The sequence below is a fragment of the Methylobacterium mesophilicum genome, assembly GCF_022179445.1.
Classification (GTDB): Bacteria; Pseudomonadota; Alphaproteobacteria; order Rhizobiales; family Beijerinckiaceae; genus Methylobacterium; species Methylobacterium mesophilicum.
This window is the reverse complement of record NZ_BPQU01000004.1, coordinates 110,658-152,500: the sequence shown is the minus strand read 5'-3', so window position 1 is coordinate 152,500 and position 41,843 is coordinate 110,658. Positions and strand designations below refer to the sequence as shown.

At 69.7% G+C, this 41,843-nt stretch carries 49 protein-coding genes (1 of these 49 only partly in view); 26 read left to right on the top strand and 23 right to left on the bottom strand.

Annotated features, from left to right (window positions below):
• Window positions 1-502: 502 nt before the first annotated feature.
• Entirely contained in the window at window positions 503-1,024 is a 522-nt protein-coding gene (locus MFF40_RS06755) for a DUF2244 domain-containing protein (protein ID WP_147855642.1), read from the bottom strand.
• Between the two features lie 20 nt (window positions 1,025-1,044).
• On the opposite strand from MFF40_RS06755, the gene nth reads away from it, so the two are divergent.
• Both nth and purC read left to right on the top strand, forming a co-directional pair.
• A complete protein-coding gene (gene nth / locus MFF40_RS06750; protein WP_238259994.1) occupies window positions 1,045-1,860 on the top strand; it encodes an endonuclease III in 816 nt (271 codons plus the stop codon).
• A 213-nt stretch (window positions 1,861-2,073) separates the two neighbouring features.
• Window positions 2,074-2,868, top strand: coding sequence for a phosphoribosylaminoimidazolesuccinocarboxamide synthase (gene purC / locus MFF40_RS06745; RefSeq protein WP_147855639.1), 795 nt, complete (start codon window positions 2,074-2,076; stop codon window positions 2,866-2,868).
• A 5-nt stretch (window positions 2,869-2,873) separates the two neighbouring features.
• Here purC and MFF40_RS06740 read toward each other — a convergent pair whose 3' ends face one another.
• The 4 genes from MFF40_RS06740 to MFF40_RS06725 form a co-directional block, all read right to left on the bottom strand.
• Window positions 2,874-4,496: a glycosyltransferase family 2 protein gene (locus tag MFF40_RS06740; RefSeq protein WP_378995229.1), complete on the bottom strand. Its 1,623-nt coding sequence runs from the start codon at window positions 4,494-4,496 to the stop codon at window positions 2,874-2,876.
• A 10-nt stretch (window positions 4,497-4,506) separates the two neighbouring features.
• Window positions 4,507-6,387: a glycosyltransferase family 2 protein gene (locus tag MFF40_RS06735; RefSeq protein ID WP_238259993.1), complete on the bottom strand. Its 1,881-nt coding sequence runs from the start codon at window positions 6,385-6,387 to the stop codon at window positions 4,507-4,509.
• A 157-nt stretch (window positions 6,388-6,544) separates the two neighbouring features.
• A complete protein-coding gene (locus MFF40_RS06730) occupies window positions 6,545-7,177 on the bottom strand; it encodes a hypothetical protein (RefSeq protein ID WP_238259992.1) in 633 nt (210 codons plus the stop codon).
• 23 nt (window positions 7,178-7,200) lie between these two features.
• Window positions 7,201-7,743 (bottom strand): invasion associated locus B family protein, encoded by a 543-nt coding sequence (locus MFF40_RS06725; protein ID WP_147856562.1) that lies wholly within the window; start codon window positions 7,741-7,743, stop codon window positions 7,201-7,203.
• 188 nt (window positions 7,744-7,931) lie between these two features.
• Here MFF40_RS06725 and MFF40_RS06720 point away from each other — a divergent pair, with 188 nt between their 5' ends.
• On the top strand, window positions 7,932-8,306 hold the full coding sequence (locus MFF40_RS06720; RefSeq protein WP_147856563.1) for a hypothetical protein: 375 nt from the start codon (window positions 7,932-7,934) through the stop codon (window positions 8,304-8,306).
• A gap of 35 nt (window positions 8,307-8,341) precedes the next feature.
• Here MFF40_RS06720 and MFF40_RS06715 read toward each other — a convergent pair whose 3' ends face one another.
• The 3 genes from MFF40_RS06715 to MFF40_RS06705 all read right to left on the bottom strand — a co-directional run bounded on the left by MFF40_RS06715 (window position 8,342) and on the right by MFF40_RS06705 (window position 9,995).
• Window positions 8,342-9,076 (bottom strand): M48 family metallopeptidase, encoded by a 735-nt coding sequence (locus tag MFF40_RS06715; protein WP_147897851.1) that lies wholly within the window; start codon window positions 9,074-9,076, stop codon window positions 8,342-8,344.
• Between the two features lie 71 nt (window positions 9,077-9,147).
• Window positions 9,148-9,690, bottom strand: a complete 543-nt coding sequence (locus tag MFF40_RS06710) for an A24 family peptidase (protein ID WP_147897850.1) — start codon at window positions 9,688-9,690, stop codon at window positions 9,148-9,150.
• A gap of 140 nt (window positions 9,691-9,830) precedes the next feature.
• Window positions 9,831-9,995, bottom strand: a complete 165-nt coding sequence (locus tag MFF40_RS06705; RefSeq protein WP_147856566.1) for a Flp family type IVb pilin — start codon at window positions 9,993-9,995, stop codon at window positions 9,831-9,833.
• Window positions 9,996-10,295: 300 nt separating this feature from the next.
• On the opposite strand from MFF40_RS06705, the gene MFF40_RS06700 reads away from it, so the two are divergent.
• The 3 genes from MFF40_RS06700 to MFF40_RS06690 all read left to right on the top strand — a co-directional run bounded on the left by MFF40_RS06700 (window position 10,296) and on the right by MFF40_RS06690 (window position 12,304).
• On the top strand, window positions 10,296-10,790 hold the full coding sequence (locus tag MFF40_RS06700) for a pilus assembly protein N-terminal domain-containing protein (RefSeq protein ID WP_147897849.1): 495 nt from the start codon (window positions 10,296-10,298) through the stop codon (window positions 10,788-10,790).
• Between the two features lie 114 nt (window positions 10,791-10,904).
• Window positions 10,905-11,552 carry an RraA family protein gene (locus MFF40_RS06695; protein WP_238259991.1) on the top strand — a complete coding sequence of 216 codons (648 nt, stop codon included), beginning with the start codon at window positions 10,905-10,907 and terminating at the stop codon, window positions 11,550-11,552.
• A gap of 74 nt (window positions 11,553-11,626) precedes the next feature.
• Complete coding sequence (locus tag MFF40_RS06690) at window positions 11,627-12,304, top strand: metallophosphoesterase family protein (RefSeq protein ID WP_147897847.1); 678 nt, start codon at window positions 11,627-11,629, stop codon at window positions 12,302-12,304.
• On the opposite strand, the gene MFF40_RS06685 is transcribed toward MFF40_RS06690, so the two are convergent.
• From MFF40_RS06685 to hemA, 8 genes are all read right to left on the bottom strand, one after another.
• Window positions 12,301-12,675: a DUF423 domain-containing protein gene (locus tag MFF40_RS06685; RefSeq protein WP_147897855.1), complete on the bottom strand. Its 375-nt coding sequence runs from the start codon at window positions 12,673-12,675 to the stop codon at window positions 12,301-12,303. The genes MFF40_RS06690 and MFF40_RS06685 overlap by 4 nt on opposite strands.
• Window positions 12,676-12,677: 2 nt before the next feature.
• The gene (gene yihA, locus MFF40_RS06680; RefSeq protein ID WP_147897846.1) at window positions 12,678-13,331 is read right to left on the bottom strand and encodes a ribosome biogenesis GTP-binding protein YihA/YsxC; all 654 of its coding nucleotides are present in this window, start codon (window positions 13,329-13,331) and stop codon (window positions 12,678-12,680) included.
• A gap of 82 nt (window positions 13,332-13,413) precedes the next feature.
• Entirely contained in the window at window positions 13,414-15,273 is a 1,860-nt protein-coding gene (yidC, locus tag MFF40_RS06675) for a membrane protein insertase YidC (RefSeq protein WP_147897845.1), read from the bottom strand.
• Window positions 15,263-15,871: a ribonuclease P protein component gene (gene rnpA, locus MFF40_RS06670; RefSeq protein ID WP_147897844.1), complete on the bottom strand. Its 609-nt coding sequence runs from the start codon at window positions 15,869-15,871 to the stop codon at window positions 15,263-15,265. Before rnpA ends, yidC begins: the two co-directional genes overlap by 11 nt.
• 139 nt (window positions 15,872-16,010) lie before the next feature.
• Complete coding sequence (rpmH, locus tag MFF40_RS06665) at window positions 16,011-16,145, bottom strand: 50S ribosomal protein L34 (protein WP_007558110.1); 135 nt, start codon at window positions 16,143-16,145, stop codon at window positions 16,011-16,013.
• A gap of 180 nt (window positions 16,146-16,325) precedes the next feature.
• A complete protein-coding gene (locus tag MFF40_RS06660; protein ID WP_147854491.1) occupies window positions 16,326-16,871 on the bottom strand; it encodes an adenine phosphoribosyltransferase in 546 nt (181 codons plus the stop codon).
• A gap of 82 nt (window positions 16,872-16,953) precedes the next feature.
• Window positions 16,954-17,751, bottom strand: coding sequence for an inositol monophosphatase family protein (locus tag MFF40_RS06655; protein ID WP_050733962.1), 798 nt, complete (start codon window positions 17,749-17,751; stop codon window positions 16,954-16,956).
• Between the two features lie 591 nt (window positions 17,752-18,342).
• Window positions 18,343-19,611 (bottom strand): 5-aminolevulinate synthase, encoded by a 1,269-nt coding sequence (hemA, locus tag MFF40_RS06650; protein WP_378995322.1) that lies wholly within the window; start codon window positions 19,609-19,611, stop codon window positions 18,343-18,345.
• A gap of 345 nt (window positions 19,612-19,956) precedes the next feature.
• Between hemA and MFF40_RS06645 the strand changes: the two genes are divergently transcribed.
• The 3 genes from MFF40_RS06645 to MFF40_RS06635 all read left to right on the top strand — a co-directional run bounded on the left by MFF40_RS06645 (window position 19,957) and on the right by MFF40_RS06635 (window position 22,098).
• The gene (locus MFF40_RS06645) at window positions 19,957-20,136 is read left to right on the top strand and encodes a hypothetical protein (RefSeq protein WP_147854493.1); all 180 of its coding nucleotides are present in this window, start codon (window positions 19,957-19,959) and stop codon (window positions 20,134-20,136) included.
• A gap of 85 nt (window positions 20,137-20,221) precedes the next feature.
• A complete protein-coding gene (gene murA / locus MFF40_RS06640) occupies window positions 20,222-21,511 on the top strand; it encodes a UDP-N-acetylglucosamine 1-carboxyvinyltransferase (protein WP_147854494.1) in 1,290 nt (429 codons plus the stop codon).
• A 209-nt stretch (window positions 21,512-21,720) separates the two neighbouring features.
• A complete protein-coding gene (locus MFF40_RS06635) occupies window positions 21,721-22,098 on the top strand; it encodes a helix-turn-helix domain-containing protein (RefSeq protein WP_147854495.1) in 378 nt (125 codons plus the stop codon).
• A gap of 6 nt (window positions 22,099-22,104) precedes the next feature.
• On the opposite strand, the gene MFF40_RS06630 is transcribed toward MFF40_RS06635, so the two are convergent.
• Window positions 22,105-22,524 carry a hypothetical protein gene (locus MFF40_RS06630; protein ID WP_238259989.1) on the bottom strand — a complete coding sequence of 140 codons (420 nt, stop codon included), beginning with the start codon at window positions 22,522-22,524 and terminating at the stop codon, window positions 22,105-22,107.
• A 186-nt stretch (window positions 22,525-22,710) separates the two neighbouring features.
• Between MFF40_RS06630 and MFF40_RS06625 the strand changes: the two genes are divergently transcribed.
• The 4 genes from MFF40_RS06625 to MFF40_RS06610 are packed head-to-tail and all read left to right on the top strand — an operon-like array spanning window position 22,711 to window position 25,472.
• Entirely contained in the window at window positions 22,711-23,169 is a 459-nt protein-coding gene (locus MFF40_RS06625) for a DUF2948 family protein (protein ID WP_147854452.1), read from the top strand.
• Between the two features lie 19 nt (window positions 23,170-23,188).
• Window positions 23,189-24,484, top strand: a complete 1,296-nt coding sequence (gene hisD / locus MFF40_RS06620) for a histidinol dehydrogenase (protein WP_147854440.1) — start codon at window positions 23,189-23,191, stop codon at window positions 24,482-24,484.
• Between the two features lie 10 nt (window positions 24,485-24,494).
• Window positions 24,495-24,977 carry a UPF0262 family protein gene (locus MFF40_RS06615; RefSeq protein WP_147854441.1) on the top strand — a complete coding sequence of 161 codons (483 nt, stop codon included), beginning with the start codon at window positions 24,495-24,497 and terminating at the stop codon, window positions 24,975-24,977.
• Between the two features lie 24 nt (window positions 24,978-25,001).
• Window positions 25,002-25,472 carry an arsenate-mycothiol transferase ArsC gene (locus tag MFF40_RS06610; RefSeq protein ID WP_147854442.1) on the top strand — a complete coding sequence of 157 codons (471 nt, stop codon included), beginning with the start codon at window positions 25,002-25,004 and terminating at the stop codon, window positions 25,470-25,472.
• Here the strand turns inward: MFF40_RS06610 and MFF40_RS06605 are convergent.
• Window positions 25,462-25,950, bottom strand: coding sequence for a DUF1203 domain-containing protein (locus MFF40_RS06605; protein WP_147854443.1), 489 nt, complete (start codon window positions 25,948-25,950; stop codon window positions 25,462-25,464). The two genes, MFF40_RS06610 and MFF40_RS06605, sit on opposite strands and share 11 nt — an antisense overlap.
• A gap of 320 nt (window positions 25,951-26,270) precedes the next feature.
• Here MFF40_RS06605 and MFF40_RS06600 point away from each other — a divergent pair, with 320 nt between their 5' ends.
• Window positions 26,271-26,621: a hypothetical protein gene (locus MFF40_RS06600; RefSeq protein ID WP_147854444.1), complete on the top strand. Its 351-nt coding sequence runs from the start codon at window positions 26,271-26,273 to the stop codon at window positions 26,619-26,621.
• A gap of 80 nt (window positions 26,622-26,701) precedes the next feature.
• Here MFF40_RS06600 and MFF40_RS06595 read toward each other — a convergent pair whose 3' ends face one another.
• On the bottom strand, window positions 26,702-27,019 hold the full coding sequence (locus MFF40_RS06595) for a hypothetical protein (protein ID WP_147854445.1): 318 nt from the start codon (window positions 27,017-27,019) through the stop codon (window positions 26,702-26,704).
• Between the two features lie 129 nt (window positions 27,020-27,148).
• Window positions 27,149-27,841 carry a transglutaminase-like cysteine peptidase gene (locus MFF40_RS06590; protein ID WP_187277688.1) on the bottom strand — a complete coding sequence of 231 codons (693 nt, stop codon included), beginning with the start codon at window positions 27,839-27,841 and terminating at the stop codon, window positions 27,149-27,151.
• A gap of 262 nt (window positions 27,842-28,103) precedes the next feature.
• Between MFF40_RS06590 and MFF40_RS06585 the strand changes: the two genes are divergently transcribed.
• The 5 genes from MFF40_RS06585 (at window position 28,104) to MFF40_RS06565 (ending at window position 33,849) form a co-directional block, all read left to right on the top strand.
• Complete coding sequence (locus tag MFF40_RS06585) at window positions 28,104-28,685, top strand: c-type cytochrome, methanol metabolism-related (protein ID WP_238259987.1); 582 nt, start codon at window positions 28,104-28,106, stop codon at window positions 28,683-28,685.
• Between the two features lie 165 nt (window positions 28,686-28,850).
• A complete protein-coding gene (locus MFF40_RS06580) occupies window positions 28,851-30,059 on the top strand; it encodes an FIST signal transduction protein (protein ID WP_238259986.1) in 1,209 nt (402 codons plus the stop codon).
• Complete coding sequence (locus tag MFF40_RS06575; RefSeq protein ID WP_147854449.1) at window positions 30,056-31,402, top strand: ATP-binding response regulator; 1,347 nt, start codon at window positions 30,056-30,058, stop codon at window positions 31,400-31,402. Before MFF40_RS06580 ends, MFF40_RS06575 begins: the two co-directional genes overlap by 4 nt.
• A 170-nt stretch (window positions 31,403-31,572) precedes the next feature.
• On the top strand, window positions 31,573-32,967 hold the full coding sequence (locus tag MFF40_RS06570) for an MFS transporter (protein WP_147854450.1): 1,395 nt from the start codon (window positions 31,573-31,575) through the stop codon (window positions 32,965-32,967).
• Between the two features lie 84 nt (window positions 32,968-33,051).
• A complete protein-coding gene (locus tag MFF40_RS06565) occupies window positions 33,052-33,849 on the top strand; it encodes an SDR family NAD(P)-dependent oxidoreductase (RefSeq protein ID WP_147854451.1) in 798 nt (265 codons plus the stop codon).
• Between the two features lie 98 nt (window positions 33,850-33,947).
• Here the strand turns inward: MFF40_RS06565 and MFF40_RS06560 are convergent, their stop codons facing one another.
• Window positions 33,948-34,319: an SWIB/MDM2 domain-containing protein gene (locus MFF40_RS06560; RefSeq protein ID WP_147897841.1), complete on the bottom strand. Its 372-nt coding sequence runs from the start codon at window positions 34,317-34,319 to the stop codon at window positions 33,948-33,950.
• A 244-nt stretch (window positions 34,320-34,563) separates the two neighbouring features.
• On the opposite strand from MFF40_RS06560, the gene MFF40_RS28825 reads away from it, so the two are divergent.
• From MFF40_RS28825 to MFF40_RS06550, 3 genes are all read left to right on the top strand, one after another.
• Window positions 34,564-34,686, top strand: coding sequence for a hypothetical protein (locus tag MFF40_RS28825; RefSeq protein ID WP_281406547.1), 123 nt, complete (start codon window positions 34,564-34,566; stop codon window positions 34,684-34,686).
• Window positions 34,687-34,736: 50 nt separating this feature from the next.
• Window positions 34,737-35,222, top strand: a complete 486-nt coding sequence (locus MFF40_RS06555) for a DUF2721 domain-containing protein (protein WP_147857556.1) — start codon at window positions 34,737-34,739, stop codon at window positions 35,220-35,222.
• 85 nt (window positions 35,223-35,307) lie between these two features.
• Complete coding sequence (locus MFF40_RS06550; protein ID WP_147857557.1) at window positions 35,308-35,742, top strand: PRC-barrel domain-containing protein; 435 nt, start codon at window positions 35,308-35,310, stop codon at window positions 35,740-35,742.
• A gap of 234 nt (window positions 35,743-35,976) precedes the next feature.
• On the opposite strand, the gene MFF40_RS06545 is transcribed toward MFF40_RS06550, so the two are convergent.
• Window positions 35,977-36,378 carry a hypothetical protein gene (locus MFF40_RS06545; protein WP_147897840.1) on the bottom strand — a complete coding sequence of 134 codons (402 nt, stop codon included), beginning with the start codon at window positions 36,376-36,378 and terminating at the stop codon, window positions 35,977-35,979.
• A gap of 321 nt (window positions 36,379-36,699) precedes the next feature.
• On the opposite strand from MFF40_RS06545, the gene MFF40_RS06540 reads away from it, so the two are divergent.
• From MFF40_RS06540 to MFF40_RS06525, 4 genes are all read left to right on the top strand, one after another.
• Window positions 36,700-37,437 (top strand): PRC-barrel domain-containing protein, encoded by a 738-nt coding sequence (locus MFF40_RS06540; RefSeq protein ID WP_238260053.1) that lies wholly within the window; start codon window positions 36,700-36,702, stop codon window positions 37,435-37,437.
• A complete protein-coding gene (locus MFF40_RS06535) occupies window positions 37,434-38,840 on the top strand; it encodes an MFS transporter (RefSeq protein WP_147898793.1) in 1,407 nt (468 codons plus the stop codon). Before MFF40_RS06540 ends, MFF40_RS06535 begins: the two co-directional genes overlap by 4 nt.
• A 203-nt stretch (window positions 38,841-39,043) precedes the next feature.
• Window positions 39,044-40,813, top strand: a complete 1,770-nt coding sequence (locus tag MFF40_RS06530) for an ABC transporter ATP-binding protein (protein WP_147856104.1) — start codon at window positions 39,044-39,046, stop codon at window positions 40,811-40,813.
• A gap of 25 nt (window positions 40,814-40,838) precedes the next feature.
• The gene (locus MFF40_RS06525) at window positions 40,839-41,768 is read left to right on the top strand and encodes a glutaminase (RefSeq protein WP_147856105.1); all 930 of its coding nucleotides are present in this window, start codon (window positions 40,839-40,841) and stop codon (window positions 41,766-41,768) included.
• Window positions 41,769-41,781: 13 nt separating this feature from the next.
• Here the strand turns inward: MFF40_RS06525 and MFF40_RS06520 are convergent, their stop codons facing one another.
• On the bottom strand, window positions 41,782-41,843 hold the 3' end of the coding sequence (locus MFF40_RS06520; protein ID WP_147898794.1) for a helix-turn-helix domain-containing transcriptional regulator. 256 nt of this gene lie beyond the right edge of the window; the window shows 62 of its 318 coding nt (coding positions 257-318); its start codon lies off the right edge, out of view — the gene reads right to left on this strand; its stop codon occupies window positions 41,782-41,784.

Sequence of the window (41,843 nt, the reverse complement as noted above, 5' to 3'; positions counted from 1 at the left end):
GCACTAGTCTCTCACACGCCGAAGCCTAAGCTCCAGCCGCAAGGACAAACGCCGTCCGCGTCTCCCTTCCTCAAATCCAACAATGTCAAAGACCCCACGATACCAGCCGAGCCGGTATCGCTGCAGACGAGACGACGACCTGGACCGAGGCCCGGATCTTTTGCTTGCCCGACTGGGAGAACCGTGATACGCGCCAGACCATTCGGTCGGCCGCCTCAGCGGTGGAGGGCGTCTAGAGCCCACCGTCCTCCCTGTCAACCCGACTGTTTGGTTCGCCGGAGCGAACGATACATCAGGGTCGGCATCGAACAAAAACAGAAGACCGCCCGGCAAACGCGCCGGCCAATCGCCGATCTTGTCAGAAGATGCTTCAGCGCCCGGGCCACTTCCGCGGCCGGCGCCGATGAACAGCTCTATAGGCAGGTGCGCCGGTGGCGTCAACCGCGTTGTTGCGGTGCAATCGTCATCTCTGCCGAATCCCGGTGGCCGACGCGTGACGCGCTCAGTAGCCCTTCTTGACCCGCGCCAGTGCCTGACCGAGCCCATGGGCGATGCGGGCCCGCTCGTCCGGGTCGGCATCCCGCGCCACCAACGCCTGTTGCCGTCGCGAGACGAGGGTGAGCCGCTGGAGGCCGTACTCGTCGTCCTCCACGGTGACGATCTTGGTCCAGAGCGGATTGAACCGCCATTCGTGTCGCTCGCCCCGGTGGCTGACCCGTGCCAGCAGGATCTCGAGCTGTGAGATCATCACCTCCTCGAAGGATCGCCCGCGCCGGAAGCTCACCTTCAGGGCGGCATAGATCGCCAGCATGTCGAGGCCGAAGAAACCGGCCACAGGCCAGAAGCCCATTCGCCAGGCCCAGACCGAAACCGTGAGCGAGACCAGGCAGCAGCCGGTCATCACGACCCGGAAGCCCAGGCGACTCAAGGATTGATGCGGACGGATGGTGGCCGAGAAGACCGGCCGGTCGATCGTGTCCGGGTCGAGCCCGTGCGGGTGGACGGAAGGATTGCCGGTAACCATGCGATCCATATAACGCGCCGATGCCCGCCAGAAAGCCTCCGCCCCCGGTTAACAGCCCACCTCGACGGCGTGCCGCAGGTGTGACCGCCGCCCCCGTGAAAGCCACAGCCTCGGGGCGCCTCGGCGGACGCATCGCCTCGGCCACCACGGTCCATGTCGAGGCTGCGCCGGACGCGGTGGATCCGGAGACGCTCACGGAGATCTTCCGGCGCTTCCACGCGGCCGAGCCGGAACCGAAGGGCGAGCTCCACTTCGTCAACCCGTTCACGCTTCTGGTGGCCGTGGTCCTGTCGGCCCAGGCGACCGATCGCGGCGTCAACCTCGCCACCGGTCCGCTCTTCGCGGTGGCCGACACGCCCGAGAAGATGCTGGCACTCGGCGAAGAGACGGTCCGAAGCTTCATCCGCACGATCGGGTTGTTCAACACCAAGGCCAAGAACGTCGTCGCGCTCTCGCGCATCCTGGTCGAGCGGCATGGCGGGGCGGTGCCGGCGAGCCTGGAGGCGCTGCAGGTGTTGCCCGGGGTCGGGGCCAAGACCGCCAGCGTGGTGCTGAACATCGCGTTCCAGGTGCCGCGGATCGCCGTGGACACCCACATCTTCCGAGTCTCGAATCGGATTCCGCTGTTCGTCGGCACCACCACCGACAAGGTACAGGCCGGTCTGGAAGCGATCGTCCCGGAGCCCTACAGGCTGCACGCCCACCACTGGCTGATCCTGCACGGCCGCTACACCTGCAAGGCGCGAAAGCCCGAGTGCCCCCGCTGCCTCATCGCCGATCTGTGCCGGTACCCCTCCAAAACCGCGCCCATGGAAGAGCGCCGCGGCACGGGGTGATGTGACGCTTGCGCAGACGGCCGCTCGTCACGTCCGGAAAGCCGTCCGCAATCCCGCCCTGCGGGCTAACGCGTTGTGCTGGAAGCCCCGTTCGGCTAGTTTCAGCGGCAGTAGCCGGGCCCTCGGGCAGAGGCCGTCCGGTTGCCCGACCTTCCCATCCGGTCGCCGCGCCGCGAATTCCTCCCAATCGTCGCGCATCAGGAGCCTCGGCCCATGGACTTCCTCAAACCACGGTACACGCCTATGAACCGCCGCCGTCGCATCTACGAGGGCAAGGCGAAGGTCCTCTACGAGGGGCCCGAGCCCGGGACGCTCATTCAGCACTTCAAGGATGACGCGACCGCCTTCAACGCGAAGAAGCACGAGGTCATCGACGGCAAGGGCGTGCTGAACAACCGGATCTCCGAATTCGTGTTCCAGCACCTCAACGACATCGGCGTGCCGACGCACTTCATCCGCCGGCTGAACATGCGCGAGCAGCTGATCCGGGAGGTCGAGATCATCCCGCTCGAGGTCGTCGTGCGCAACGTCGCGGCCGGCTCGCTGGCGACCCGGCTGGGCCTGGAGGAAGGCACCCAGCTGCCGCGCTCGATCATCGAGTTCTACTACAAGAACGACGCGCTCAACGACCCGATGGTGTCGGAGGAGCACATCACGGCGTTCGGCTGGGCGACGCCCCAGGAGATCGACGACATCATGGCGCTGGCGATCCGCGTCAACGACTTCCTGTCGGGCCTCTTCCTCGGCGTCGGCATCCGGCTCGTGGACTTCAAGATCGAGACCGGCCGCCTGTGGGAAGGCGACATGATGCGCATCGTCGTCGCCGACGAGATCTCCCCGGATTCCTGCCGGCTGTGGGACATCAAGTCCTCCGACAAGCTCGACAAGGACCGGTTCCGCAAGGATCTGGGCGGCCTGATCGAAGCCTACACCGAAGTCGCCAAGCGGCTCGGGATCATGTCGGAGAACGAGAAGGTCCAGGGCGGCGGCCCGCGCCTGGTCCAGTAATCCGCTCAGGTGGATGGCCGGCGCACCGATGCCGGCCCCGCCGCAGGGAAGGCCCGCCGCAGCCGCGCGTGGGTCGAGAGGTCCGGGTCGAAGCCCGGGTGATAGTGGGGGTCCTGCGCCAGCAGCGGCCCCCATCGCTTTTTCAGCGCCGCGATCTCGCGCTCGTGGCGGGCGCGCGCCGCCGGGGTCCAGCGGCGGCTCGCCGATTCGCGGTGATGCAGTACAGCCCCCGGCACCAGAAGCGTGCGATGGCCGGCCGCGTTCAGGCGCAGGCACAGGTCGACATCGTTGAAATCCACCGCGAAGACTGCATCGTCGAAGCAGCCGACCGCCCGGAATTTTTCCGTCTCGACCATCAGGCAGGCGGCGGTCACCGCCGAGGCCGCGTGCGTTGCGCGCAGGCCCGCAAGGTAGCCGGGGGCGTCGCCGGGGAAGTGGCGGTGCGCGTGGGTGACCAGGCCGCCGGTTCCGAGCACGATGCCGCCATGCTGGACCCGCCCCTCGCCGTCGAGGAGCCTGGCGCCGACAGCGCCGATCTCGGGGCGCAGGGCCTCCCGGGCCATACGGGTCAGCCAGTCGGGCCGGAACGCCTCGACGTCGTTGTTGACGAAGACCAGCAGCGCCCCGCGGGCGCGGACGGCGGCGGCGTTGTTCATGGCGGCGAAGTTGAACGGGCCCGGACAGGGTACGACGAGCCCCCTCCCCTCACGCTCCAGCGCCTTGAGGAACGCCAGCGTCTCCGGCTCGCGGCTGTCGTTGTCGCAGACCAGGATCTCGAGGTTCGGCCAATCGGTGCAGGCGGCGAGGCTTTCGAGGCAGGGGCGGAGCAGGTCGAGCCGGTCGCGGGTCGGCACGATGACGCTCACCAGCGGCCGCGGATCGGGCAGCGGGTGCTCGACTTGGAGAAGGCCTTCGTCCCGGGCAACGACGATGCGGCTTTCGCTGCGGCCGGTCCGGTCGAGATGGCCGCGCAGGGCGTCGCGGTGGCGATACCGTCCCCCCTCCCCTGCCGGCGACGCACGATCCCCGGTCTCGCCGCGACGGATCGAAAGGATCTCGGGCAGGTGGCCGATCGCGCCGGCGCCGTACCGCTCGGCGATCCGGAACGCGGCGTCGGCGGGGCCGGTCGGCTGCGTCGCCGGGGCGAGAGATCCCGCCCGGCAAGCCAACAGGGGGGCGAGATAGTCGAGGTGCGCCAGCCAGTCGGGGTCGAAGCTTGGCGCGAGCAGGGGCCGCACCGGGCCGCGTGGATGGTCCTGGATCAGGGCATCGCCGTAGATGGCCTGAAGCTCCGGATCGGCCGCGAAGGCGGTGGCGATGCGGTCGAGCGCACCCGCGACCAACATGCCGTCGCCCAACACCAGGATGCCGTCCGCCGGCGGGGCGGGAGCGGGTGGGAATCGGTCGAGGATGCTAGCCGGAAGGGTGAGTCGGTGGTCGATCCCGATCAGGGCGGCCAGCTTCTGGCGCGCGCGCAGCCGTCGGCCCTGGAGCCGCGCGAGCAGGATCTCTCCCGTCGCCCGAGGGTGGCCCAGTAGGTGACGCAGCACGTCGAGCATTGCGCGGCCGGAGCGCCGCGGAATGCCGAGATGCAGTCTCTGTGCGAGGCCGACCACAGGCTCGGTCATCGGCGCCGCGTCATTCGAGATCCTCGCCGAAAGTCGTGAGCGACAGGGCAGGATGATAGAACGGGTCGTGCCGGATCACGTCGCGCCAGCGCTCAGAGAAGCGGGCCGCCTCCTGCTCGAACCGCGCGCGCTTGGCGCCGACCGAGGGACCTCGGCTGACGGATTCGAGATGAGCCAGCGTGGCGGCCGGAGTCCACACCGTCTTCCAGCCGGCGGCGCTGAGGCGCAGGCAGAAATCGACGTCGTTGAAATCCACCGGGAACGCCTCGGCGTCGAAGCCGCCGACCGCGAGATATTTCTCCCGCGCGACGGCCAGACAGGCGGCGGTGACGGCCGAGACCTCGTGGGCGACATGCAACCGTCCGAGATGGCCCGGCGTGTCGCCGGGGCGGCGGCGCAGGATGTGGCCGGCCCGCCCGCCGAGGCCGACCACGACGCCGGCATGCTGCAGCGTGCCGTCCGCGTAGAGGAGCTTTGCCCCGACCGCCCCGACCTCGGGCCGGCTCGCCTGGCGGACCATCGCGTCGAGCCAGCCGGGTTCAAGAACGGCCACATCGTTGTTGAGCAGCACCACGACCGCGCCGGTGGCGTCGGCGACGCCGGCATTGACCATGGCGGCGAAGTTGAACGGTTGCGGATCGACGTGGATCCGGACGCGGGGGTCCCGGTGCAGGGCTTCGTAATACGCCAGCACGGCCGGATCGGTGGACCCGTTGTCGACGATGATCAGTTCGAGATCGGCGTAAGCCGTCTCGTGCAGCACGCCGCGGCAGACCCGCTCGATCAGGTCGAGCCGGTCGCGGGAGGGGATCACGATGCTGGCCCGCGGGGCGGGACGCGGCAGCGGCCAGTCCAGCTGGACGGCGCCCTTACGAACGGACGCCTTCGGCCAGACGCTCAACGCGTCGAGGCGGGCGCCCAGCACGCGGGCTCTCCCTGCGGCATCCAGGCTATGGCCGGCCGTGCTGGCGAGGACGCGCGGAACATGGGCGCCGCGCGCGCCGGCGACGATCGCGGCGGTCTCGATCGCCAGGATCGCCTCGTCCATGGGCCCAACCGGCTCGGGCGGCAGCCGCGTGAGCAGGGCACGGGAGAACAGGGTGACGCGGCCGACATAGCCGGTTGCCAGGGCGAGGTCCGGGCTCCAATCCGGCTTGAGCAGCGGGAGGCCATCGGGGCCCAGCTCGTCGCCGTAGGCGAGATCCGCCCCCGCCAGGGCTGTCGCCAGCAGCGCCAGCGCGTCGGGGGTCGGGATGTCCCCGGCCCGGAGCAGGCACAGGGCGTCGGCCTCGGCGGTGAGGTCGGCGGGCGCGGCTCGATCGTCCCAGATCCGGTGTTCGGCACGGACGTCCGGTGCCTCGGGACGTGCATCCTTCCAGGCGACGACGACCGTCCGCCCCGTGTGAATCTGCGTTCCGAGGGCGTCCAGCGTCGCGGCAAGCGCCGCGTCCTCTCCGGGCCGGGCGAGGATCAAGCATCGGATCCGCAGCGCGGTGGGCGCCACCTGGATCGGGCGGCTCCGTGACGCTGCCCAGGACCGGTAATGCTGCATCGGCGTCACCGCGCAGGCGCCGCGCAACGTATCGCGATAGCGCCGCTCGGACCCGCGCGCGCGCTCGTAGAGGGACGACACGAAGCGCCAGGGCCGCCGCAAGAGGCATTGGACCAGCACCGAGGCCTCGCTCCGGGCCCCGACCCGCTCCAGCACGAAACCCGGTCCGGCCGAGAGCCGGATCTCCCGGGCATCTGCGGGGATCAGGCCGAGCCAATGGGCGTAACCGTGCGACGTGCCCGGGAGGACGAAATCCTGCGGCGTGCCGTCGACCCCTCGGATAACGCGCAGGATCGGCCGGCGCGGCGCGACCTGGGGGTCACCGCCATAGCTCAGCACGATCCAGCCGACGGAATGGTCGGGCAGGATCAGGCGGCGATCGAAGACCGGGTCGTCGGCCGGCTCCAGGCGGAACAGCGTCTGGCGGCCGAGCCAGGCCGCGCCGCGTCCGCCTCGGCCGGTCGGTGGGGTCGGTTCGACGGGGTGCGCCGCGGCATCACTGGGCAGCGTCGCCTCCGCCGGCGGCCTCGGCGGCGGCTGCCGGCTTCCTGCGCCGCGGCTTGGCCGCGGGCTTGCCGCCTGTACCCTTGCCGCTGCCGACGCCGACGGTGATGTCGTAATCCTCGGCCACCGCCGGCGGCACGGTCAGTTCCTCGGCCACGATGGTAGCGAAGCCCTGGGCCTCGCCCGGGCCGACGAGGACGCTGGTACGCTCGACGCGGCTCGCGATGACCTTGCCCTCGTGGCGGATCTGAATCGTCACCGGCACGTCGAACCGACCGGGCGCACCCTTCGGGCCGAGCAGCACGTTGGCCTCGACGCCAACCTTGACGGTGATCGAGCCGTCCTGGCGCCGGGCGCATTCCCGGGCGAGCCGGCCGACCGAGAACTGCGTCCGCACATCGCTCCCGGCGAGGATGCGATACGCCGCACCGTTCTCGGCCACCTCGACCGGCGGGCAATAGGGCGGATCGAGGCTCTGCGGCTGCGACGGCGGGACCGTCGTGCCGCCGAACTTGAACAGGTTGGAGAAGACGTTGCCGTCCTTGGCGCAGGCCGGGCTCGCGGCGAGCGAACCGGCGAGGATCAGGCCGCACAGGCCTAGAAACAGGTCACGCTCACCGATCATCGCACGGCTCCCGGGCGGCATCGTCATTTCAAGCTGTCGAACCCGGCCGCGAAGCCTTTCATCGAGAGCGGGATGCCGACGCCTTCCTCGGGCGTCTGGAACACGATGAAGGTCGCCTGCGTGCCGGCCTTGAACTGGCGGATCAGGCCGTCATCCATCACCACCTCGGCCACGCAACCGGTTGTCAGGCAGCGCACGAAGCCGGCTCGGCCGACATCGGTCTGGTCGATCTTCAGGCCGAGCCCGGAGGGAAGGAGCACGCCCAGCGGCGCCACCACCCGCAGCAGGTAACCGCGATTGTCCGCCGTCTTCAGAACGATCACCACCAGGGTGAGGTTCGGGCGGTCCTCAGCGGCCAGGTACTGCACCAGGGCGCATTGCTCGGCCTTCGCGCCGGCCGGCGTCTCGCAGCGCAGCTGCCAATCGTCGAAGGTCTTGCGCACCATGCCCTGGGCGGCGGCCGGCCCAACCGATGCGAGCCCTGCCGCGGAGAAGGCAAGGCAGGCCGGCAAGACGGCGCGCCGGACGACGCGCCGGAAACGATCGAGCTTCGCGTGAAGCGGCACCGCCGAACCCTTCGGAACGCCATCGCCGAGGACCGGCGAGGCCGTAAAATCGGGGGTGTTCCGACCATGGTCGGACCCGCGCTGTCAAGCGATGCCGGCTCCGGTGTTGCTCCTTGACGCTACCCGAAGGTTGCAGAACGGCCTAAATAGGGTTCGCTTTTCCTCCAGCGCAGGATCCTGAAGCTGTGATGCGCCCGCTCGCCCTCTCGGCCGCCTGCTTGATGGCCACCCTCGCGCAGGCTGGGGCACAATCGCTGCCGGTCGGCGAGACCACCTATGTGGAACACTCCCTCAACCGCTCCGACACGCTGATCGTCGAGCATCCGCCCGTGGCGGTGAACCCGTATGGCGGCCGCAACGGACAGGCCGCGATCGCCGGCTATTGCCGCGAAGGCGGCCTGGTGCGCCGCCGCGACACCTTCGGCAACCCGGTGATCATCCGGCAGCGCGAGGTCTGCGACAGCGTCGCCCCCCGCACGCTCGAGCCCGGCCAGGTCAACCCGCGGCCGGTCTGGCCCGGCGAAGCCGTGACGCGCCAGAAGGTCCTGCGCGCTAAGGGCTGAGGCAAGGGCTGAGACAGGGGCTGAGGCTTGGCCGGTCAGCCGTAGCGATGCAGGCTGGTGCCGTTGCGCTTCAGCCACGCCTCGGCCGCGTCGACGTGCGGGCATAGCCCGTGCAGCAGCGCCCAGTACCGCGCCGAATGGTTCATCTCGCGCAGGTGCGCCATCTCGTGGGCGACGAGGTAATCGAGCACCATCGGGGGCGCCAGGATCAGGCGCCATGAGAAGTTCAGCTCGCCCCGCGCCGTACAGGATCCCCAGCGGCTGCGGGTGTCCCGCAGGGTGATGCGGACCGGCCGTTGGCCGAGCAGCGGCGCATAGCGCTCCACCGCCTCGGCGAGGTCGCGCCGTGCCTCGCGGGTCAGGTAGTCCCGGATCCGGCGCGGGACGTGGGCCGGCTCGCAAGAGAGGGAGATCACCGGTTCCCCGGCCTCCGCCTCGACGCGCACCGCGCCGCTGCGCGTCCCTCGCAGATGCAAACGGTGTGGCGTCCCGCGCAGCGGCAGGATCGCGTCCGGAACGAAACCGATCCGCTCCGGCACCCGTGCCAGACGCGCGGCAATCCACCCGGCATGGCTGGTGGCGAAGCGCTGGGCGGTGTTGACGGCGGTTCGGCTCGGCAGGGTGATCACGACCTCGCCGGTGGCGGCCGAGACCCGCAGGGTGATCCGGCGCGCGGTCGGCCGCCGGCGCAGCGCGATCTGGAGGCTTGCTCCCTCGTGCTGGACCTCAAGGTGGTCGGGATCGGGGCGACGCAGGAGCGCGAACGACATGGCGCAGTTCTAGCCGGCTCCGAACCTGGGCTCCAGATCTCGGGACCGAGATTTGCTTTGGTTCCAGGATCTCAGGCGGCGAGCGTGCGGGCCCAGACCTCGGTCTCGGGCAGCACCAGCAGGGCAGCAGCCGCGAGCGCGATACCGTACGGAATCCCGGTCTTGGCATCGTGGAGGTGCAGCGCGAAGGGCAAGCGCGCGATGCGCATCGGGAGCGGGTAGGCGCGCACGGCCAGGATCGCGAGCGTCAGGCCGCCGCCGAGGATCGAGGCCACCAGCAGGTAATCGCCCAAGCCGTCGAAGCCCAGCCAGAGCGCCGTGGCGGCGGCCAGCTTGGCGTCGCCACCGCCGATCACCCCGACGGCAAACAGCGTGAAGGTCACGGTCAGCACCAGGGCGGCAGCGCCGACATGGAGCCAGATCTCGGACCAGCTCATCGGGCCGGTGACGGCCAGCAGCGCGAACCCCGCGACGAGCGCCAACGAGATCCGGTTCGGGATCAGCATCGTCAGCAGGTCGCTGGCCGCCGCGTAGGCCATCAGGAACGGGAACAGCACCAGCAGGCCGAAACCGGCCGTTCCGAGACTCGCGATCGCCGATCCTGCGCCAACCATCTCGGGTCAACCCTATCCGTACCTGGCGGGAAAGCAGCGCGAGGCCGCAGCCGAACGACGGATCCGGCCGGCCGAGACCCCATCGCCTGACGCGATGGAGCCTCGAACCTGCCGCAGATCCCGATCGTGAAGAGACCCGATTAGTTCAGGTTGCCGGAGATCGCGCTGAACTTGGCCGACAGCGAGGTGCCGACAGTCTTCAGCGCGCCGATGATGACGACGGCGATCAGGGCGGCGATCATGCCGTACTCAATCGCGGTGGCGCCGGACTCGTCGGAGGCGAAACGCGAGAACAGGGTCTTCATGGAGGGCGATCCTTCGATCAAGAACGGGCAACGTGAAGTTTGAAAGATGACCGACGAAGATTTCTACGTCTCGATCGGCGGCATTTGGAGATTGCCTGTTACGCCTTGAAATTCGGTTAAATCGCACCCCGAACAAAGTCCGCTCACGGCCCGCTGCGAGCTTAGTGAAGGATAGGTTTCGCCGTTGCCGAGCATACGCGGGGCCGCCTCATGCTTAGCGGTTCCTTCACCGGTCCCGGGCTATCGCTGCGGCTTCGGTGTCGCGCCACGCGCAGGCGCCGGCCGCTACCGAGGAATCCGATGCGCCGCACCCTGTCGAATGCGGGCCGAGCCGGCCTCGTCCTCCTGCTGACGGGTGCCGCTGTCGCGGCCGCCCAGCCGGAGCCGCTGCCGATCGTCACCGTGCTGGTGGACAACGCCAAGGTCATCCGCCTGCCGGAGAAGACCGCAACCGTCATCGTCGGCAACCCCATCATCGCGGAGGTCACGCCGCAGAAGAACGGCGTGCTGGTGCTCACGGGCAAGAGCTACGGCTCGACCAACCTGATCGCGCTCGACACGGCCGGCGCGATGATCGCCGAGACGATGATCCGGGTCGAGGCATCGCGGGACGCGACCATCACGGTCCAGCGCGGGATGGATCAGGAATCGCTGTCCTGCACGCCGAAATGCCAGCCGGCGGTCCAGCTCGGCGACGCAGCGAAGTATTTCGACACGCAGAGCGGCCAGGCCGATGCCCGCCGCAAGCTCGCGACCGGCGGCGGCGCGGGGGGGCCCCAAGCGGCCGAGCGCTGAAGCCGGCAGGCCGCACGACACCGGGTGAATCCTCTGGCAAGCTCCGCCCTCGGCGCAGCCCCGACGCGATCCAACAGGATCCCGCCCGGCCGCCATCAGGGAGGTTTCTCGCCGATGCCCGGCATCACGCACAATCCGCCGCCGCCCACCGTCGATCCCGCCGTGCTCGCCTCGGTTCAGGACTTCTCCACGGCGACGATCAGCGACTGCCTGGACCGGATGGCGGTCCTGCACGGTCTGCGGCCCTTCCACCGGCAGGGGCGGCTCCTCGGCACGGCGTTCACGGTCGGGGTGCGGGCCGGCGACAACCTCGCGATCCACCAGGCGCTCGAGCAGGTTCGTCGCGGAGACGTGATCGTGGTCGATGGCGGCGGCGACACGAGCCGGGCGCTGGTGGGCGAAATCATGAAGGCGATCGCCGAGAGCCGGGGCGTGGCAGGCTTCGTCATCGACGGCGCTATCCGCGATACCGACGCCTTCGCCGGTTCGGACTTCCCCTGCTACGCTCGCGCCGCCACGCCCCGGGGTCCGTTCAAGACCGGCCCCGGCGTCATCAACGGACCCGTTTCCGTCGGAGGCTGGACGGTGAGCCCAGGAGACGTGGTGGTGGGCGACGCGGACGGCGTCGTGACCTTCCCGCCCGCGCTCGCGCCGCGCCTGATCGAGGCGGTGCGCGCACAATCTGCCCAAGAGGCCGAAGTGCTCGCGCTGATTCAAGCCGGCCGATACGACGGCCGATACGCCCAAGAAGCGAAGGGCTGAGAATCTTCCCTGCGACGGCGGCGTGATCCGCCGCGAAGCCTTGCGGACCGGATCCCTCCCGTAGACGATGGCCCATGGAGTCCGCGCCGCTCACCTACGCCATCGGCGACATCCACGGCCGCGCCGACCTGCTCGACACGCTGCTGGAGCAGATCGCCGCCCATGCTGGGGATCGTGCCCACCGCCTGGTCTTCCTGGGCGACTACATCGATCGCGGACCCGACAGCGCCGCGGTGCTGCGCACCGTCAGCCGCCTGAACTGGGCCGAGCCCGAACGCGTCACCTGCCTCATGGGCAACCACGAGCGCATGCTGCTCGACGCGCTGCTGACTCCGGAGGCGGCCCGGCATTGGCTGTACAACGGCGGCGACGCCACCCTCGATTCGTTCGGCGCCCGGGACCTCAGCGGGTTGCCGGGCGACACCCTCGACTGGATCGAAGCCCTTCCGACCCTGCACGGCGATGCGGCCCGGTGGTACGTCCATGCCGGTCTCCGCCCCGGCAAGGCGGCGTCGGACTCGGACGTGCACGACCGCCTGTGGATTCGGGAACCGTTCCTCGAGGAGGATCACGATTTCGGCCGGCACGTGGTCCACGGCCACACACCCCAGCGGGACGGTCGCCCGGAGGTACGCCGGTTCCGGACCAATCTCGACACCGCCGCGGTCTACGGCGGCGCGCTTACGGCCGGCGTTTTCTCGGATGCCCAGGGACCGGCGCTGGAATTTCTAAACGTTCAGGCTGGCGGCTAAACGCGCCGCGCCGGCACGAGCGCGCCCACAGCTGCCACGAGCCAGCCACCCATGAGGGCGAAGCCGCCGATGGGGGCGGCCATCGGGAACAGGGGGCGCTGCAGCCAGGTCCGAACCGACAGGTCGCCGCAGAACAGGATCAGGCCGAGGACGAGCAGACCCGCTGCGGTGCGCGATAGGCCGGGCCGCGTCAGACTTCCGGCGGCTAAGCCCGTGAGCGCCAGGATCGCCGGGGCGTGAAACAACAGGAACTGCGCCGCGGTCTTGAGCGAATCCGCCCCCGGGATGTGGGCCGCCGCGGCGCTGAGGGCGACACCGAGCAGGCCGGCGAGGCAGGCCAAGGCCATGAGCCCCCGGTCGATCCCCGACATCCTCATGCGCCGCGCTCGATCAGCAGCTTGGCGATCGCAGCGCGCAGCTCGGGTATGCCGCGGTCGTCGCGGCTGGAGGTGAGGATCACCTGCGGGAAGGCGGCCGGCCGCTTGGCGAGCCCCGCCTGGATGCCGGCGATGCGGCTCTCGACCTCGCCCTTCTTCAGCGAATCGCCCTTGGTGAGCACGACCTGATAGCTCACCGCGGCCTTGTCGAGACCGTCGAGTACGTCGGTGTCGATCGACTTGAAGCCGTGGCGGGCGTCGATCAGCATGAACACCCGGGCGAGATTGGCGCGGCCCTTGAGGTAGGAATGGATCAGCTGGGTCCAGGCTTCGACCTTGGCCTTCTCCACCGCCGCGTAGCCGTAGCCCGGCATGTCCACGAGGGACATGCGATCCCCGATCCGGAAGAAGTTGAGCTGCTGGGTCCGGCCCGGCGTGTGCGACGTGCGCGCCAGGGTGTTGCGGCCGGTCAGCGCGTTGATCAGGCTCGACTTGCCGACGTTCGAGCGGCCCGCGAACGCGATCTCGACGCCCTCCATGGGCGGGATGCGCTCGAGAACCTGGGCGGCCGCGTAGAAGTCGGCAGCCCCGGCGAACAGCAGGCGGCCGGCCTCCAGGAGGTCGGCCGCATCGTCGTTGGTCTCGGTCACGGCTTTCCTCGTCGGCCCGGAGCGGCGTCCCGGACGGTGGCGGCCGCCCTCTGGGATGCGGTGACGGCGATGACCGCGGGCCTCAGCCCTTGGTGGTCGCCGGCGCCTTGGTTCCGCCGCGCCGGAACGTGGTCCGCAGGTTGTCCCACAGCTCCACCTTCACGCCGTTGCGACGCATGATGACGTATTGCTGGATCACCGACAGGGTGTTGTTCCAGGCCCAGTAGATCACGAGGCCGGCGGGGAACGACCCCAGCATGAATGTGAACACGATCGGCATGAAGGTGAAAATCTGCGCCTGGACCGGGTCTGGCGGCGCGGGGTTCATCTTCATCTGCACGAACATCGTGACGCCCATGATCAGCGGCCAGACGCCGAGATGGACGAAGTCCGGTGCCGGGAAGGGCAGCAGGCCGAACAGGTTGACGATGCTCGTCGGATCCGGCGCGGCGAGATCGTGGATCCACCCGAAGAACGGCGCGTGGCGCATCTCGATGGTGATGAACAGCACCTTGTAGAGCGCGAAGAAGACCGGGATCTGGATCAGCACCGGCCAGCAGCCCGCGACCGGATTGATCTTCTCCTTCTTGTACAGCTCCATCGTGGCTTGCTGCTGCTTCATGCGGTCGTCCTTGTACCGCTCCCGGATGGCGACCATCTCGGGCTGCACGGCCTTCATCTTGGCCATGGACACGTAGGAGCGGTTGGCGATCGGCAGGAACAGCAGCTTCAGGCAGAAGGTGACCACCAGGATCGAGACGCCGAAGTTGCCGAAGAGATGGAAGAAGAAGTCCAGCGCCCGGAACATCGGCTTGGTGATGAAGAAGAACCAGCCCCAATCGATCATGAGATCGAAGTGCTTGATGCCGAGGTCCTTCTCGTAGTTGTTGATCAGGTTGACTTCCTTGGCGCCGGCGAACAGGCGCTGGGTCGTCGTCGCCGAGGCCCCCGCGTCCAGGTTCACGGCGTCACCGCGCACGCTGGCCTGGTAGACGTTGGTGGCGCCGTCGGTCCGGTCCGTGAAGGCGCCGGTATAGGGCACGTCCTGGTCGGCCGGCATCACGGCCGCCGCCCAGTACTTGTCGGTGATGCCGACGAAGCCGCCGGTCACGCCGTTCCAGGCGCGGCCCTTGGTGTTGGCGCCGCCATACGCGCCTTCCTTGGCGAGCTTGTCGTAGGTGAATTCCTGCAGGCCGTCGTTGCCGAGGTAGCCGATCATGCCTTCGTGCAGGACGTAGTAGCCCTGGGTATGCGGCTTACCCCAGCGGGAGACCAGGCTGTACGGATAGAGCGTCACCGCGCCCGAGCCCCTGTTCTCGATCTCCTCGCGGACCGTGAACATGTACTTGTCGTCGACCGCGATGATGCGCTTGAAGACGAGGCCGGCGCCGTTGTCCCAGGTCAGGGTCACAGGCATGCCGGGCGACAACGTCTTGCCGTCGCTGGACCAGACGGTCTCGCTGCCGGGCAGCGGCCCGGCATTGGCGCCGACCCAGCCGAACTCGGCGTAGTACGGTGCCTCGCTGCCGGCCGGGGAGAACAGCACGATCTCCGGGCTCTTCGGGTCCACGGTCTCGTGGTAGTTCTTCAGGGACACGTCGTCGACGCGGCCACCCTTGAGGGCGATCGAGCCGCTGAGCGCCGGGGTCTCGATCCGGATGCGCGGCGAGCGGGCGAGCGCCGCCTCGCGCGAGACGGCGCCACCCTGCCCGGGGACCGTGCCCGGCACGGGCGCTGCCGGGCCGCCCTCCTTGGGCGAGGGCGACGGGACCCCGTCCGGGGTGACGCCGGGCGGCTGCTGTTGCTGCTGCGCGGCCTTGTTCTGCGCCTCGATCAGCCGCTGCTGTTCCACCCGCGGGCCGGCCACGAAGTACTGCCATCCCAGCAGCACCAGCAGCGACAGGCCGATGGCCACGAACATGTTCGTCTTGTCATTGCCCATCGGGGACACCGCCGCACGTGTTCGGAGTGGCAACAGGAGCGGCACTGGCCCGTTCGGGCCTGCGCGCGTCCGTGATTCGGAGACCTCTGGCGCGGTCCTGCGACGGATCGATGTCGGGTTCGCGGGACGCAGCAGGCTGCGCGGGCACCCGGCCCGCATCGCGCTGGAGAGGTGTGGTTTTGGCCGGCCGGCCGCCAGGCTTGCCGGGCCGGTCGCCCCGGGGTCCACCGGGAGGCCGCGGTGTGGCCGGACGCGTCACCGTCGGAATGGCGCGACGCAGGTCCTCGGCCAGGGCCTCGAAGGGCGCGGTCAGGGCCGGGCGGCGGGCGATCAGTACGATGTCGGCCGGCAGCCCGGCCAGATCGCCCGGGAGACCGGACGCAACCACGTTCACCGCGGCACGCAGGCGCCGGCGAATGCGGTTGCGCTCGACAGCATGGCCGACGCGCTTGGTGATGGTAAAGCCGAGCCGGAGGCCATCCGCCGCTTGCGGATCGCGCAGACGCCCCTGGGCGGTCATGCGCTCGGTGTGGAAGCGGCGGCCCTCGGCTGTCGCCAGGAAGTCAGGCCGCTTCTTGAGCCGCGCGATCGTCGCCATCGATGGTTCGATCCCGACCGATCTCATAGTGTGTGCCGCATGATGAGTTCGGAAAACCGGATTTCATGTTTCCGCATCATGCACACGCCTCACGGCGCGGCTGCCGCAGCAGGGCCGCGCCGGCGAGGATCCGATCGGCTCAGGCCGACAGGCGCTTGCGGCCGTGGGCGCGGCGACGCGCGATCACCTTGCGGCCACCGGCGGTGGCCATGCGCGCACGGAAGCCGTGGCGGCGCTTACGGACGAGCTTGCTCGGCTGGTAGGTTCTCTTCATGGTTCAGAGCCTTCAAAGGTCGAGGCGCGCTCGTGGGCGGCAATTGCCGCACCCGACCTTCACGCGTCCTGGTTGTCTGCAAACACGAAGGGCGCCCAGGCGGGGCGCCACGTCGCGAGTGGCGGGCTTATGGCGGATGGGTCCCGCGAAGTCAACGTTTCGTGGACGTCTTCCTGGGCCTCAATGCCCCTCGAACTGCATCAGGGCGCGGACTTCCACGCCCATGTCGCGCAGGCGCTGCGCGCCGCCGATCTCCGGCAAGTCGATCACGAAGCAGGCGGCCACGATCTCGGCGCCGATCTTCTGGAGCAGGTTCACCGCTGCGGTGGCGGTACCGCCGGTGGCGATCAGGTCGTCGACCAGCAGCACCTTGTCACCGGGCTTCACCGCATCGACGTGGATCTCGATCTCGTCGGTGCCGTACTCGAGCGCGTAGGCCATGGAGACGGTCTTGTGGGGCAGCTTGCCCTTCTTGCGGATCGGCACGAAGCCGCAAGACAGCTGGTGCGCGATGGCGCCGCCCAGGATGAAGCCCCGGGCCTCGATGCCGGCCACCTGGTCGATTCGCCCGCCCGCATAGGGATGGACCAGCGCGTCCACCGCCCGCCGGAACGCCCGCGGGTCGCTGAGCAGCGTGGTGATGTCGCGGAAGATGATGCCGGGCTTCGGGTAGTCGGGAATCGAACGGATCGATTCCTTCAGCGCGACGTGGCGGCGGGCTTCCATGGGTTCGGGCCTTCCGTGGGGGACGGCGGGCTTAAAGCAGAAGCTCCGGCCCCTGACCAGTTTGACGGCATCTCCCGGAGGATCAGGCCGCCTGCACCTTCTTGAGGAGAGCGAGCAATTCGCGATGCAGCACCTCGTTGCCGCAGGCCACCGAGCGGGCCGCCAGGGGCTCGGCCGCACCGTCCGCCGAGGTCACGTAGCCGCCGGACTCGCGCACCAGGATCACGCCCGCCGCGAAATCGTAGGTCTGGAGGTCGCGCTCCCAGTAGCCGTCGAGGCGACCGCAGGCGACGTAGGCGAGATCAAGGGCCGCCGAGCCCATCCGCCTTGTGCCGCCGGCCACCGCCATCACGGCGCCGAGCTCGCGCAGCAGGCGCGGGTGGCTGCCGCGCCCGAGGTAGGGCGTGCCGTAGCCGACCAGCGCGTCGGCCATGTCCTGCCGGCCGGAGACCCGAAGGCGCCGGTTGTTGAGGTAGGCACCCTTGCCGCGCTCGGCGACGAACAGCTCGTCCTTGATCGGGTCGAAGATCACGCCGGCCACGATCTGGCCCTCGCGCTCGAGCCCGACCGAGATCGCGAAATGCGGCACGCCGTGCAGGAAGTTCGAGGTGCCGTCGAGCGGGTCGACATGCCAGGTGTGGCTCTTGTCGGTGCCCTCGATGATGCCGTTCTCCTCCAGCACCAGGCTGTAGCCGGGCCGGGCCTTCATGAGCGCGTCCCGCAGGGTCTCCTCGGCCTTCCGGTCCGCGGCGGACACGAAGTCGCCCGGGCCCTTTCGCGAGACCTGGAGGTTCTCGACCTCGCCGAAATCGCGGCGCAGGCCGCGGGCGGCCTTGCGCACGGCGTCGACCATCACGGTCATGAGCGGAGAGGAAATCATTTTTTTCGCGACTTTTCGGGGATGGATGCTGGCGCCGTCGTTACAGGCCGGCGCTGGAAAAGACGAGCCTGCCGGGAATTCGGGGGATCCGGAAGAGGTTGGTGGCCTGTGGTGCGGAGCGCCCCCTCTCCCGCAGAGCTACGGGCGACACAGGTTTCGATCGTAGCCGCTTTCATGCCTTGGGCGCAGAAGGCGCGGGTCCCCCCTCCCGTACGGGCTAGCGGATTCACAGATCGAGTTCGGCCCTTCTTGCGCGACGGCCCGTGCTTCGGCTCCAGCATCGATGCGGGTATCCCCTCGCCCCGCTTGCGGGGAGAGGGCTTCGGCGACCTCGTCGTCGCCGAAGCAAAGCGGCAGCCGACGGTGAGGGGGCGGTTCCGGACGCCCGCCTCGTCCTGAACCGCCCCCTCACCGCCGCTCCGGCTTCGCCTGCGCTTCCCACACGGACGACAAGGTCCGTGCGGGCCTCTCCCCGCTGGCGGGGCGAGGGGACCCGCGCTTCGTCTGCAGATGTGTGAGCGTCGTAGCCCGTGCAGGAGAGGCCGCAGCAGGGAGGCATGGGCCCGGCCGCAGCCTGCGACCGCAAAAACCCTATTCCGCCGCCTCGACGAACACCGTGCCGGCCCGGGGCAGGTCCAGGGTCTCCCAGGTCTCGGCCAGCGCCGCAGCGAGGCGGGCGATGTGGGTCGCGTCGTGGAACGGCGACGGGGTGATGCGCAGGCGCTCGGTGCCGCGCGGGACCGTCGGGTAGTTGATCGGCTGGATGTAGATGGCGTGACGCTCCAGCAGGTGGTCGGCCGCCGCCTTGCACAGCTCGGCGTCGCCGACCATCACCGGAACGATGTGGGTCTCGGTTTCCAGCACCGGCAGGCCGGCCTCGGTGAGCGCCGCCTTGGTGGCGGCGGCCTGGGCCTGATGCGCCTCGCGCTCGACGTTCGATCGCTTGAGGTAGCGCACCGAGGCCCGGGCGGCGGCGGCCACCGCCGGCGGCAGCGCGGTGGTGAAGATGAAGCCCGGCGCGAAGCTGCGCACCGCGTCGCAGATCGCCGCCGAGGCGGTGATGTAGCCGCCGACGCAGCCGAACCCCTTGGCGAGGGTCCCCTCGATCACGTCGACCCGGTGCATGACGCCGTCGCGCTCGGCGATACCGCCGCCGCGGGGTCCGTAGAGGCCGACCGCGTGGACTTCGTCCAGGTAGGTCATGGCGCCGTAGGTGTCGGCGAGGTCGCAGATCCGGCCGATCGGCGCGATGTCGCCGTCCATCGAGTAGACCGACTCGAACACGATCAGCTTCGGCCGGTCGCCGGCGGCGCGCAGCAGCTCTTCCAGGTGCTGAAGGTCGTTGTGGCGAAAAATCTTCTTGTCGCAGCCGGAATGGCGGACGCCCTCGATCATCGAGTTGTGGTTGAAGGCGTCGGACAGGATCAGGCAGTTCGGGATCAGCTTGGCGATCGTCGAGATGCCCGACTGGTTCGAGACGTAGCCGGAGGTGAAGACGAGACCCGCCTCCTTGCCGTGCAGGTCGGCGAGTTCGCGCTCCAGATCGACCAGCGGCGAGTTGTTGCCGGCGATGTTGCGTGTGCCGCCCGCCCCGACGCCGCAGCGCGCGGCCGTGTCGGTCATCGCCGCCACCACTTCCTTGTGCTGGCCCATGCCGAGGTAATCGTTGGAACACCACACGGTGATCTCGGCGGTCTTGCCGTCCTGCTTGCGCCACTTGGCGGTTGGAAAGCGCCCGGAGATGCGCTCGATATCGGCGAAGACGCGGTAGCGGCGCTCGCCGTGGAGCTGGTCGAGCGCGCCCCGGAAATATCGCTCGTAGCCAGAGCCGGTGCGCGTCGAACCCGCTTGGGCGAGCATCGTGCTGGGCATCCGGGTGACGGTCATCGAGCGTCCTTCGCGTGTGCGGCCGTGCGGTCGGTGCCGGTTCGACACCTGGATCCCGCGATCAACGTACGGCCTCGGTCCAGTCCTTCGCGTGAATGGCGCAAGATACGCGCGGATCTGGAACTGGTTCAAGGTAAGGTTCCGGCATCGCTGCCCTGCAGCCGTTGAGAGGCGGGGACGAACTCGCTAGCCTCGCGGGGCGTCACGGACGTCCGAACACGCTGCCATTTCCTTGAGCGCCCCCATGTCGTCACGCCGAACTGCCTGCCCCGGCGCGGGATCACCCGGATCGAGCTTGCGGCGACGAAGGGTCGCGCGATGAGCGGGGGCAAGGACGCGCGTTCCGAGCGCCTGAAGGCGGCGCTTCGCGCGAATCTGCGCCGCCGCAAGGAACAGGGCCGCGGCCGCACCGAAACCCGGGACGTCCCCGAGGCGGAGCAGCCCGGCCCGCCCGAGACCGATTCTCCCGGTCCAGATTCCGACAAATCCGGTCTATAGGGGACGGCCAAGCCTGGGCGCCGCGGCGTCCACCAGGAGAACGGCCGGCCGCGCACCAGGGAGGTGCGCCGCCCGAGGACATACGATGGACCGCATTCACATCACCGGCGGCGCGCCCCTGAACGGCGTGATCCCGATCTCGGGCGCCAAGAACGCGGCGCTGCCGCTGATGATCGCGAGCCTGCTCACCGGCGAGACGCTGGAGCTGATCAATGTCCCCCGCCTCGCCGACATCTCCGCGCTGACCCGCATCCTCGGCAATCACGGCGTCGACCACATGGTGGTCGGCAAGCGCCCCGGGCAGACCACCGAGACCGGCCAGACGATCCGTCTCACCGCATCCAACGTCATCGACACCACCGCGCCCTACGACCTGGTCTCGACCATGCGGGCGAGCTTCTGGGTGGTGGCACCGCTGCTGGCCCGGTTCGGTGAGGCCAAGGTCTCGCTGCCGGGCGGCTGCGCCATCGGGACCCGCCCGGTCGATCTGCTGATCACCGCCCTTGAGAAGCTCGGGGCCGAGATCGAGATCGACGCCGGCTACGTGGTCGCCAAGACCAAGAACGGCCTGCGCGGGGCCGAGATCGCGTTCCCGAAGGTGACGGTCGGCGGCACGCATGTCGCCCTGATGGCGGCCTCCCTCGCGTACGGCACCACGGTGCTGGAGAACGCCGCCCGGGAGCCCGAGGTGGTCGACCTCGCCGAATGCCTGAACAAGATGGGCGCCAAGATCCGCGGCGCGGGCACGCCCCGGATCGAGATCGAGGGTGTCGCCCGGCTCAACGGCGCGCGCCACGAGGTGCTACCCGACCGGATCGAGACCGGCACCTACGCCATGGCGGTGGCGATGACCGGCGGCGACGTGATCCTCAAGGACACGCGGGCCGAGCTGCTGCACTCGGCGCTCGACGTCCTGTCGACCACGGGAGCCGAGATCAGCCAGGTCGAGGGGGGTATCCGCGTGCGCCGCAACGGCGGCGGCATCGCGGCCGTCGACGTGACCACCGATCCGTTCCCGGGCTTCCCCACCGACCTGCAGGCGCAGTTCATGGCGCTGATGACGCTGGCCAAGGGCCAGTCGCACATCCGCGAGACGATCTTCGAGAACCGGTTCATGCACGTGCAGGAGCTGGCCCGCCTCGGCGCGAAGATCCGCCTCGAGGGTGACCTCGCCATCGTCGAGGGCGTCGACCGGCTCAAGGGCGCGCCCGTGATGGCGACCGACCTGCGCGCCTCCGTCTCCCTGGTGATCGCGGGCCTCGCCGCCGAGGGCGAGACCCAGATCAACCGGGTCTACCACCTCGACCGCGGCTTCGAGGCGCTGGAAGCCAAGCTCGGCCGCTGCGGCGCACAGATCGAGCGGGTACGGGCGTAGGCTTGAGCCCAAATGCGGGATCACCGCTCCTGGGCTGATCGCTGCGTTCGCTGATGCAACGTCGGAAGGATCAACAACCTCGTCATTCCGGGGCGCCGTAGGCGAGCCCGGGATGACAAGGTGGACGATCAGACGTCGTGAGAATTTCCCAGCCTTCGCAGCGATAGTATCCCCATAGGCGACACTATGCCTGGTTAAGGAGACCGCCCGTGGAGATCAGGCCGATCCGCTCGGAAGCGGACCACCGGGACGCGTTGCAGGAAATCGAGCGCCTTTGGGGCTCCCCACGGGGAACGCCGGCCGGCGACAAGCTCGATGTGCTCGCCACGCTCGTGGAAGACTACGAAGAGCGCACCTTCCCGATTGCGGCGGCCGATCCGGTCGAGATCCTGCACGCTGCCATCACCGATATGGGCCGCTCGGAGGCGGAGCTGGCGCGTCTTCTCGGCTCGCGAGCACGGGCATCGGAGATCCTGAGCCGGAAACGGCACCTGAACCTCGCGCAGATCCGCGCCATCAGCGAGGCCTGGCACCTGCCGATCGCGCTGCTGGCGGCGCCGTATCGTCTCGAACACGACGCCGCCTGAGCCGCCTCAGCCCCCGATCCGCCCGCGCTTGTAGCCGAAGCCAGGTATCTCGCAGCCGCAGGACGTGTCGTACGGGCCGGATCGGGACCAGCCATCAACTCCGGCCGTGAGGCAGAGGCCGACGCTGCGCCAGCGCCGGTCGTAGCGCGGCCGATCGTCCTCGTCGCCCGGGGGCGGTGGAGGCGGCGGCCGCCGACGCGGGCGGTCGTCGTCGTAGGGCGGCGGTGGTGGCGGGGGCCGGCGGGGCCAATCGTCGTCCGGCGGTGGCGGGGGCCGGCGGTGGCGGTCGTACTCGTAGCGATCCGGCCCGGGACGGCCGAACACGTAGACATCCGCGTCGGGACCGACCTGTGCGCGCACCGGGGCGGCGACCAGTGGCGCCAGGGTCAGGGCAGCCAGCGCCGCGAGCGAGATCCGTTTCACCATCGTCGTCCTGCCTCGAATCGTCTCGGTCGTCCTGAGGGGCCCAGGCAGCGTGAGGGGGCCGGACGCCCCCGGCCGGGACCGCCATCCCGGATGCGGGCGTTGCCCGAACCCGGTCTGGCCGCTACCTACGCCCTGCCGTTGGGCCGCCGCCGCCGCCCGCGCCTACCTATCCCCGAGGATCCTTTCATGGAGCTGCTCAAGCTCGCCGCCCTCGATACCGAGGATCTGACCGTGATCTCCGCACACCTCCAGGACGCGATCCTGCGCCCGGAGGACCTGACCTACCTGGCCGGCGAGCATCGCTTCCTCATGGTCGTGCGGCGCTTCGACTGGACGCCCGACGCGCCGCCGCGGCGGCGGCTGGCCGGCCTGCATGTCGAGCGCGTCCTCAGCGTGAAGACCCGCGGGCTGGCCCCGGGCGACACCACGCCGATGAGCCTGCTCGCCCTCACCTTCGAGGCGACCGACTCGCCGTCGGGCCATATCGACATGGTGTTCTCCGGCGGCGCGGCGGTGCGGCTCGAAGTCGAGTGCATCGAGGTCCGGATGAAGGATCTCGGCCCGGTCTGGGAGGCGGTCGCCCGCCCCGGCCATGCAATCGATCCGGCGACCGATGCGGTCGCCGCCCCCGGCCCGGCGGCTTGAGACAGACGAAAGACATCCGATGGTCCGGCTCGACAGCTCCTCCCCGAACTTCGCCGCCGACTTCGCGCGGCTGCTCACCCTGAAGCGTGAGATCGCCGAGGATGTCGACGAGGCGGTGCGCGGCATCATCGGCGAGGTCGTCGCCCGCGGCGACGCCGCCCTGGTGGACTTCACCCGCCGCTTCGACCGGCTTGGGCCGGACTTCTCCGCCGATGCCCTGCGGATCACCGAGGCCGAGATCGATGCGGCCGTCGCGTCCTGCCCGGACGAGGCGATGACGGCGCTGCGCCTCGCGGCGGAGCGGATCGAGGCGTTCCACGCACAGCAGAAGCCCCAGGATCACCGGGCGACCGACGCGCTCGGCGTCACCGCCGGCTGGCGCTGGACGGCGCTGGAATCGGTCGGGCTCTACGTGCCCGGCGGCACGGCGAGCTATCCGTCCTCGGTCCTGATGAACGGCGTGCCGGCCCGGGTGGCGGGCGTGCCCCGGATCGTCATGGTGGTGCCGACGCCCGACAACATCCTCAATCCCCTGGTGCTGGCCGCGGCCCGCCTGGCCGGGGTCCACGAGGTCTACCGGGTCGGGGGCGCCCAGGCGGTGGCGGCGCTGGCCTACGGCACCGCCAGCATCGCCCCGGTCGCCAAGATCGTCGGCCCCGGCAACGCCTGGGTGGCGGCGGCCAAGCGCCGGGTGTTCGGCCAGGTCGGGATCGACATGATCGCCGGCCCGTCCGAGGTGCTGATCCTCGCCGACGGCCACGCCAACCCCGACTGGATCGCCGCCGACCTCCTGGCCCAGGCGGAGCACGACACCGCCGCCCAGTCGGTCCTGATCACCGACAGCGCGGAACTCGCCGAGGCGGTGGAAGCCGCCGTCGAGCGCGCGCTGACCACCCTGCCCCGGGCCGAGATCGCCCGGGCGAGCTGGCGCGATTACGGCGCGATCATCCGGGTCCGGGATTTCGACGAGGCGGTGCCGCTGGTCGACCGGATCGCCCCCGAGCACCTGGAAATCGAGACCCAGGATGCCGAGGCGCTGTCGGGCAGGATCCGTAACGCCGGCGCGATCTTTTTGGGGTCGCACACGCCGGAGGCGATCGGCGATTACGTCGGCGGCCCGAACCACGTGTTGCCCACCGCCCGCTCGGCCCGGTTCTCCTCGGGCCTCGGCGTCTTGGACTTCATGAAACGGACCACGATCCTGGCCTGCACGCCGGAGAGCTTGCGGGCGCTGGGTCCGGCAGCGATAACGCTCGGCCGGTCGGAGGGTCTGGAGGGTCACGCCCGCTCCGTCGCGATCCGGTTGAACCTGTGAGGGTGTGGGGATGGCCGAGAAGCAGCGCGGGCCGAACCGCCTCGCCAAGGTAAGCCTGGACGAGGCGTCCATCGCCCGCGGCAACCCGGATCAGGAGCACGAACGGGCGATCGCACTGTTCGACATCCTGGAAGACAACTCCTTCACGATTCCGGGCCGCGAGGGCCCGTACATGCTCACGCTCGGCCTCGTCGAGAACAAGCTGTCCTTCGCGATCAGCACGGTGGACGGCGAGCCGGTGATGACGCACCTCCTGTCGCTGACGCCGTTCCGACGGGTGATCCGCGACTACGAGATGATCTGCGAGAGCTACTACAACGCGATCCGTACCGCCTCGCCGTCGCAGATCGAGGCGATCGACATGGGCCGGCGCGGCCTGCACAACGAAGCTTCGGACACGCTCAAGCAGCGCCTCGACGGCAAGGTCGACCTCGACCACGATACGGCGCGCCGCCTGTTCACGCTGATCTTCGCCCTGCACTGGAAGGGCTAGGGCGCCTTCCGGCCCCGAACGGCGATGGTTGAGCCTTTCCCCGAGATCGCCCCGAAGAAGCGGCGGGTCCAGTCGGTCCTGTTCATGTGCAACTTCAACGCCGTGCGCTCGGCCGCGGCCGAGGCGATCGCGCGGGCCTATTTCGGCAAATCGACCTATGTACAGTCGGCCGGCGTGCGCTCGGGCGAGCCCACCGATCCGTTCATGATCGCGGCCCTCGACGAACTCGGCATCGACGCGAGCCGGCATCGCCCCCGCACCATCGAGCAGTTGGAGGATTGGGAGGGCCTGAACTTCGACCTGATCATCACCCTCTCGCCGGAGGCGCACCACCGGGCCCTCGACCTGACCCACACGCTCGCGGCCGATGTCGAGTACTGGCCGACGCCGGACCCGACCCTGCTGCAGGACGCCTCCCGGGAGCAGCGCCTGGACGCCTACCGGGACGTGCGCGACGGGCTCACCCGGCGCATCAAGGCGCGGCTCAAGGGCTAACCGTCAGCCGCTCGACCCGGGACAGCAGGCAGCCGGGCCGCGCGGTGTGGACGTTGACGAAGGCCGTGCGCGGGTCGCCGAGGGCGCGCAGCAGCGGCGCGTCGATCTCGGCGCCGGGACAGACGTGGCCGAGATCGTACAGGCAAAGATCCTCGGCATCGTAGGCCCGGACCGACACCAGGGTGTTGGCGCGAAGGATCGGTGCGACGACATCTGCCGCGGCGAAACTCCGACAAGATTGCGCGTGCAGGAAGATCGGGCTCGGGGCCCAGTAGATGCCGCGCGGACGCCCGAAATCGTAGGACCCGAGCAGCATCGGCTCTCCCGGCTCGGCGCAGCACAGGCATTGCCGACAGGGAAACCCGCTGTCGCTCGTCGCCGTGACCGACCGGACCGGATTGTCGAAGTCGTCGCGCCCGGTTTGGCGGAAGCGATCCGCGATGACGGCATCGATCGGTACGCAGCGGTATCGGGTCATGGGGTGCTCCCTCTCCCGGAAACCATGCGGGCTCCGGAGAGAGAAAGCGTCCCGCTCCTTGCTGCCGTTGTCGGCTCGTCTTGGGCGACCGGAACCGCGCGCCACCACGCGAACCTGACACTTCGCTGCGGAATGTAAGCCCGAACGAGCTACGCAAAAAACGCAAGGTTTCACCGAGTGTTCCGGTTCTATATGCTCGGCGACCATCCTCTTTTTGGAACAATTTCATGTCTTACGCTCGGACGGCTGCAGTCGCGGCGTGCGCCTTCATATCTCATTGCAGCCCATCACACGCTCAATGGAGTCCTGCAGGCGGATTATTGAATGTTTCGGTAACTCAAAGCTGCACCGAGACATCCGGCAGTATCGCCACATCCAAATCCGACGGCCTTTTCCTATGCCCGGCCCGGATCAATCTGGTCGAGTCCCAGATCAAGGGCGCCAGTCATTTCTACATCGTCCATGCCTATGGCCTTCTCGCCATTCGAAAGAACTCGGAACGGCTGGCAGATTGCTGGGCGGCCCATCAGCTCGCCAACGCGCCCAACGGCCCGCACTACATCAAGCAGTGGATCACGCACTGGACCAATTACGGGGTGACCCAGTCGACGTTCGGCACGCCTGCACAGAGGATCGCCAATGTCCGGTCGTGCTGCGCCTGCGGTATCTAGTGGCCCAACGCCCTGTCCGGCCCCAGACGCCTGCGTGAGCGACTGCTGGGTGGGCCCCCGAGCGGTGCCGATCCGGCCCATCACCCCCGGCTGCTGATCAGCCAGGCCCGGACGCGGCCGGCGAGCATCGGGCGGGCGCGGGCGACGTCGTCGCCGTCGAGAAGCGGTGAACCCGCCAGGGCTGCGAGATAGGCGTCCTCGGCACTGCGGCAGGCCCGGAACGCGGAATCCGCGGCGAGGTCAGAGTCCGTGAGCGCGACCTGGATCCGGAAGTTGCGGCTGAGGCACTCGCGCCAGCCCGTGTGGCGCAGCTCGGTCTCGCCGCCCGCCTGCACCGGCCCGGAGGCGAGCAGCATCGCGGCGAACAGCACGGGCGATATGAGGGAGGCAGGCGACATGGATCGGGCACTCGGTCCGCAGACAGGGTGACGCCGCCAAGGTTAGTGAAAGCTTAAGGTCGGGATGGAAATCCGGCTGTCCGGACGCGTCCTGTGAATGGGCCGACGCGGTGCAGAGAACCGCCCTGATCAGCGGTTGGCGGTGGTGACCGGCGAGGTGACGCCGCCGAGCGAGACCCACGCGGTGGCGTCCTGGCTCTCGCGCTTGATGAACACGTAGCCGGTCTTGTGCCACGGCACGATCGCGTTGGTCTTGTTGTCGAGGACCAGGTCGCCGCGGTCGGTGATCAGGGTCAGCACGGCGTGGCCCTCGCCCTTCTCGTCGATCACCACGGTCATGCGCATCGCCCGGCGGGACAGGCCGGCGTCGGCCAACAGGTGGCGCTTGAGCAGCTGGAAGTCCTCGCAATCGCCGATGCCGTCCTCGGCCAGGTCCCAGCGGTCGGCGACGTGGAGATGCTCCATGTCGGTCTTCGGCTCGACCGACTTGTTCACCCGGCGGTTGACCGAGACGATGGTGGCCCAGACCGCCGGGGTCAGGGTGATCCGCGCCGGCTCGCTGCGGTCCACGGCGCATTCCGCCGCGTAGGACTGGCAGAACGTCACCCAGGCCGCGATCGGCCGCGCCGCGCCCTGGGGCTCGGCCCCGATCTGCGGGGACGGCAGGCTGGCGAAGGTCTGGGCCTGCACCGTCCCGGCGCCGAGGCCGGCGAAGCACAGGGCGGCCCAGGCGAAGCCGGCCAGCACGCGACGGCTGCGAGCCACCCGACGCAGCGCAGAGCTGGGAACCGAACCCTGCACCATGGAACCCGCGAACCGCATCGCCGTGACCCAACCGTTAAGCTCTCGTTAACGAAAGCTCTCACGCCGGGGGGCCGGCGGCAATCGGCGGATTAACAAAAGGTTAATGCTGTGCGCAACGCGGATGACGTAGGAATTCCCAGACCTGTGGCACCCGTGCCGTCGGGTGGCCGAGACCCGCGCGAAAACGTGAAGATCTCCAACGGCATTCGCGAGCCGTGAGCGCCGTTGTCCACCGCCGCCACCTGAAGGATCAGAACGCTTGGGCGGCTGGAGGAACGACATGCGGTGCACAACGGATGCGCTCGCGGCGCTCGCAGTCGCAGGGCTCGTGATCGGAACCCTGGTGGCGGACCCGGCCTCGGCCGCGACCCCGGACACCCCATCGCCCCCGCAGACGAGTCCCGGCGATCTCAAGAGCGATGGCCCGACGCAGCCGGCCAAGGTCCAGGACGGCCAGTACACCGACAAGAACGGCGATCCGACCTACCACGTCACCGACGGCGGCAAGAAAATCGATTGGTACACGATGTCCGGGTACCTGCGGTACAACGCCAACTGCATCGTCTGCCACGGCCCGGACGGCATGGGGTCCACCTACGCGCCCTCCCTGGTCGATGCGCTCAAGGGCATGGACTACGCGCACTTCGCCGGCATCATCACCGGCGGCAAGAAGGACGTGAACGCCTCGCAGGAGCTGGTCATGCCGGCATTCGGGGATAACCGGAACGTCATGTGCTACATGCCGGACATCTACACGTATCTGCGCGCCCGCGCGGATGGCGTGGTCGGACGCAACCGCCCGGCCGACCACGAGGCGAAACCCGCCGCCTTCACGAAGGCGGAAGACGTCTGCATGAAGTGAGCGCCGCCGCGTTTCCGCGCGGGCGCGCAGCCTCCGAAATCGACGGCGCGACGCCCCGTTGCGCCGGTCGGTTGTGCACGACATACTCCGCGCAAGACACTGAAGAGCGAGGGCAAAGCTCGCCGAGGGGGTGTGAGGGGGTGGAACGTGGTTCAAGGGACCGGAGTGCGCCGCCATGCGTGCGGTATCTGGACGGCCTGGACGGAGGCCGTCGCGGCCTCCGACGCCGTCTCCGCGATCGCGCGGGCGATCGGTACCCCGGCCCTGTCCCAGATCGTCGCCTTCTTCTCGCACGATTACGACCCCGAGATCCTGGCTAACGCCATGGAGAAGCAGTTCCCCGGCGTCCCCGTCGCGGGCTGCTCGATGTCGGGGGGCATCGCTCCGGCGGGCGGCCTCGATCGCGGCCTCGTCGTAATCGCCTTCCCGTTCGAGCGCTTCCGCATCGTCTCGACCGTGCTCGACGCCATCGACCACCTCGATGTCGAGCGCACCGCCTCGGCCGTGCGCGCCCTGCGCCGGACCCTGGACCCGATGGTGTCATCCCGCGAAGCTGAGGCGCCGGCGATCGATCATCGCCGCTTCGCGCTGTCGCTGATCGATGGGCTGGCCAACGCGGAGGAGACGGTGGTCTCGGCCATCGCGTGGGCGCTCGACGGAATCCCGATCGTCGGCGGTTCGGCGGGCGACGACCTGCGCTTCCGGGACGCGGTACTGCTGCATGGCGGCCGGATCCACCGTAACGCGGCGGTGCTGGTGCTGGTCGAGACCGATTTCCCGTTCGAGATCTTCAAGAGCGACAATTTCGAGCCGACCGGGACCAAGTTCGTGGTCACCGCCTCGGACAGCGAGCGGCGCACGATCCACGAACTCAACGCCGAGCCGGCGGCGCGGGAATACGCCATGGCGATCGGCCTCGACCCCGAGGGCCTGTCGCCGATGAGCTTTGCCGCCTACCCGCTCGCCGTGAAGGTCGGCGGCGAGTATTTCTGCCGCTCGATCCGCCGCATGAACGAGGACGGCTCGCTGAGCTTCTTCTGCGCCATCGACGAGGGCGTGGTGCTGACGCTGGCCGAGCCGCGCGACATCGTGGCCTCCACCCGGACCGAGTTGGCCCGCCTCGACACGGCTTTGGGCGGCGTAGACCTGATCATCGGCTTCGAATGCGTCCTGCGCCGGCTCGATGCCGAGAGCCGGCAGGTGGGCCACGGCATCGCCGACCTGTACCGCCGCTACAACGTCGTCGGCTTCGAGACCTTCGGCGAGCAGTACCGGGCGATGCACCTCAACCAGACCTTCACGGGCATCGCGATCGGCAAGGGGCTTACCGGGGGCACGGAGCCCGGCGACCCGCCCGTTCCGGCCGGATCATGACCCTTCACCCGAGCGGGCTCGAGACCGACGCCTCCCTGCGCCGGCGGATCGAGAAGCTGGAGCGGATCAACGCCGCGCTGATGTCCCATGTCGAGCGCAGCATGGATCAGCGCGGCAGCGCCTACTCGTTGTTCCAGACCGCGATCATGCTGGAGGGCCGCGTCCGCACCCGTACCGAGGAGTTGACCGGACTGATGCACCGCCTGGAGCGCTCGAACGAAGCCCTGGCGGCGGCCAAGGAGGAGGCCGAGACCGCCAACCGCTCGAAGACGCGGTTCCTGGCGGCGGCGAGCCACGATCTGCTGCAGCCCGTGAACGCCGCGCGCCTCTCGATCTCGGCGCTGGACGACCTGCCGCTGCCGCCCGAGGCGCGCACCATTGCGGGCCGGGTGGAGCGGGGCCTCCAGACGATCGAGGACCTGATCAAGACGCTCCTGGACATCTCCAAGCTCGATGCCGGCATCGTCCGGCCGCAGTTGCAGCCGGTCTTCCTGCCCGACCTGCTCGCCGAGCTGGCGGGGAGCTTCAAGCCGTTCGCCGAGCGCAAGGGCCTGCGGCTCGCCGTGCGCTGCCCGGACCTCACGGTCACGAGCGACGTGATGCTGCTCCAGCGCATCGTCCAGAACCTGGTCTCCAACGCCATCCGCTACACCGGCGCGGGCGGCATCGTGCTCGCGGCGCGGCGCGCCGGCGGCGGGGTCCGGGTGGACGTGTTCGATACCGGCTGCGGCATCGCCGCCGAGGAGCACGACCTGGTCTTCGAGGAGTTCTTCCGGGGCGGCGCCCGGACCGGCGCCGCGGAGGAGCCGGGCCTCGGCCTCGGCCTGTCCATCGTGCGGCGCATGGCCCAGGCGCTGGATCATCCTTTGACCCTGGCCTCGCGGCCCGGCCACGGCACCCGGGTGACCCTGGGCCTGCCGCTGAGTCCGATCCCGGCCGCCATCGCGCTGCCGGCCCCCGTGCTGACCCGCCTGTCCGGCGCCCACGTCCTGGCGGTGGAGAACGACGCCGCGACGGCCGACGCCCTGGCGCGCCTGCTGCAGAACTGGGACGCCCGGGTCTCGACCTTCCGGGATTTGGCCGGGGTCCGCGCCGCCATGCAGGCCGGAGCCCCGCGGCCCGACATCCTGGTCCTCGACTACCACCTCGACGACGATGCCTGCGGGCTCGACGTCGCCGCGTACCTGAATGACCTCTACGGCGAGGCGCTGCCGGTGATCGTCACAACCGCCGACCATTCTCGCGAGGTCGAGGCGAAGGTTGCGCGGTCCGGCGCGGAGTTGCTGCGCAAACCGATCAAGCCCGCGCAGCTGCGCTCGCTCCTGACCTACATGCTCGCCTGATGCATAGCCGGGCGAATAATCCCGCCGCGCCGTGACATAGGACACACCACGGCCCTCGACGCTGTGCCGCGGCTGCGCGAGAGGGAACCGGCATCCGCGGTGCATCCGCGCCCGGGTCTCCCCCCGCAACCGACGTCGCCGGCCCTCCGGGACGCCGCAGGAGCGCGCGCATGGCGCAGGTCCCGGCCGGTACAGGCGTCCCCACCCAGCACGACGGCCTGCCGCCGCGGGAGCGCGTCCTGGCGATGGCGGCGATCGGGCTGGCCATGACCATGGCGGTCCTCGACGGGGCGATCGTCAACGTGGCCCTGCCCGTGATGGCGAAGGACCTGGCGGTGAAGCCCGCCGACGCGATCTTCGTGGTCAACGCCTACCAGATCGCCGTGACGGCGAGCCTCCTGCCCTTCGCATCGCTTGGCGACATCTTCGGCTTCCGCCGGGTCTACCTGCCGGGGCTCGCGGTGTTCGTCGCGGCGTCGCTGGCCTGCGCGCTGGCGCCGAGCCTGCCCTTGCTGATTGCGGGGCGCATCGTCCAGGGGCTCGGCGCCGCGGCGATCATGAGCGTCAACATCGGCTTCGTGCGGTTCATCTATCCGCACCGGATGATCGGCCAGGGGGTCGCCAACGTCGCCCTGGTGGTGGCGGTGGCCTCGGCGGCGGGGCCGACCGTGGCGGCCGCGATCCTGTCGGTGGCGAGCTGGCCCTGGCTGTTCCTGGTCAACGTCCCGGTGGGGCTGCTCGCCCTGGCGGTGGCCACGCGCACCCTGCCGGCGACCCCCGCGAGCGGGCGGCGCTTCGACCTGGTGAGCGCCGTGCTCAACGCGCTGACCTTCGGCCTGCTGATCATCGGCATCGACGGGCTCGGCGACCCCGAGGGCCAAGCGATCGCCGTCGCCGAACTCGTCGGCGCCCTGGTGATCGGCACCGTGTTCGTGCGGCGCCAGATCCGGCTGCCCGCCCCGCTGCTGCCGGTGGACCTCCTGCGGATCCCCGCCTTCGCCCTGTCGATGGCGACATCGGTGGCCTCCTTCTGCGCCCAGATGGTGTCCTACGTGGCGCTGCCGTTCTACTTCCAGGACGTGCTGCACCTCTCCAGCACCCAGACCGGATTCCTGCTCACCCCCTGGCCGATCGCGGTGGCCGCGATGGCGCCGATCTCGGGGCGCCTGGCCGACCGCTACCCGCCCGGTCTGCTGGGCGGCATCGGCCTCGCCATGCTGGCGGCCGGCCTCGTCTGCATGACGCTGTTGCCCGAGGCGCCCGCCACCCTCGACATCGTCTGGCGCCTGACCCTGTGCGGGCTCGGCTTCGGCCTGTTCCAGTCGCCCAACAACAAGGTGATCGTCACCTCGGCGCCGCGGGAGCGCGCCGGCGGAGCAAGCGGCATGCAGTCGACGGCCCGCCTCACCGGGCAATCGCTCGGCGCCGCCCTCGTGGCGGTGATCTTCGGGCTGACCCACGGGCTCGGCGCCGAACGGGCCGTTACCCTCTCGCTCTCCTGCGCGGTGGCGCTCGCCGCGATCGGCGGCTGCGCCAGCGTCCTGCGGCGGGGTAAGGGCGGTTAGGCGAGCCCGGTATGCCACCGACCGGCCTGGCGCGCGTTGGGCCGATATCCACAACCCGTGTTCCAAGCCCCGGAGTCTCCGCCCATGGACCTCGACCTCACCGGCAAGAAGGCCCTCGTCACCGGCTCGACCGGCGGCATCGGCTACGCCATCGCCAAGGAGCTCTGCGACCTCGGCGCGGAGGTCGGCGTCAACGGCCGCACCGCCGAGCGGGTCGAGGCGGCGCTGACCAAGCTGCGCGGCGAGACCAAGGCCGGCCGCGCCTTCGCGGCACCGGGCGACGTGGCCACCGCCGAAGGGGTCGATGCTCTCGTCCGGGGGCTGCCCGTGGTCGACATCCTGGTCAACAACACCGGGATCTTCGAGCCGAAGCCGTTCTTCGAGATCCCGGACGCGGACTGGCAGCGCTTCTACGACGTGAACGTGATGAGCGGCGTGCGCCTGTCCCGTGCCTACGCCCCGGCCATGGCGGAGCGCGGCTGGGGCCGCGTGATCTTCATCTCGAGCGAGTCCGGCATCAACACGCCCACCGAGATGGTCCATTACGGGATGACGAAGACCGCGCAGCTCGCGATCTCACGCGGCCTCGCCCAGACGGTGGCCGGCACCGGCGTGACGGTCAACAGCGTGCTCCCCGGGCCGACCCTGTCGGAGGGCGTCGCCGAGTTCATGAAGCAGATGGCGGGAGGGGCGGCCGATGCCGACCTCGACGCGATGGGCCGGGCCTTCGTGGCCGAGCATCGCCCGTCGTCGCTGATCAAGCGTCTCGCGACGGTGGAGGAGGTTGCGAACCTGGTCGCCTACCTCTGCAGCCCGGCAGCGAGCGCCACGACGGGCGCTGCGCTGCGGGTGGATGGCGGTGTCCTGCAAGGTCTCGCGTAGACCGCTTCGATCGAAACGGTCGTCGGCTCGGGGCCGTCGGGCCCCGTTCGATCGAGAGTCACCGGTCCGGCTGAGGCGCCGGACGCGGGCTTAGACGATCAAGACTTCAGGTGAGCCGCGAGATGCTTGTTCATCTCGAACATGGAGCACTTGTCCTTGCCGAAGACCTTCTTGAGCTTGTCGTCGGCGAGGATCTCGCGCTTGTTCTCGGGGTTCTGCAGGTTGTGCTTCTTGATGTATTCCCACACCTTGCTGACCACCTCGCCGCGGGCCAGCGCGGCCGTGCCGACGATCGCGCCGAGCTCGGCGGACGGCTTCAGCGGCTGCTGCAGGGCGTTCGGCTTCGCGCCGGCGGCCTTCGTGGCGGCGGGCTTGGCAGCCTTCGCGGGCGCGGCCTTGGCGGCCTTCGGCTCGTCGGCCTTCGTGGTCTTGGCCGCCTTCGGCGCAGCCTTCTCGGTCTTCGTGGCCATAAACTTCCTCCGGTTCTCGGGCCGCAGGCCGGGGCATGAGCGCCCCACGGCCGAGCCAGCATAGCAGCAACTAAGCGGTGCCGCCGCCGTTCCAAGGGGAAATCGCCTTCACGGGGCCCTCATCCACAGGGCAGGCGCGGAAATCCACACCGGAAGCCGCCGATCTGCACCGCCGCGAAGAACATTCCGCCGAAACCGCGCGCTCGAAACCTGCTCTTAACGATCAGGCCCGAGAAATACAGTCATGTTTACCCCGGTTCTCGCGCTCGCGCTGCTGCTCGCCACCGGGCTCGTGCTCGGTCTTGGCCTCGGTATCCGGGCCGAGCCGGCCACATCCGGCCTCGAACCCCCTCGCGGGCTGGTCTGACCGCGCACGGGATTGCCGCGCAGGGCCGCCGGGTCCATGTGCCCGCGAACATGATCGATCCCATCACATCCACCACCCTGGAAAGCACGGCCCACGTCGTCCAGGTGGCCCTGAGCCCGGTCTTCCTGCTGTCCGGCCTCGCGACGCTGCTCAACGTCTTCGGCGCCCGTCTCGCGCGGGTCGCCGACCAAGCCGAGCGCGTCTCGACGCTGCTGGCCGGGGCCGGCGAGGCCGAGCGGATCATCCTGGGCCAGCGACTCGACCGGCTGCATACGCGCTCGCTGGCTCTGGACGCGGCGGTGTTCCTGGCCGCGCTCGGCGGCGTCGCGACCTGCGGCTCGGTGCTGACGCTGTTCGTCGGCGCCCTGCGCGACAGCACGGTGGCGAGCCTGCTGTTCGGCCTGTTCGGGACCGCGATCCTGTGCACGCTCTGCGCGCTCGTCGCGTTCGGCTTCGAGATGCTGCTGGCTAGCCGCTCGGTCCGCGACCGGATCAACCAGCGCCGGGCCAATGCCGGGATGCTGGCGGATCTCTGAGCCACCGGAACCCGCTCCCGCCCCGGCGTTTAGTGACCAGGGCCGGAGGAACCGCCGGCCCGGTCTGCGTAACCCGGGAGTCACCATGCCGACGGATCTGCCCACCGAGCGTCCCGTGAGAAAGACGGGCTCCCTGGAGCTCGATCCCACCGGCGAGGGCATCGCCATCGACGAGACCGCCCGCCTGATCGCCTCGAACAAGGTCGAAGGCACGGCGGTCTACGACCGCGAGGGGAAACACCTCGGGGCCGTGTACAACTTCATGGTGGATAAGGTCACCGGGCAGGTCGCCTACGCGGTGCTGGCCTTCGGGGGCTTCCTGGGCCTTGGCGAGAACCACCACCCCCTGCCCTGGAAGGCGTTGACCTACAGCACCGAACTCGGCGGCTACGTGGTCGACATCGATCCGGGCAACCTTGCCGGCGCCCCCAGCCACGGCCCGGGCGAGGACGCCTTCGCCGACCCGAACTACCGCGGGAAGATCGAGGATTATTACGGCGTGCGCGCACCGACGGCCTGAGCTTTGTGAGCGGGCGACACGCCCCTTCTCCCTGCGGCTACCGCCTGCACAGATCTGGAGCGCTGTCGCTCTTGCAGGTCGCGATGAGCCCCCCTCTCCCGTGCGGGAGAGGGGGCGCGAGCCCGTCACGAGTCACGCTGTGGCATGCTCGGCGAGAGAACCCCGCATAGGGCCCGTAGCTTCGTGGGAAAGCGCGGCGCGTCCGTGCGCCGTGCCCCCTGCCGGATGCCGCCCTTAGAACTTCCCGCCGAGGCCGACGCTGCCGCCGGGCGAGAGCATGGGGCCCATCGCGTTGCTGCCCGCGCCGCCCGCGGCGTTGCCGCCCTCGATGTCCTCGCGCCGGATCCGGCGCTCCCCGGCATTGGCCGACTGCGTTGCGCCGCCGGCGCTGCGCGGGATCGCGAGCTGCTTCGTCGGAGCGGTCTGGAGCGGCTGCCCGTCGGCATCGACCGCAGCGTTGCGGGCCTCGCGGTTGGGCAGGGAGCCGCGCAGCGAGGGCGGCAGCCCGACCTCGGTTTCCGGCATCACGCCGCCCCCGCCGCCGAGCGCCTGACAGCCGGCCACCAGGCCGGCCAGGGCGGCGCAGAGCGCGAGGCCGCGCGCAGTGGCGCAGACCGACGAGGGGAGGGTCGACATCGTGTAGTCCTCGCAAGGGGCCGCGGTGGTTTCCGCAGCTCGCAGAAGCTTATCGTCGGCTGTCTACGCTCGGGTTGCGGCGAAAACCAGACACATGCGCGCCAGCGCGCCTCTCGGGCGCTCGCACAAGCATCGGCGCGGAACTTGCCGGCCGGCCCCGAGGGTCCATAACTTCGCCCAGGTCCTTCGGCAGGGTGCTGTCCGCAGGCAGGGTCTCGCCGACGGCGGGCCCGAATCCGGCCGATACGGTCGCGGTCTTGCCGATGCGTCGGCTCGGCCCGGCCCTTCCTCAGAGGACGCAGCGTGTTCAGAACCAACCGGATGATCGCGGCCGTGACGCTCGCCCTGTGGGCGTCGGGCGTTGCGGCGCAGGCCCCGGCCCCCGGGGGCGATGGCGCATCCGGCCAGACCCCGCCATCGAGCCCGCCCGCCGCGCAAACGCCGCCCGCCCTCCCGCCGGCGCCCGCTGCCCCTCCGGCGGCGGCGCCACCCGCGGGGGCGCCCGCCCCCACCGCCGCGCCGGGCGCGTCGCCGAACGCGGCGCAACAGCAGCAGCAGGGGACCCCGGCCACGGTGCTGGACACCCAGGATTACGAGAGCCTGCTCGGCCGCAGCGTGCGCAGCGCGGGCGGCGACGAGCTGGGGCGCGTCATCGACATCATCATCGACAAGGACGGGCATCCCCGGGCGGCGATCATCGATTTCGGCGGCTTCCTGGGTGTCGGCACCCGCAAGATCGCCGTCGATTGGCGCGCCCTGCGCTTCACCCCCGATGGCAACAAAGAGCGCAAGCTGTCCGTCGCGCTGAGCCGCAACCAGGTCCGGGTGTCGCCCGAATACAAGGCCGGCGAGCCGATCGTCGTGCTCGGCCCGGCGAGTCCGGCCGCCCCCGTGCCCGAGGGCGAGCAGGCGACGAGCGCGGCCCAGCCGGCCGGCCCTCCCGCGCCCACGGCCGCCGCCCCGACGCCGCCCGCCGCGGCGACCGCAACCGCACCTCCTGCGCCGGCGCCGGCCGCCCCGCTTCCCGCCACCCCTCCGGAAAAGGCCCCGGATAAGTGACGGTGGCCCGATTGAAGGCAAGACCCGCCGTTTCCCCCCGCGAGCGCGAGGTGTCCCGACAGGACCCGCGGTCGCGGCCCGTCCGCCTGAAAGATCAGTCGGCCGAGGTCGCGCGCGAGCCGGCGCGGGCGGCCGCGGAGGCCGTGCCGGTGGACCGAACGCTCTCGGCGGCAAGCCGCCACGGCCTCGACGCCTTCGCGTTCTTCGTGGCCAACCTGCAGACCGGGTTCGGGCCGTTCCTGGCCGTGTACTTCTCGCAGGCGAAGTGGACCCAGTCGGATATCGGCTTCGCCCTCACCGTGGGCAGCCTCGTCGCGCTGCTGGGCCAGGTGCCGGGCGGCGCCTTCGTCGACGTGGTGCGTTCGAAGCGCTTCGCCGCCGCGGTGGCGGTGATCGGCATCTCGGGCAGTGCCTTCGCGCTGGCGGTCTGGCCGAGCTTCCCGGTGGTGCTCCTGGCCATGGCGGTGCATTCGGGGGCGAGCTGCGTGCTCACGCCGGCCATCGCGGCGATCAGCATCGGGCTGGTCGGGCGGGCCCGGGCGGGGGAGCGCCTCGGCCGCAACGCGAGCTTCGCGGCGGTCGGCAACGCGCTCGGCGCCGCCGGCATGGGCGCCATCGGCTACTATATCTCGAACGGCGCGGTGTTCTACCTGACCGCGGCCCTGGTGGTGCCGACGATCATCGCGCTGACGCGGATCCGCGCCGACGAGATCGACGCCAACGTGTTCAAGGACGCGGTCCCCGAGGCGGCCTCCAAGTCGGACGCCAAGTCGGCCTCGGCCCAGAAGCCCCGCGCCGCCGGGCAGGACGGCGTCCGGGCGCTGCTGACCAATCGCGGGCTCCTGTGCTTCGCGGCCTGCATGGTCCTGTTCTTCCTGGCGAACGCCGCGATGCTGCCGCTGGTGGGCAGCGTCCTCACCCTGCGGGCGAGCGAGACCGCCACCGCGCTGATCGCGGCCTGCATCATGGTCCCGCAGGCGGTGCTCGCCGTGAGCGCCCCCGCGGTCGGCCGGGCCGCCGAGCGGTTCGGCCGCTACCCGGTGCTGCTCCTGGGTTTCGGCGCGCTGCCGGTCCGCGGGCTGATGCTCGCCTACACCACGAACCCCTACGGCCTGGTCGCCATCCAGGTTCTGGACGGGATCTCCGCCTCGGTGCTGGGCGTGATGGTGCCGCTGGTGGTCTCGGATCTCACCCGCGGCACGGGACGTTTCAACCTTGCGCTCGGCGCGGTCGGCACCGCGATGGGCGTGGGCGCCGCGCTCTCGACGTCGATCGCCGGGATCATGGCGGACCGTCTGGGCAGCCACAGCGCCTTCCTGGGACTGGCCTTCATGGGCTTCGCGGCCTTCATGCTGGTGGCGCTGATCATGCCCGAGACGCGCCAGCCGACGGAGGAGGCGTGATCCGCGGCATCGGATTCGCTTGCATGTATCCACGCCGCTCAAGCGGCGTTCAGGTTTGAGAGATAAAAGCGCGCGGGAGGTGCGGGCCGGTGCAACATATGGCAACGCTGTTGCGTTGCCGCTGCGGGTCCGACTGCGCCCGCGTTGCACTCCGCCTCAGCCCGCACCAGCCAGTGCCGCGTGAATACGGAATGGTCACCGCGATGGAAGAGCTGCACCAATACGCTGAGAGGCCCTTCGCCTTCGTCGGGCGATACCTCCGGCGCCGCTGGGTGCCCCACCTGGTGATCCTGATCTCCGTGCTCGGTGCGGTCGGGTTCTCGGTCTCGACCGACTATGCCCTCAAGGGCGTGGTCGACGCGCTGACCAAGGGGCCGGGCCCGGGCAACACCGTGGTCTGGGGGGCGCTCGCCGTCCTGATCGGCTTCATCGCGGCCGACAACATGCTCTGGCGCGTTGCGGCGCTGACCGGGGCCTTCACGTTCGTGGGCGTCACCGGCGACATCCGGCGCGACCTGTTCCGGCACATGACCGGCCATTCGCCGACCTTCTTCTCCGACCGGCAGCCGGGCACCCTGGCGTCGCGCATCACGGCGACTTCGAACGCGATCTTCACGGTCGAGAACATGTTCGTGTTCAACGTGATGCCGCCGACCGTCGCGGCCTTCGGATCGATCGCCTACATCGCTACCGTCAACACCACCATGGCGGCGATCCTGGCCGGCGTCTTCGCGGCCGTCGTCGTGCTGATGTTCAAGATGGCGGCGGCCGGCAAGCCGCTGCACCACGACTTCGCGGCCAAGGCGGCCTCGGTGGACGGCGAGATGGTGGACCTCGTCGGCAACATGTCGCTCGTGCGCGCCTTCTCGGGCTTCAAGCGCGAAGGCCAGCGCTTCGAGGGCACGATCGCCACGGAGATGCGCGCCCGGCGCTCGTCGCTGCTCTACCTCGAGAAGCTGCGCATCGTGCACGCGGTGCTGACCGTCTTGGCGGTGTTCGGCCTGCTCTACTGGGCGATCCAGATGTGGGAGGCAGGCCAGGCGACCAACGGCCAGGTGGTGCTGGTCTGCACGCTCGGCATCCGCATCCTGGCGGCCACCCGCGACCTCGCGGTGGCCCTGGTCGACGCGACGCAGCACACCGCCCGCCTTGCCGAGGCGCTGCACACCCTGCTGCAGCCACACGACCTCGTGGACCATCCGGAAGCCAAGCCGCTCGCCGGCCAGGGCGCCAAGATCGAGTTCGACCACGTCGCCTTCAATTATCCGGACGGGCGCCCGGTGTTCACCGATTTCGACCTCGTGATCGAGCCGGGCCAGAAGGTCGGCCTCGTCGGCAAGTCGGGCGGCGGCAAGTCGACCCTGTTCTCGCTGCTGCAGCGCTTCTACGACGTGAAGAGCGGCGAGATCCGCATCAACGGCCAGAAGGTCGAGCTGGTGACCCAGGAATCCCTGCGCGAGGCGATCACGGTCGTCCCGCAGGACGTGTCGATGTTCCATCGCTCCCTGCGCGAGAACATCCGTTACGGCCGGCCTGAGGCCACCGACGAGGAGGTCTGGCAGGCCGCCGAGGCGGCGCGCTGCACCGAGTTCATTCAGGCTCTGCCGGAGGGCTTCGACACGATGGTCGGCGACCGCGGCGTGAAGCTCTCGGGGGGCCAGCGCCAGCGCATCGCCATCGCGCGGGCCATCCTGAAGAACTCGCCGATCCTGCTGCTCGATGAGGCGACCTCGGCGCTCGACGCGGAATCGGAGCAGGCGATCCGTCAGGCGCTCGCGAACCTTATGAAGGGCCGCACCGTCATCGCCATCGCCCACCGCCTGTCGACGCTGCAGGACTTCGACCGGATCGTGGTGCTGGAGGGTGGCCGCATCATCCAGGACGGCTCGCCCGACAACCTGACCCACCTCGACGGCTTCTTCCGCGAACTGATGAAGAAGGAATCGATGTCGATGTCCCTGGCGGCGGCCTGATCGGGGCGCACCGCGAGGCCTGGCCGTGCCCGATCTCGACAGCGTCGTCCGGGAGATCTCCGACGAGATGGCCCTGCGCTCCGACCGGGGCGCGGTGGCCGACTACATCCCCGAACTCGCCCTCGTGGACCCGAACCAGTTCGGCATCGCGGTGATCGATGCAGACGGTGCCGTCACCGTCGGCGGCGACAGCGAGATACCGTTCTCGATCCAGAGCGTGTCGAAGGTGTTCACGCTCACCCTGGCGCTCGGCATGGTCGGCGACCGGCTGTGGAAGCGGGTCGGGCGCGAGCCCTCCGGCAACCCATTCAACTCGATCGTCCAGCTGGAGCGCGAGCGCGGGGTGCCGCGCAACCCGTTCATCAACGCCGGCGCCATCGCGGTGACCGACGTGATCCTCTCGGGTCACGCGCCCCGGGAGGCTTTGGGCGAGATCCTGCGCTTCATGCAGTTCCTGGCCCAGGACCCGACCATCACCATCGACGAGCAGGTGGCGGCCTCCGAGAAGCGCACCGGCTTCCGCAACACCGCGCTCGCCAACTACATGAAGTCCTTCGGCGTGATCGAGAACCCGGTGGACTACACGCTCGGCGTCTACTTCCACCACTGCGCCATCGCGATGACCTGCCGACAGCTCGCCATGGCGGGCCGGTTCCTGGCCCATAACGGCCGCAACCCCTCGACCGGGCACAATGTCGTCTCGGCCGAGCGGGCGCGCCGCATCAACGCGATCATGCTGACCTGCGGCCACTACGACGGCTCGGGCGAGTTCGCCTACCGGGTCGGCCTGCCGGGCAAGAGCGGCGTCGGCGGCAGCATCCTGGCGGTGGCGCCCGGAAAGGCCTCGATCGCGGTCTGGTCGCCGGGCCTCGACGCGGCGGGCAATTCCCATCTCGGCCGCGTCGCCCTGGAGCGCCTGACCCAGCGGATGGGCTGGTCGGTGTTCGGGGTTTGAGGCGCGTTCGAGTTCAGCGTGCCACCGTGACCGCCAGCTCGACACCGACAGCCTTCTGGACGCTGCGCAGGATCG

Coding starts and splice junctions, on each gene's coding strand:
- MFF40_RS06755 (WP_147855642.1), bottom strand. CDS start 1,024: ATGGTTACCGGCAATCCTTCCGTCCACCCGCACGGGCTCGACCCGGAC.
- nth (WP_238259994.1), top strand. CDS start 1,045: ATGCCCGCCAGAAAGCCTCCGCCCCCGGTTAACAGCCCACCTCGACGG.
- purC (WP_147855639.1), top strand. CDS start 2,074: ATGGACTTCCTCAAACCACGGTACACGCCTATGAACCGCCGCCGTCGC.
- MFF40_RS06740 (WP_378995229.1), bottom strand. CDS start 4,496: ATGACCGAGCCTGTGGTCGGCCTCGCACAGAGACTGCATCTCGGCATT.
- MFF40_RS06730 (WP_238259992.1), bottom strand. CDS start 7,177: ATGATCGGTGAGCGTGACCTGTTTCTAGGCCTGTGCGGCCTGATCCTC.
- MFF40_RS06720 (WP_147856563.1), top strand. CDS start 7,932: ATGCGCCCGCTCGCCCTCTCGGCCGCCTGCTTGATGGCCACCCTCGCG.
- MFF40_RS06715 (WP_147897851.1), bottom strand. CDS start 9,076: ATGTCGTTCGCGCTCCTGCGTCGCCCCGATCCCGACCACCTTGAGGTC.
- MFF40_RS06710 (WP_147897850.1), bottom strand. CDS start 9,690: ATGGTTGGCGCAGGATCGGCGATCGCGAGTCTCGGAACGGCCGGTTTC.
- MFF40_RS06705 (WP_147856566.1), bottom strand. CDS start 9,995: ATGAAGACCCTGTTCTCGCGTTTCGCCTCCGACGAGTCCGGCGCCACC.
- MFF40_RS06700 (WP_147897849.1), top strand. CDS start 10,296: ATGCGCCGCACCCTGTCGAATGCGGGCCGAGCCGGCCTCGTCCTCCTG.
- MFF40_RS06695 (WP_238259991.1), top strand. CDS start 10,905: ATGCCCGGCATCACGCACAATCCGCCGCCGCCCACCGTCGATCCCGCC.
- MFF40_RS06690 (WP_147897847.1), top strand. CDS start 11,627: ATGGAGTCCGCGCCGCTCACCTACGCCATCGGCGACATCCACGGCCGC.
- MFF40_RS06685 (WP_147897855.1), bottom strand. CDS start 12,675: ATGTCGGGGATCGACCGGGGGCTCATGGCCTTGGCCTGCCTCGCCGGC.
- yidC (WP_147897845.1), bottom strand. CDS start 15,273: ATGGGCAATGACAAGACGAACATGTTCGTGGCCATCGGCCTGTCGCTG.
- rnpA (WP_147897844.1), bottom strand. CDS start 15,871: ATGGCGACGATCGCGCGGCTCAAGAAGCGGCCTGACTTCCTGGCGACA.
- rpmH (WP_007558110.1), bottom strand. CDS start 16,145: ATGAAGAGAACCTACCAGCCGAGCAAGCTCGTCCGTAAGCGCCGCCAC.
- MFF40_RS06660 (WP_147854491.1), bottom strand. CDS start 16,871: ATGGAAGCCCGCCGCCACGTCGCGCTGAAGGAATCGATCCGTTCGATT.
- MFF40_RS06655 (WP_050733962.1), bottom strand. CDS start 17,751: ATGATTTCCTCTCCGCTCATGACCGTGATGGTCGACGCCGTGCGCAAG.
- hemA (WP_378995322.1), bottom strand. CDS start 19,611: ATGCTCGCCCAAGCGGGTTCGACGCGCACCGGCTCTGGCTACGAGCGA.
- MFF40_RS06645 (WP_147854493.1), top strand. CDS start 19,957: ATGAGCGGGGGCAAGGACGCGCGTTCCGAGCGCCTGAAGGCGGCGCTT.
- murA (WP_147854494.1), top strand. CDS start 20,222: ATGGACCGCATTCACATCACCGGCGGCGCGCCCCTGAACGGCGTGATC.
- MFF40_RS06630 (WP_238259989.1), bottom strand. CDS start 22,524: ATGGTGAAACGGATCTCGCTCGCGGCGCTGGCTGCCCTGACCCTGGCG.
- MFF40_RS06625 (WP_147854452.1), top strand. CDS start 22,711: ATGGAGCTGCTCAAGCTCGCCGCCCTCGATACCGAGGATCTGACCGTG.
- hisD (WP_147854440.1), top strand. CDS start 23,189: ATGGTCCGGCTCGACAGCTCCTCCCCGAACTTCGCCGCCGACTTCGCG.
- MFF40_RS06615 (WP_147854441.1), top strand. CDS start 24,495: ATGGCCGAGAAGCAGCGCGGGCCGAACCGCCTCGCCAAGGTAAGCCTG.
- MFF40_RS06610 (WP_147854442.1), top strand. CDS start 25,002: ATGGTTGAGCCTTTCCCCGAGATCGCCCCGAAGAAGCGGCGGGTCCAG.
- MFF40_RS06605 (WP_147854443.1), bottom strand. CDS start 25,950: ATGACCCGATACCGCTGCGTACCGATCGATGCCGTCATCGCGGATCGC.
- MFF40_RS06595 (WP_147854445.1), bottom strand. CDS start 27,019: ATGTCGCCTGCCTCCCTCATATCGCCCGTGCTGTTCGCCGCGATGCTG.
- MFF40_RS06590 (WP_187277688.1), bottom strand. CDS start 27,841: ATGCGGTTCGCGGGTTCCATGGTGCAGGGTTCGGTTCCCAGCTCTGCG.
- MFF40_RS06585 (WP_238259987.1), top strand. CDS start 28,104: ATGCGGTGCACAACGGATGCGCTCGCGGCGCTCGCAGTCGCAGGGCTC.
- MFF40_RS06575 (WP_147854449.1), top strand. CDS start 30,056: ATGACCCTTCACCCGAGCGGGCTCGAGACCGACGCCTCCCTGCGCCGG.
- MFF40_RS06570 (WP_147854450.1), top strand. CDS start 31,573: ATGGCGCAGGTCCCGGCCGGTACAGGCGTCCCCACCCAGCACGACGGC.
- MFF40_RS06565 (WP_147854451.1), top strand. CDS start 33,052: ATGGACCTCGACCTCACCGGCAAGAAGGCCCTCGTCACCGGCTCGACC.
- MFF40_RS06560 (WP_147897841.1), bottom strand. CDS start 34,319: ATGGCCACGAAGACCGAGAAGGCTGCGCCGAAGGCGGCCAAGACCACG.
- MFF40_RS28825 (WP_281406547.1), top strand. CDS start 34,564: ATGTTTACCCCGGTTCTCGCGCTCGCGCTGCTGCTCGCCACCGGGCTC.
- MFF40_RS06555 (WP_147857556.1), top strand. CDS start 34,737: ATGATCGATCCCATCACATCCACCACCCTGGAAAGCACGGCCCACGTC.
- MFF40_RS06550 (WP_147857557.1), top strand. CDS start 35,308: ATGCCGACGGATCTGCCCACCGAGCGTCCCGTGAGAAAGACGGGCTCC.
- MFF40_RS06545 (WP_147897840.1), bottom strand. CDS start 36,378: ATGTCGACCCTCCCCTCGTCGGTCTGCGCCACTGCGCGCGGCCTCGCG.
- MFF40_RS06540 (WP_238260053.1), top strand. CDS start 36,700: ATGATCGCGGCCGTGACGCTCGCCCTGTGGGCGTCGGGCGTTGCGGCG.
- MFF40_RS06530 (WP_147856104.1), top strand. CDS start 39,044: ATGGAAGAGCTGCACCAATACGCTGAGAGGCCCTTCGCCTTCGTCGGG.